51 protein-coding genes, 2 pseudogenes and 2 other annotated features (2 of these 55 cut by a window edge) are annotated in these 57,671 nt (G+C 35.6%); of the genes and pseudogenes, 45 read left to right on the forward strand and 8 right to left on the reverse strand.

Features of this window, described 5'->3' with window-relative positions; all coding sequences use genetic code 11:
• The 11 genes from BR50_RS10950 to lepA all read left to right on the forward strand — a co-directional run.
• Positions 1 to 1,123: the 3' portion of a LysM peptidoglycan-binding domain-containing protein gene (locus BR50_RS10950; protein WP_170206181.1), read on the forward strand. It extends 239 nt beyond the left edge of the window; the window shows 1,123 of its 1,362 coding nt (coding positions 240–1,362); the start codon falls outside the window, past its left edge; its stop codon occupies positions 1,121 to 1,123.
• A gap of 132 nt (positions 1,124 to 1,255) precedes the next feature.
• Positions 1,256 to 1,810, forward strand: a complete 555-nt coding sequence (locus tag BR50_RS10955; protein ID WP_034548610.1) for a DUF421 domain-containing protein — start codon at positions 1,256 to 1,258, stop codon at positions 1,808 to 1,810.
• 413 nt (positions 1,811 to 2,223) lie between these two features.
• Positions 2,224 to 3,141 carry a tRNA pseudouridine(55) synthase TruB gene (gene truB, locus BR50_RS10960; protein WP_034548611.1) on the forward strand — a complete coding sequence of 306 codons (918 nt, stop codon included), beginning with the start codon at positions 2,224 to 2,226 and terminating at the stop codon, positions 3,139 to 3,141.
• Positions 3,142 to 3,156: 15 nt separating this feature from the next.
• Positions 3,157 to 4,119 (forward strand): riboflavin biosynthesis protein RibF, encoded by a 963-nt coding sequence (ribF, locus tag BR50_RS10965; RefSeq protein ID WP_034548612.1) that lies wholly within the window; start codon positions 3,157 to 3,159, stop codon positions 4,117 to 4,119.
• Between the two features lie 276 nt (positions 4,120 to 4,395).
• Entirely contained in the window at positions 4,396 to 5,610 is a 1,215-nt protein-coding gene (locus BR50_RS10970; RefSeq protein ID WP_034548614.1) for an argininosuccinate synthase, read from the forward strand.
• Positions 5,611 to 5,635: 25 nt separating this feature from the next.
• The gene (argH, locus tag BR50_RS10975; RefSeq protein ID WP_034548615.1) at positions 5,636 to 7,015 is read left to right on the forward strand and encodes an argininosuccinate lyase; all 1,380 of its coding nucleotides are present in this window, start codon (positions 5,636 to 5,638) and stop codon (positions 7,013 to 7,015) included.
• Positions 7,016 to 7,302: 287 nt separating this feature from the next.
• Positions 7,303 to 8,340 (forward strand): heat-inducible transcriptional repressor HrcA, encoded by a 1,038-nt coding sequence (gene hrcA, locus BR50_RS10980; protein ID WP_034548616.1) that lies wholly within the window; start codon positions 7,303 to 7,305, stop codon positions 8,338 to 8,340.
• A gap of 18 nt (positions 8,341 to 8,358) precedes the next feature.
• On the forward strand, positions 8,359 to 8,922 hold the full coding sequence (grpE, locus tag BR50_RS10985; protein WP_034548617.1) for a nucleotide exchange factor GrpE: 564 nt from the start codon (positions 8,359 to 8,361) through the stop codon (positions 8,920 to 8,922).
• A 48-nt stretch (positions 8,923 to 8,970) separates the two neighbouring features.
• Positions 8,971 to 10,815: a molecular chaperone DnaK gene (dnaK, locus tag BR50_RS10990; RefSeq protein ID WP_034548619.1), complete on the forward strand. Its 1,845-nt coding sequence runs from the start codon at positions 8,971 to 8,973 to the stop codon at positions 10,813 to 10,815.
• 132 nt (positions 10,816 to 10,947) lie between these two features.
• Positions 10,948 to 12,096: a molecular chaperone DnaJ gene (dnaJ, locus tag BR50_RS10995; RefSeq protein WP_143298357.1), complete on the forward strand. Its 1,149-nt coding sequence runs from the start codon at positions 10,948 to 10,950 to the stop codon at positions 12,094 to 12,096.
• Positions 12,097 to 12,276: 180 nt separating this feature from the next.
• The gene (gene lepA, locus BR50_RS11000) at positions 12,277 to 14,100 is read left to right on the forward strand and encodes a translation elongation factor 4 (protein ID WP_034548622.1); all 1,824 of its coding nucleotides are present in this window, start codon (positions 12,277 to 12,279) and stop codon (positions 14,098 to 14,100) included.
• A gap of 116 nt (positions 14,101 to 14,216) precedes the next feature.
• Here the strand turns inward: lepA and BR50_RS11005 are convergent.
• Positions 14,217 to 14,408, reverse strand: a pseudogene (locus tag BR50_RS11005) (tyrosine-type recombinase/integrase); the annotation flags it as partial.
• Position 14,409: 1 nt separating this feature from the next.
• Here BR50_RS11005 and BR50_RS13015 point away from each other — a divergent pair.
• Positions 14,410 to 15,111 (forward strand): annotated as a pseudogene (locus BR50_RS13015) (IS3 family transposase); the annotation flags it as partial.
• A gap of 78 nt (positions 15,112 to 15,189) precedes the next feature.
• Here BR50_RS13015 and BR50_RS11015 read toward each other — a convergent pair.
• The gene (locus BR50_RS11015) at positions 15,190 to 15,567 is read right to left on the reverse strand and encodes a hypothetical protein (RefSeq protein ID WP_034548625.1); all 378 of its coding nucleotides are present in this window, start codon (positions 15,565 to 15,567) and stop codon (positions 15,190 to 15,192) included.
• Positions 15,568 to 15,876: 309 nt separating this feature from the next.
• On the opposite strand from BR50_RS11015, the gene BR50_RS11020 reads away from it, so the two are divergent.
• The gene (locus BR50_RS11020) at positions 15,877 to 17,850 is read left to right on the forward strand and encodes an ABC transporter ATP-binding protein/permease (protein WP_034548627.1); all 1,974 of its coding nucleotides are present in this window, start codon (positions 15,877 to 15,879) and stop codon (positions 17,848 to 17,850) included.
• A gap of 465 nt (positions 17,851 to 18,315) precedes the next feature.
• Positions 18,316 to 18,459, forward strand: a complete 144-nt coding sequence (locus BR50_RS12870) for a hypothetical protein (RefSeq protein ID WP_034548628.1) — start codon at positions 18,316 to 18,318, stop codon at positions 18,457 to 18,459.
• A 97-nt stretch (positions 18,460 to 18,556) separates the two neighbouring features.
• Here BR50_RS12870 and BR50_RS11030 read toward each other — a convergent pair whose 3' ends face one another.
• From BR50_RS11030 to BR50_RS11040, 3 genes are read right to left on the reverse strand one after another with little or no spacing between them, the layout of a single operon-like run.
• On the reverse strand, positions 18,557 to 18,868 hold the full coding sequence (locus BR50_RS11030) for a single stranded DNA-binding domain-containing protein (protein WP_034548630.1): 312 nt from the start codon (positions 18,866 to 18,868) through the stop codon (positions 18,557 to 18,559).
• Between the two features lie 20 nt (positions 18,869 to 18,888).
• Entirely contained in the window at positions 18,889 to 19,260 is a 372-nt protein-coding gene (locus BR50_RS11035) for a hypothetical protein (RefSeq protein ID WP_034548631.1), read from the reverse strand.
• Positions 19,257 to 20,555: a Y-family DNA polymerase gene (locus tag BR50_RS11040; protein ID WP_034548633.1), complete on the reverse strand. Its 1,299-nt coding sequence runs from the start codon at positions 20,553 to 20,555 to the stop codon at positions 19,257 to 19,259. The genes BR50_RS11035 and BR50_RS11040 overlap by 4 nt, the downstream gene beginning before the upstream one ends.
• Positions 20,556 to 21,116: 561 nt before the next feature.
• Between BR50_RS11040 and BR50_RS11045 the strand changes: the two genes are divergently transcribed.
• From BR50_RS11045 to BR50_RS11065, 5 genes are all read left to right on the forward strand, one after another.
• Positions 21,117 to 21,854, forward strand: coding sequence for an SDR family oxidoreductase (locus tag BR50_RS11045; RefSeq protein WP_034548634.1), 738 nt, complete (start codon positions 21,117 to 21,119; stop codon positions 21,852 to 21,854).
• Positions 21,855 to 21,943: 89 nt separating this feature from the next.
• The gene (locus BR50_RS11050) at positions 21,944 to 22,795 is read left to right on the forward strand and encodes an aldo/keto reductase (RefSeq protein WP_034548635.1); all 852 of its coding nucleotides are present in this window, start codon (positions 21,944 to 21,946) and stop codon (positions 22,793 to 22,795) included.
• Positions 22,796 to 22,957: 162 nt separating this feature from the next.
• Complete coding sequence (locus tag BR50_RS11055) at positions 22,958 to 23,407, forward strand: MarR family winged helix-turn-helix transcriptional regulator (protein WP_245792783.1); 450 nt, start codon at positions 22,958 to 22,960, stop codon at positions 23,405 to 23,407.
• Positions 23,408 to 23,425: 18 nt separating this feature from the next.
• Positions 23,426 to 25,162 carry an ABC transporter ATP-binding protein gene (locus BR50_RS11060; protein ID WP_034548637.1) on the forward strand — a complete coding sequence of 579 codons (1,737 nt, stop codon included), beginning with the start codon at positions 23,426 to 23,428 and terminating at the stop codon, positions 25,160 to 25,162.
• Positions 25,152 to 27,038 (forward strand): ABC transporter ATP-binding protein, encoded by a 1,887-nt coding sequence (locus tag BR50_RS11065; protein WP_034548638.1) that lies wholly within the window; start codon positions 25,152 to 25,154, stop codon positions 27,036 to 27,038. Before BR50_RS11060 ends, BR50_RS11065 begins: the two co-directional genes overlap by 11 nt.
• A gap of 273 nt (positions 27,039 to 27,311) precedes the next feature.
• On the opposite strand, the gene BR50_RS11070 is transcribed toward BR50_RS11065, so the two are convergent.
• Positions 27,312 to 28,385: a type I restriction endonuclease gene (locus tag BR50_RS11070; RefSeq protein WP_342741933.1), complete on the reverse strand. Its 1,074-nt coding sequence runs from the start codon at positions 28,383 to 28,385 to the stop codon at positions 27,312 to 27,314.
• A 253-nt stretch (positions 28,386 to 28,638) separates the two neighbouring features.
• Here BR50_RS11070 and BR50_RS11075 point away from each other — a divergent pair, with 253 nt between their 5' ends.
• The 7 genes from BR50_RS11075 (at position 28,639) to dtd (ending at position 36,571) form a co-directional block, all read left to right on the forward strand.
• Positions 28,639 to 29,955 carry an IS1380 family transposase gene (locus BR50_RS11075; RefSeq protein WP_034548639.1) on the forward strand — a complete coding sequence of 439 codons (1,317 nt, stop codon included), beginning with the start codon at positions 28,639 to 28,641 and terminating at the stop codon, positions 29,953 to 29,955.
• Positions 29,956 to 30,439: 484 nt separating this feature from the next.
• Positions 30,440 to 30,937, forward strand: a complete 498-nt coding sequence (locus tag BR50_RS11080) for a DUF3013 family protein (RefSeq protein ID WP_245792785.1) — start codon at positions 30,440 to 30,442, stop codon at positions 30,935 to 30,937.
• Positions 30,938 to 30,983: 46 nt separating this feature from the next.
• Entirely contained in the window at positions 30,984 to 31,937 is a 954-nt protein-coding gene (prmA, locus tag BR50_RS11085; protein WP_034548640.1) for a 50S ribosomal protein L11 methyltransferase, read from the forward strand.
• A complete protein-coding gene (locus BR50_RS11090; RefSeq protein WP_034548642.1) occupies positions 31,938 to 32,699 on the forward strand; it encodes a 16S rRNA (uracil(1498)-N(3))-methyltransferase in 762 nt (253 codons plus the stop codon).
• Between the two features lie 79 nt (positions 32,700 to 32,778).
• Positions 32,779 to 33,429 carry a deoxyribose-phosphate aldolase gene (deoC, locus tag BR50_RS11095; RefSeq protein WP_034548644.1) on the forward strand — a complete coding sequence of 217 codons (651 nt, stop codon included), beginning with the start codon at positions 32,779 to 32,781 and terminating at the stop codon, positions 33,427 to 33,429.
• Positions 33,430 to 33,721: 292 nt separating this feature from the next.
• Positions 33,722 to 35,932, forward strand: a complete 2,211-nt coding sequence (locus tag BR50_RS11100; RefSeq protein WP_034548645.1) for a RelA/SpoT family protein — start codon at positions 33,722 to 33,724, stop codon at positions 35,930 to 35,932.
• 192 nt (positions 35,933 to 36,124) lie between these two features.
• Positions 36,125 to 36,571, forward strand: a complete 447-nt coding sequence (gene dtd / locus BR50_RS11105) for a D-aminoacyl-tRNA deacylase (protein WP_034548646.1) — start codon at positions 36,125 to 36,127, stop codon at positions 36,569 to 36,571.
• A 66-nt stretch (positions 36,572 to 36,637) separates the two neighbouring features.
• Here dtd and BR50_RS11110 read toward each other — a convergent pair whose 3' ends face one another.
• Positions 36,638 to 37,942: an N-acetylmuramoyl-L-alanine amidase family protein gene (locus tag BR50_RS11110; RefSeq protein ID WP_245792787.1), complete on the reverse strand. Its 1,305-nt coding sequence runs from the start codon at positions 37,940 to 37,942 to the stop codon at positions 36,638 to 36,640.
• A gap of 217 nt (positions 37,943 to 38,159) precedes the next feature.
• Positions 38,160 to 38,369, forward strand: a binding site (T-box leader).
• A 71-nt stretch (positions 38,370 to 38,440) separates the two neighbouring features.
• Between BR50_RS11110 and hisS the strand changes: the two genes are divergently transcribed.
• The 7 genes from hisS to BR50_RS11145 all read left to right on the forward strand — a co-directional run bounded on the left by hisS (position 38,441) and on the right by BR50_RS11145 (position 46,221).
• The gene (gene hisS, locus BR50_RS11115; RefSeq protein WP_034548648.1) at positions 38,441 to 39,766 is read left to right on the forward strand and encodes a histidine--tRNA ligase; all 1,326 of its coding nucleotides are present in this window, start codon (positions 38,441 to 38,443) and stop codon (positions 39,764 to 39,766) included.
• A 31-nt stretch (positions 39,767 to 39,797) separates the two neighbouring features.
• Positions 39,798 to 41,567: an aspartate--tRNA ligase gene (gene aspS / locus BR50_RS11120; protein ID WP_034548650.1), complete on the forward strand. Its 1,770-nt coding sequence runs from the start codon at positions 39,798 to 39,800 to the stop codon at positions 41,565 to 41,567.
• Positions 41,568 to 41,815: 248 nt separating this feature from the next.
• Positions 41,816 to 42,853 carry a signal peptide peptidase SppA gene (gene sppA, locus BR50_RS11125; RefSeq protein ID WP_034548651.1) on the forward strand — a complete coding sequence of 346 codons (1,038 nt, stop codon included), beginning with the start codon at positions 41,816 to 41,818 and terminating at the stop codon, positions 42,851 to 42,853.
• A 1-nt stretch (position 42,854) separates the two neighbouring features.
• Positions 42,855 to 43,640 carry an RDD family protein gene (locus BR50_RS11130; protein ID WP_034548653.1) on the forward strand — a complete coding sequence of 262 codons (786 nt, stop codon included), beginning with the start codon at positions 42,855 to 42,857 and terminating at the stop codon, positions 43,638 to 43,640.
• 89 nt (positions 43,641 to 43,729) lie between these two features.
• Positions 43,730 to 44,632, forward strand: a complete 903-nt coding sequence (locus BR50_RS11135; RefSeq protein ID WP_034548654.1) for a deoxyribonuclease IV — start codon at positions 43,730 to 43,732, stop codon at positions 44,630 to 44,632.
• Positions 44,633 to 44,766: 134 nt separating this feature from the next.
• The gene (locus tag BR50_RS11140; RefSeq protein WP_178377448.1) at positions 44,767 to 45,354 is read left to right on the forward strand and encodes a LemA family protein; all 588 of its coding nucleotides are present in this window, start codon (positions 44,767 to 44,769) and stop codon (positions 45,352 to 45,354) included.
• 36 nt (positions 45,355 to 45,390) lie between these two features.
• Entirely contained in the window at positions 45,391 to 46,221 is an 831-nt protein-coding gene (locus BR50_RS11145; protein WP_034548655.1) for a TPM domain-containing protein, read from the forward strand.
• Positions 46,222 to 46,343: 122 nt separating this feature from the next.
• Here the strand turns inward: BR50_RS11145 and BR50_RS11150 are convergent, their stop codons facing one another.
• Positions 46,344 to 47,177 (reverse strand): pyruvate, water dikinase regulatory protein, encoded by an 834-nt coding sequence (locus BR50_RS11150; RefSeq protein WP_034548656.1) that lies wholly within the window; start codon positions 47,175 to 47,177, stop codon positions 46,344 to 46,346.
• A gap of 161 nt (positions 47,178 to 47,338) precedes the next feature.
• On the opposite strand from BR50_RS11150, the gene BR50_RS11155 reads away from it, so the two are divergent.
• The 12 genes from BR50_RS11155 to glyS form a co-directional block, all read left to right on the forward strand.
• Positions 47,339 to 47,761, forward strand: a complete 423-nt coding sequence (locus BR50_RS11155) for a Fur family transcriptional regulator (protein WP_281247050.1) — start codon at positions 47,339 to 47,341, stop codon at positions 47,759 to 47,761.
• A 175-nt stretch (positions 47,762 to 47,936) separates the two neighbouring features.
• Positions 47,937 to 48,110, forward strand: a complete 174-nt coding sequence (gene rpsU, locus BR50_RS11160; RefSeq protein WP_013710786.1) for a 30S ribosomal protein S21 — start codon at positions 47,937 to 47,939, stop codon at positions 48,108 to 48,110.
• Between the two features lie 33 nt (positions 48,111 to 48,143).
• Positions 48,144 to 48,590, forward strand: a complete 447-nt coding sequence (locus BR50_RS11165; protein WP_034548660.1) for a GatB/YqeY domain-containing protein — start codon at positions 48,144 to 48,146, stop codon at positions 48,588 to 48,590.
• Between the two features lie 173 nt (positions 48,591 to 48,763).
• Positions 48,764 to 49,789, forward strand: coding sequence for a PhoH family protein (locus tag BR50_RS11170; RefSeq protein ID WP_051905793.1), 1,026 nt, complete (start codon positions 48,764 to 48,766; stop codon positions 49,787 to 49,789).
• 4 nt (positions 49,790 to 49,793) lie between these two features.
• Positions 49,794 to 52,016 (forward strand): HD family phosphohydrolase, encoded by a 2,223-nt coding sequence (locus BR50_RS11175; protein ID WP_034548661.1) that lies wholly within the window; start codon positions 49,794 to 49,796, stop codon positions 52,014 to 52,016.
• A 23-nt stretch (positions 52,017 to 52,039) separates the two neighbouring features.
• Positions 52,040 to 52,516: an rRNA maturation RNase YbeY gene (ybeY, locus tag BR50_RS11180; protein ID WP_034548663.1), complete on the forward strand. Its 477-nt coding sequence runs from the start codon at positions 52,040 to 52,042 to the stop codon at positions 52,514 to 52,516.
• Positions 52,500 to 52,895 (forward strand): diacylglycerol kinase family protein, encoded by a 396-nt coding sequence (locus BR50_RS11185; protein ID WP_034548664.1) that lies wholly within the window; start codon positions 52,500 to 52,502, stop codon positions 52,893 to 52,895. Before ybeY ends, BR50_RS11185 begins: the two co-directional genes overlap by 17 nt.
• Positions 52,896 to 52,910: 15 nt before the next feature.
• Positions 52,911 to 53,321, forward strand: a complete 411-nt coding sequence (locus tag BR50_RS11190) for a cytidine deaminase (protein ID WP_034548665.1) — start codon at positions 52,911 to 52,913, stop codon at positions 53,319 to 53,321.
• Positions 53,321 to 54,229, forward strand: coding sequence for a GTPase Era (gene era, locus BR50_RS11195; RefSeq protein WP_034548666.1), 909 nt, complete (start codon positions 53,321 to 53,323; stop codon positions 54,227 to 54,229). Before BR50_RS11190 ends, era begins: the two co-directional genes overlap by 1 nt.
• A gap of 83 nt (positions 54,230 to 54,312) precedes the next feature.
• Positions 54,313 to 55,128: a DNA repair protein RecO gene (gene recO, locus BR50_RS11200; RefSeq protein WP_034548667.1), complete on the forward strand. Its 816-nt coding sequence runs from the start codon at positions 54,313 to 54,315 to the stop codon at positions 55,126 to 55,128.
• 39 nt (positions 55,129 to 55,167) lie between these two features.
• Positions 55,168 to 55,345: a binding site (T-box leader), on the forward strand.
• An 80-nt stretch (positions 55,346 to 55,425) separates the two neighbouring features.
• Positions 55,426 to 56,337 (forward strand): glycine--tRNA ligase subunit alpha, encoded by a 912-nt coding sequence (glyQ, locus tag BR50_RS11205; protein WP_034548669.1) that lies wholly within the window; start codon positions 55,426 to 55,428, stop codon positions 56,335 to 56,337.
• Position 56,338: 1 nt separating this feature from the next.
• Positions 56,339 to 57,671, forward strand: partial view of a glycine--tRNA ligase subunit beta gene (gene glyS / locus BR50_RS11210; RefSeq protein ID WP_034548670.1) — the 5' portion only. The gene runs 752 nt beyond the window's last position; 1,333 of the gene's 2,085 nt are visible here — the first part of the coding sequence; it begins with the start codon at positions 56,339 to 56,341; its stop codon lies off the right edge, out of view.

The raw sequence follows: 57,671 nt of genomic DNA on the forward strand, positions 1-57,671 counted from the left end.
AGAAAATCATCCGCAATTGATCAAAAATATTGCTGACCAAGGGCATCAATTTGGCAATCACTCATACTCTCATCCTGACTTTACTAAAATAAGTGCAGCTCAGATCAAAACGGAATTAGATAAAGGGGAAGCTGTTATTAAAAATATTAGTGGAAAGACTACTAAACCCTATTTTCGTGCACCTTTTGGCTCAATGAATGCCGCTTCATTGTTAGCGGTTGGTAATTTGGGCTATACAAAAACGATTGGCTGGACGATTGATACAGTCGATTGGAAAGGGGTCTCTTCTAGTGAGATCACGAATAAAGTTGTAAATAATGCAACTCCAGGAATGATTGTTTTGATGCATACAGGAGAAGGTGCTACAGGTACCCCAGGAGCACTCCAAAATATGATCAACCAATTGAAGGCTAAAGGATACACCTTTGTTACGATCAGCCAAATGCTGTCTACTGGCACGCAAACAGCTACTAGTGGCCAACACATTGTCAAATCAGGTGAGACTTTAACTAAGATCGCCAGTCTTTATGGAGTGACTGTTCAACAATTGGCAACAGCTAATAAGTTAACCAATATAAACGTGATTCGTGTCGGCCAAATTCTTATCATTCCGACTACTAACTATACCGTTAAAGCAGGTGATACCTTAACCAAAATTGCTAATGCATATAATGTAACCGTTCAACAGTTAGTGGCTGCCAATAACTTGACCAATCCTAATATACTGAAAATAGGCCAAACGATAAAAATTCCTGCTAAAACTGGTACGATTGTTCCACAACCGGTACCAACGACAATCAATTACACCGTTAAGGCTGGAGATACTCTTTACAGCATTGCTAAAAGATATGGCGTGACTGTTCAATCGATCGTCACAGCAAACAAATTAGCCAGTGCGAATGTAATAATGGTCGGTCAAATCCTGAAAATCCCTGCTAGTACCGGTACGATCGTTCCAAAACCGGTACCAACAACAGTCAATTATACCGTTAAGGCTGGAGATACTCTTTACAGCATTGCTAAAAGATACGGCGTGACTGTTCAATCGATCGTCACTATAAATAAATTGGCTAGTGCGAATGTAATAAAGATTGGTCAAGTCTTAAAAATACCCACAGTCTAATACTGCTAGGCAATAGAATATGCTAAGGCCAAAGTGTACAACTGATTTTTGCTTGTATGCTTTGGCCTTAATTTGAATTTCTTTACTCTTTGCTTTTTTTCTTTACACTAAGTGTGTAAAGGAGGTTTTTAAATGTCGGATTTTTTGATAAACATACAAACAGAAATGGGAACGCCAAATCTTTTATTTGATAGTTGGACGCCTGTCATTAGAATCTTTTTTTCAACAATTATAACCTTTATATTGTTACTGGCTAGCTTAAGAATTTTTGGAAATAGAAGTGTTTCAAATATGAGTATACAGGATGTTATCACTTCATTTACGATAGGGTCAACAGTATCATCTACTATGATCTTAAAAGATGTTACTATAATAAATGGGTTTTTAGCAATCACATTACTTTTGTCCATGCAATTCCTTGTTTCAAAAATCATCAGCAAATGGTCCTATTTTTCAAAATTTATTAATCCAGCTCCAAAAGTTTTATTTTTAAAGGGTGCTTTCTTAGAAAATACAATGAAAAAAAGTCGCGTAACTAAAGAAGATATTTATTCTGCTATTCGAATCCAAGCTAGATGTTCTTCAGATAAGGTTTTTGCAGTTGTGTTAGAATCTAATGGAAATCTTTCAGTAGTGACTGAAGTCAGTCCAGACTATGAAGAAGAAATTTTAAAATATCTAGACTAAAGAGACTGGGACATAGTTCTTGGTCTCTGATTTTGTATTCTTGACCTTTTCTACGTATCCAATCATTGTAAAGGAGCTTTCGTTTAAGTTTATTGATTCAATAGATGACAAATAAAAATCTTTTTGACTAATAAAGTAGAATTAATGTTTAAATGAGCATTGAAACAAATTTCCATTTAACTAATAAACTGATTTTATTGATTAAACGAGTATAAAACAAGTTTCCATTTGACTAATCATACAGACTTATCCATTAAACAAGTATAAAATGATGTTTTATTTAGTAAAGGTTGATTTCAATTCTCTCACTAAAACAGATAATTGAACTAATACACGGTTAATAAATGGATGACGTCATTTTGGTAATTATGGTATACTTGAAGAGTTGAAAAAAGGAAGGTTGGGATCAAGCAATGGAAGGTATTCTCCCTTTATGGAAAGAACGCGGCATGACTAGTCATGATTGTGTATTTAAACTTAGAAAAATTTTAAAAACAAAAAAAATTGGACATACAGGTACGTTGGATCCAGATGTCGACGGCGTATTGCCTATTTGTGTTGGAAAAGCTACAAAAGTTGTCGAGTACATGATGGAAACAGGTAAAGGCTACATAGGAGAAATTACACTTGGTTATTCGACAACAACAGAAGACCGCAGCGGTGAAATTGTTGAGCAAGTCGAAGTAGAAGAAGTACCGACGCTTGAAGCGATTGATGCTGCCATGAAAAACATGGAAGGAAAAATCACTCAAATACCGCCAATGTATTCAGCAGTAAAAGTGAATGGGAAAAAATTATATGAGTATGCTAGAGCTGGTGAAACCGTTGAACGACCAGAAAGAGTTGCGGAGATAAAACAATTCAAACGGACTTCAGACGTGGTCGTAGATAAAGAAAGAGGGACGGTCTCTTGGAAGTTTGAGGTGGCGTGCGGAAAAGGGACTTACGTTCGTACGTTGGCTGTAGACTTAGGTAGACAACTTGGATACCCAGCGCACATGTCTGATTTAACGCGTGTGCTTAGTGGTACGTTTAAAGCTAGCGATTGTTTAACGTTAGCCCAAGTTGCTGAAAAAATGGAACAAGAAGAAATTGACGAAGTTTTATTTCCTCTAGAATTTGGTCTAAAAGACTTAGCTTCATTCGATATTGATGAAACCTTATGGGATAAAGTGAAAAATGGAGCTGTGTTGCCAATCGATACTATTCCAGCTGATTTGTCGATGCCAGTTGTTTTCATTTATTTGCAAAAAGCGGTTAGTATTTATGTTGTCCATCCACAAAAAAAAGATTATTTGAAACCAATCAAAGTATTAAGGAATAATTTGTAGAGGAGTTTTTACACTGTGGAAATCATTAAACTGCATCATCCGTATCTAGCAGATGAAATCCCTGAAGACAAAGTAGTGTTAGCTTTAGGTTTTTTTGATGGCGTACATAGAGGCCATCAAGAAGTGATTTTTAGGGCAAAAAGTCTTGCTGATAAAAACAATTTAAAATTAGCAGTCATGACATTCAATCAACATCCCTCAATTGTTTTTAAAAAATTAAATTCGGATCAGCATAAATATCTTTCAACTGTATCTCGCAAAGAGGAATTGATGGAGAAAATTGGCGTTGATTATCTTTATGAAGTCGACTTTACATCTGCGTTCGCTAGTTTAACACCACAAGATTTTGTGGATCAATACATTGTTGGATTACATGCACAAACAGTCGTAGCAGGTTTTGACTATTCATTTGGCAAAAAGGAAGTTGCTTCAATGGTACATTTGCCAATGTATGCTAATAATCGTTTTGAGATAGTTGTAGTGGAAAAACAAACATTGAGAGAAGAAAAAATTAGTTCTACACGGATTCGTTCAGCTTTAGAAGTTGGAGATATGCCTGTTGCTAATAATCTCTTAGGTTATATCTACGCTACTCCTGGAAGAGTCATACATGGAGACGCCAGGGGAAGGCTGTTAGGATTCCCAACAGCGAACATCGAAGTTGAGAACCTTGTTAAGCTGCCTCGTAAGGGTGTATATGTTGTTGAAATAGTAGTGGGTGGAAGAACGTATAAAGGAATGGCTTCAATTGGACACAATGTAACGTTTGAAGCGAACCGTCCATTAACGGTCGAAGTTTACATTCTTGATTTTAGTGCTGACATCTATGGTGAAGAAGTAAAGGTATTATGGCATGATTATTTACGAGATGAAAAAAAGTTTGATTCGATTGACGCTTTAATTGCGCAACTTAAACAAGACGAATTGGATACGGCACAATTTTTTGAACAGACTAATAAATCAAACCAGAATAAGTAATGGAGCATATCCGAAAGTAATTGAACAGAGTAAACAAGAGACAATTGTTTCTTGTTTTTTTTTGCATAAAATGATAAAACAATAAGGGCTCTTGCTAAGAGAGTCCTTCTGATTTATACAATATTTATGAATAAAGTAGCTTAATATACAATAAAATTTCAAATAAAAGCTATAAAATACATAATAAAGCATAAAAAAACAATTTAAGCTTGTTTTAATCTTTTTGCCATGTTAGGATACGTTCATGCAATAAAATTAATTGGATGAGGTGTTTTTATGAATAAAGGAAAAGTTGTTTTAGCTTACTCAGGTGGATTGGATACTTCAGTATCAATTAAATGGTTAATAGATGAAGGGTATGAGGTCATCGCTTGTTGTTTGGATGTAGGAGAAGGAAAAAACCTGGATTTTATTAAAGAAAAGGCGATACAAATCGGTGCTTCTGCTTCATATACGATTGACGCTAAAGTAGAATTTGCTAATGACTTTGCATTGATCGCGTTACAAGCGCACACATATTATGAAGGTAAGTATCCGCTAATATCAGCGTTATCTCGTCCTTTAATTGCTAAAAAATTGGTTGAAGTAGCTATAAAAGAAAAAGCGGTAGCAGTAGCACATGGGTGTACCGGAAAAGGAAATGATCAAGTTCGTTTTGAAGTTGCCATTCATTCTTTAGCTCCAGATTTAAAAGTAATCGCACCGGTTCGTGATTGGACATGGTCAAGGGAAGAAGAGATCAACTATGCTATTGAACACTCTATTCCGGTTCCAATTGATTTAGACAATCCTTTCTCTATTGATCAAAATCTTTGGGGAAGAAGCAATGAATGTGGCGTCTTAGAAAATCCTTGGATCGCACCACCAGAAGTAGCCTATGAGTTAACAGCGAGTTTAGAAAATACTCCTGATAGCCCAGAAATGATTGAAATTGAATTCTTAGCGGGAGTTCCAGTAGCTCTTGATGGTTCAAAATACGAGTTGTCTGATTTGATCCAACAGTTGAACAGCATTGCTGGAAAACATGGGATTGGACGGATCGATCATATTGAAAATAGATTGATTGGTATCAAATCTCGTGAAATCTATGAAGCTCCTGGGGCAGTGACACTTATGACCGCTCATAAAGAATTGGAAGATCTTACATTCGTTAAAGATACTGCACACTTTAAACCAATAATTGAACAGAAAATAACAGAAATGATCTATAACGGATTATGGTACAATCCATTGACTGAAAGCTTGATTGCTTTTTTGAAATCAACTCAAAAGTATGTAAATGGAACGGTAAGAGTGAAATTATTTAAAGGCCACGCAATCGTGGAAGGCAGAAAGTCTCCAAACTCACTTTATGATGAAGATTTAGCAACTTATACTTCTGCAGATACATTTAATCAAGAAGCCTCTGTTGGATTTATTAAGTTATGGGGTCTGCCTACAAAAGTTCATGCAGAAGTTAATAAACCAAAAGTTACTATCAAGAATAAGTAATCTTAAACAAGGATAGGATGACAACATGAAAAAATTATGGGGCGGTCGTTTTGAAGGAGAAAGTCAAAAATGGATCGATGAATTTGGTGCTTCGATCGAAGTAGACCAAGTTTTAGCGGAAGAAGATATTATAGGAAGTTTGGCACATGTTAAAATGTTAGCTAAGACGTCTATTATTCTTCAAGAAGAAGCAGATGAGATCATCAGAGGATTAGAAATTCTTTTAGTAAAAGCCCAAAAGAAAGAATTGGTATTCTCTATTGCTAATGAAGACATTCATTTAAATATCGAAACGCTTCTTCATAAAGAGATTGGGCTAGTCGCAGGGAAACTACACACTGCAAGAAGCCGAAATGATCAAGTAGCCACCGATATGCATCTTTATTTAAAACGTCAAGTTGGTGAAATTTCTGGATCGCTTATGGACCTAGAAAAAGTTATTCTGCTAAAAGCGGAAAAACATGTTGAAACCATTATTCCTGGATATACGCATTTACAACATGCGCAGCCTATCTCTTTTGCTCACCATTTGTTGGCGTATTACAATATGTTTAAACGTGATTTAGAAAGATACCAAGATAGTTTGAAACGCATCGATTGTTCCCCTTTAGGAGCAGCAGCTTTGGCAGGAACGACATTTCCAATCGATCGTTTGGATACCGCAGAACAATTAGGCTTTAGTTCCGTTTATTCAAATAGTATGGATGCCGTTAGTGATCGTGATTTCATCTTAGAATTTTTGTCGAATAGCAGCATACTGATGGTGCATCTTTCACGTTTTTGCGAAGAAATAATTCTTTGGACAAGTCATGAATATCAGTTCGTTAGTTTAACGGATGCCTTTTCAACAGGTAGTTCGATCATGCCGCAAAAGAAAAATCCGGATATGGCAGAATTGATTCGTGGTAAAACAGGCAGAGTGTACGGCAATTTATTTTCACTGTTGACGGTAATGAAAAGTTTGCCACTAGCTTATAACAAGGATCTGCAAGAAGACAAAGAAGGTATGTTCGACACAGTAAAAACTGTCAAAGATTGTTTGAACGTATTTGCTGGTATGTTGGATGATATGATCGTGCACGAAGAAAAAATGAGTGAAGCAACAACTAAAGATTTTTCCAATGCGACAGAGTTAGCTGATTATCTTGCTTCCAGAGGTATTCCGTTTAGAGAAGCACATGAAATAGTTGGAAAACTTGTTTTAAAGTGCTTGAAAAACGGCAATTATTTACAAGATATTTCATTAGCAGATTTTCAAGAAGCAGCTCCTATCATTCAAGAAGATGTGTATTCTTTGTTAGAATCTCGTGTGGCTGTTGAACGCAGAAATTCTTTAGGCGGTACTGGTTTTGTCCAAATAAGAACTGAACTAGAAAAAGCAAAAAAAGAATGCCAGTTAAATTAGGACTGGTCAACAAATGGTGTTGCTATGAACAACAAAGCTACGAATATTAGAAATTTCAGACCTAAAATCAATGAGAAGAAAAAGTATTAAAAATGAATTATTTCATTTTTAATACTTTTTTTCTAGGCTGAAAATGGATAAATCAAGCGGAAAATCAATGTTTTTAATAAACGTCAAAATTAGTCAAAAAATAAGCAAAAATTATTGACAGGAACAATTATATTTGGTAAATTAATAAATGTATTAGCACTCAATAGTTTCAAGTGCTAAAAAAGAGGTGATGCAACATGTTAACTGAAAGACAGATTTTAATCTTAAAATCTATCATTCGCTTATACACTTCACACGAGACACCCATAGGATCTAAAACCTTGATGAATGAAGCTGAGATCAATTTTAGTTCAGCGACCATTCGTAATGAAATGGGACGTCTTGAAGAATTAGGCTTCATTGAAAAAACACATTCCTCATCAGGTCGTGTTCCGTCATTAAAAGGCTATCGTTTTTATGTGGACTATCTGGTACATCCAGTGAAAATCCAGAAAAAAGATCTTGCAGTCATAAAGAATGCTTTAGGAAATCAATTTAGACAGTTGGATGAAATTGTTTTCCAATCTGCTGAATTGCTTTCTCAATTGACCAGTTATACGGCAATAACATTAGGTCCTGAAATCAAAGAGAGTATTTTAACCGGTTTTCGTTTGGTACCATTGAATGATTATCAAGTCATGGCTATTCTGGTTACAGATAAAGGCCATGTTGAAAACCAAGTTGTTACTATCCCGAGATCGATGGACGTTAATGAGCTGGAAAAAATTGTTCGTATTTTTAATGAACAATTAGTTGGTCTTCCGTTAATGGAAGTATTTAAAAGACTCAAGACTGAAATTCCTTTATTGCTAAATAAGTACGTTAAGACAAATGAAGGAATCTTAGATATCTTTGAAAATGTCTTTTTGAAGGCTGGACAAGATAGGATGCACGTAGGTGGAAGAATGAATATATTAGATTTTTCGAATGAATTAAATGTCGAAAAATTCAAGTCTATTTATTCGTTAATGGATGGTACTCATGACTTATCTTCTCTAGTGATCCCAAGTACTACTGGAATCACCGTGAAAATTGGTACGGAGTTAAACAATGAGCTTTTCAATGAGTTCAGTTTAATTACGGCAAGCTATGACATTGAAGGATACAGTTCAGGCGTTATTGCATTGTTAGGCCCAACGAATATGCCGTATTCCAAAATGATTGGCTTGGTGGATGTATTTCGAAATGAGCTTTCAAAAAAAATAATCGACTACTATCATTCTGTAGAAGATTAATTAAAAGGAGCTGTTGATGTGTCTAGAAATAAAGACAAGAAGCAAGAACAAGAAGTAGTAGAAGAAACAACAACAGAATCAGTAGAAGAAACGGTAATTAAACCAGAAGAAACAACTGATTCTGTAGAAGTTGATGAACTTGCTGAAGCAAAAGCTGCTTTAGAAGAAATGGAAAATAAATATTTGCGTGTCCAAGCTGAAATGGCAAATATCCAAAAACGCAATGCAAAAGAACGTGAAGATGCTGCTAAATTCCGTGCTCAATCTTTAGCACTCGAATTGCTTCCAGTCGGTGATAACTTAGAACGAGCTCTAGCTATTGAAGTAACAGATGAGCAAGGCAAAAGTTTGAAAAAAGGAATCGAGATGGTGAAGGAAACGTTCGCTGCAGCATTAAAAAACGAAGGAATCGAAGTTATCGATCCTTTAAATGAACCATTTGATCCAAACTTCCATCAGGCTGTTCAAACGGTTCCTGTTGAAGAAGGTCAAAAAAGTGAAATAGTTGTACAAGTTTTACAAAAAGGGTATGATTTAAAAGGACGAGTCTTACGTCCAGCAATGGTCATCGTTGCTCAATAAAGCTTAAATAAATAATAAAAAAATAATAAATAAATGAGGGATTTTATAATGGGAAAAATGATAGGTATTGACTTAGGAACAACAAATTCAGCAGTTGCAGTATTAGAAGGCGGAAAAGCAAAAATTATTCCGAATCCAGAAGGTAACCGTACGACTCCATCAGTAGTAGCTTTTAAAAACGGAGAAATGCAAGTAGGAGAAGTTGCAAAACGTCAAGCTGTAACAAACCCAAATACAATCAGTTCAATTAAACGTCATATTGGCGAAGCTGGTTTCTCAGTTGAAGTCGAAGGCAAAAAATATACTCCACAAGAAATTTCTGCAACGATTTTACAATACTTGAAAGGTTATGCTGAAAGCTATTTAGGAGAAACAGTTGATAAAGCTGTTATTACTGTTCCTGCTTACTTTAATGATGCACAACGTCAAGCAACTAAAGATGCTGGTAAAATTGCAGGCCTTGAAGTTGAACGTATCGTAAATGAACCAACTGCTGCAGCATTAGCATATGGTTTAGATCAAACACATAAAGAAGAAAAAATTCTAGTATTTGACTTAGGCGGAGGTACTTTTGACGTTTCTGTTCTTGAATTAGGAGATGGCGTTTTTGATGTATTGTCTACTGCTGGTGATAACAAATTAGGTGGAGATGATTTTGATAACAAAATCATGAACTATTTAGTAGCTGAATTCAAAAAAGAAAATGGTGTCGACTTATCTAAAGATAAAATGGCCGTTCAACGTTTGAAAGATGCTTCTGAAAAAGCTAAAAAAGATTTATCAGGCGTAACTTCAACACAAATCAGCCTACCATTTATCACTGCTGGTGAAGCTGGACCGTTACACTTGGAAATCAACTTAACTCGTGCTAAATTTGATGAATTAACTTATGATTTGGTAGAACGTACTAAAGGACCTGTTCGTCAAGCTCTTAAAGATGCTGGTTTAGCTACATCTGAAATTGATGAAGTTATCTTAGTAGGTGGATCAACACGTATTCCATCTGTTGTAGATGCTGTACGTAAAGAAGCAGGAAAAGAACCAAACAAATCAGTTAACCCTGATGAAGTAGTAGCTATGGGTGCTGCGATCCAAGGTGGAGTTATTACTGGTGATGTTAAAGATATCGTCTTGTTAGATGTTACTCCATTATCATTAGGTATCGAAACAATGGGCGGGGTGTTTACAAAACTGATCGAACGTAACACAACGATCCCAACAAGCAAATCACAAGTATTCTCAACTGCTGCTGATAACCAACCGGCTGTTGATGTACACGTAATGCAAGGTGAACGTCCAATGGCAGCTGACAATAAAACATTAGGTCGCTTCCAATTGACTGACCTTCCTGCTGCACCTCGTGGAATTCCACAAATCGAAGTAACATTTGATATTGATAAAAACGGAATTGTTAACGTTAGTGCTAAAGACTTAGGAACTCAAAAAGAACAAACAATCACGATCAAATCATCTTCAGGTTTGACTGATGAAGAAATCGAACGTATGGTTAAAGATGCAGAATCAAATGCTGAAGCAGATAAAGTCCGTAAAGAAGAAGTAGAATTACGTAATGAAGTTGATCAATTATTATTCCAAGTTGATAAAACAATCACTGAACTTGAGGGTAAAGTTGATGAAGCTGAAGTTAAAAAAGCTGAAGAAGCTCGTGATGAATTAAAAGCAGCCGTTGAAGCAAATGATATCGAAGAAATGAAAACTAAACGCGATGCTTTAAATGAAATCGTGCAAGCTCTAACAGTTAAATTATATGAACAAGCTGCTCAAGCTCAAGCAGAGGCAAATCCAGAAGATGCACAAGAACAAGGATCACAAGGTGGATCTGAGGATGTCGTTGATGCTGATTTTGAAGAGGTAGATGACGAAAATAAATAATCTTTATAATTAGAGGATGAAAGGGAAAAGCCAAGGCAAATTGCTTTTGGCTTTTTCTTCTAGATATGCTATGCTCATTAAGGCGAATTTGAGGATACATTAAAAAATTTTTATTCGTAACGATGGAGGGAAATCATGGCTAAAAGAGATTTATACGAAGTATTAGGAGTATCAAAAGGTGCTTCTGATGAAGAAATAAAAAAAGCATACAGAAAACTATCAAAAAAGTTCCATCCGGATATCAATAAAGAAGCTGGTGCTGAAGACAAGTTTAAAGAAGTTGCAGAAGCGTATGAGGTTTTAAGTAGTGCTGATAAACGTGCAGCTTATGATCAATATGGTCATGCAAGTACGGATCCAAACTTTGGAGCAGGTGGCGGCGGTTACGGCGGCGGCGGCTTTGGTGGCGGCGGCTTTGAAGATATTTTTGAATCATTTTTTGGTGGCGGCGGTCGTTCACAAAATCCAAATGCTCCTCGTCAAGGGGAAGATTTACAGTACTCAGTGAATCTTGAATTCGAAGAAGCTATTTTTGGAAAAGAAACCACAATCAGCTACAACCGTGAAGAAGAATGTAAAACATGCCACGGTGATGGAGCTAAACCAGGTACTCACCCTGTGACCTGTTCTAAATGTCATGGTACAGGTTCATTGAACGTTGAGAGAAACACACCACTTGGCCGCGTAATGACACGACAAACATGTGATGTTTGTCATGGTACTGGTCAAGAAATTAAAGAACCTTGTCCAACTTGTTATGGTTCTGGCCATACTAAAGACAAACATACGGTTAAAGTAACGGTTCCTGCAGGTGTTGAAGATGGCAATCAAATGCGCTTAAACGGACAAGGGGAAGCTGGTAAAAATGGTGGACCTTACGGAGATTTATATGTTGTTTTCCGTGTCAAAGCCAGCAACCAGTTTGAACGAAATGGATCAGAGATTTATTATGAATTGCCAATTAATTTTGTCCAAGCTTCTTTAGGGGATGAAGTTGAAGTTCCGACCGTTCATGGTAAAGTGAAGCTAAAAATACCTGCTGGAACACAAACAGGAACGAATTTCCGTTTGAGAGGCAAAGGAGCACCAAAATTACGTGGCACAGGTACTGGAGACCAACATGTGAAGATTAAATTGATCACTCCGAAGAATTTATCTAAAGAACAAATGGAATTGTTGAGACAATTTGCTAAAGCTAGCGGCATGGAAGTTGAAGAACAAGATGGTTCTATTTTTGATAAAGTAAAAGATGCTTTTAAAGCAGATAAGAAAAAGAAATGAACTGATTTCTTTAAATAAGCGTGTACGTTATTTAAAGTACAAAGAAAGCCTGAGCACTAGCTTAGGCTTTCTTTCGTCTTAAGAGCTGGTTCCCTCTAAGTTTATTGTAATTCAGGGGTTTCACTGGTATAATTTACAATGACACTTTTCGGAATAAATAAAGAAGGTAGGCACGACTAGATGAATAAACAGGAATTAATTGAAAGACAAAAACGTATTCGAAACTTCTCCATTATTGCTCATATTGACCATGGGAAATCAACCTTAGCCGATCGTATCCTGCAAATGACGAATACCGTTGCTGATCGCGACATGCAAGCACAATTATTGGATTCGATGGATCTTGAACGTGAACGAGGCATTACGATCAAATTAAATGCAATTGAATTGAACTATACAGCAAAAGATGGCGAAACGTATACATTACATTTAATCGACACACCAGGACACGTCGATTTTACGTATGAAGTTTCAAGAAGTTTAGCAGCCTGTGAAGGAGCGATTCTGGTTGTTGATGCAGCACAAGGCATTGAAGCCCAAACACTGGCAAACGTTTACCTAGCGCTAGATAATGATCTTGAAATCATACCCGTTATTAATAAAATCGATTTACCAGCGGCAGATCCAGAACGTGTCCGCACGGAGATAGAAGATGTTATTGGGATCGATGCTAGTGAAGCCGTTTTTGCAAGTGCTAAAGCTGGTATCGGTATCGAGGAAATCTTAGAACAAATCGTCGAAAAAATTCCTGCTCCAATAGGCGATACAGATAGTCCTTTAAGAGCGTTGATATTTGATTCAGTTTACGATGCTTATCGTGGAGTGGTCTTGAATGTTCGTGTTATGGAAGGGATGATCAAACCTGGAGATACTATGAAGTTGATGAGTAACGGAAAAACATTTGAAGTTTCCGAAGTAGGGGTCTTTTCACCTAAAGCAATCAAACGCGAATTTTTAATGGTTGGAGATGTTGGATATGTTACTGCAAATATCAAAACAGTCCAAGATACTCGAGTTGGGGATACGATTACTTTAGCGGATAACCCTGCTACAGAATCACTAAAAGGGTACCGTAAAATGACGCCAATGGTTTATTGTGGGATGTATCCAATCGATTCTTCTCGTTATGGCGATTTAAGAGACGCGTTAGATAAATTACAATTAAACGATGCAGCATTACAATTTGAAGCTGAAACCTCTCAAGCGCTTGGATTTGGGTACCGTTGTGGATTCTTAGGTCTATTACACATGGACGTTATCCAAGAACGCCTTGAACGTGAATTCAATTTAGAATTGATCACAACGGCTCCATCTGTTATCTATCACGCAAACTTAACGGATGGCACACAAAAGATCGTAGCTAACCCAGCTGAAATGCCTGAACCAGGTGTGATCGAATCAATTGAAGAACCTTACGTAAAAGCAACGATCATGGTTCCAAATGACTATGTCGGAGCTGTAATGGAAATCTCACAACGCAAACGTGGCGACTTCTTAACGATGGCGTATCTTGATGATAACCGGGTAAACGTTGTTTATGAGATCCCATTATCAGAAATCGTATATGATTTCTTTGATAAATTAAAATCAAGCACTAAAGGATATGCTTCCTTAGACTACGAAATGATAGGCTACAAGCAGAGTAATTTGTCTAAAATGGATATTTTATTGAACGGCGAAAAAGTCGATGCTTTAGGCTTTATCGTGCATAAAGACTTTGCTTTCCATCGTGGAAAAGCGATCGTTGATCAATTGAAAACGATTATTCCAAGACACCAGTTTGAAATTCCTGTTCAAGCAGCAATCGGACAAAAAATTGTGGCTCGTTCAAACATCAAAGCCTTACGTAAAGACGTTACAGCGAAACTTTATGGTGGTGACGTAACCCGTCGTCAAAAACTATTGAAAAAACAAAAAGCTGGTAAAAAACGGATGAAACAAGTCGGATCGGTAGAAGTCCCTCAAGAAGCGTTCATGTCCGTTCTTAAGATGGATGACGAGTAAAACGTTGATATAAGAACATTTCACTTGAATGTACACAACTGAAAAAAAGATTTTGCCAACATTGACTTGAGTTTTAAGTCGAATGTTGGCAATTTTTTGTTTTATACGTAGGCAAACTATAAATCTCTATTTAAATAGTTTTCAAATATAATAACTGTTTCTTTTTTTGTTTTCTCAGTTACGTGAGCATATATATCTATTGTAGTTGAAATACGAGAGTGACCAAGTCTTTCTTGAACATCTTTCATTTTTGCTCCGTTCTCTAACAACATAGTAGCGTGAGTGTGTCGAAACGAATGAAATGAAAATCATTTTCGCCGTCGCAAGAAGGGCGCGCGTCAAATCAAAATGACGCTAGAAAATCAGTTCAAAATTACCTATAACTTAAAACGAATTCGTCGTATTATGAAAAAGTTTGGCATCATTTGTCCAATTCGAAAAGCAAATCCTTACCGAAAAATGGCTAAAGCAACAAAAGAACATCGCACCTTACCGAACCGATTGAATCGTGACTTTAAACAAGGTGTCGCCGGAAAAGTATTATTAACAGACATTACCTATTTAAGTTACGGAAAAGGAAAACGAGCCTACTTGTCAACCATAAAAGATGCCGAAACCAATGAGATTTTAGCCTATGAGACCTCCGATAAAATCACACTAGGGGTTGCACTAACGACCTTAAAGAAGTTGAAAAAGAGTGGAGTAAAACTAACGGATGATGCATTTATTCACTCAGATCAAGGGGTTCACTATACCAGCCCTCAATTTCAAAAGATGGTCAAGCAAATGGGGTTAGGATAATCCATGTCACGCCGGGGAAACTGTTGGGATAATGCCACACAAGAATCATTTTTTGGGCATTTTAAAGATAAAACAGATTTCAAATCATGTGGAACGTTAGAAGATGTAAAACGAGAAATAAAGAGCTATATGACCTATTACAATCATTATCGTGGTCAATGGAATTTAAAAAAGATGACGCCTGTACGATACAGACGCCATCTTCTTTAAGTAGCTTAGAGCTTTTTTTAAACGTCCTTTACAAAGGGTATACTTTAAATTGAGGTAGGGTTGTTTTTTTTGGTATAATTAGTTTATAAAAGTTAGTTTAGCATTGTTAACAAGCACTACTAAAAAATCATAATAGTATTTTACCATATCTTGAGTATTATAGAACTGACCTTCCTTGTCTTTGACCGAGACTTTTGGGAGGTTTTTTAATTCTAAAAATGTTTTAATTTTTATTTCTTTTGGCAAATCAACATAATATTTTTCTTTTCCCCCATCGGGCATAAGTATTTCCCAGCCTGAACCACCTAAGTTATCTCCTATAAAAAAACCAACAGCATTTTGTGGAGGATTCTGCATCAATGGTTGTAAATCATCCGTATTAAGATGCTCAATATGCATACCATTAGTTGTTTCTAAAACTCCTTCTTTTAATATTTCGGACCTGGATGTAATCAAAGTGGAGAAAAATCCCCTTTAAAACCTGCAAAAAACCAAAAAGATACTACTACAATAACCACTAATTAGGCTATCTTTATCAAATTAAGTTAGTAATTTTAAGGTCTTTCGTTAGGTTGGTGTTGTCTGTGACCTTAAAACCTTTTTAAAACTTATTAAAAATAGTTTAAATTACTGCAATCTTAACTTACATCTCAACCCTTATTTTGTAAGCACTAGCAGTTATTGACAAAACTTCTTATACGTACTACTATTATTAGTATTATATAAGTTAAACGAACAGTAATTTTAGGAGGATTTACCGAATATATGCCAATTATGCAGTTAAAGGAAGTAAATAAGTATTATAAATCAACAAATGGAAACAAATTTCATGCTTTAAAACAGATTAATGTGAGTTTTGAAAAGGGTGAGTTAGTTTCTATTATTGGGGAAAGTGGTTCTGGTAAGTCTACCTTGATGAATGTTTTAGGTGGGTTGGACTCAAATTTTGAGGGTAACGTTTTATACAATGGTAAGAATATCGGAAACTATTCTGAAAAAGAACTGGTTCGTTATCATAAAAGCAATGTAGGTTTCGTTTTTCAAAGTTTTAATCTAATTGCACACCTTTCTATTTTAGATAATGTAACTTTAGCTATGACATTATCTAATGTTTCTAAAGCTGAAAAAGAAAAAAGAGCTAAGGAAATTTTAAGCCTTGTAGGTTTAGAAGACCATTTGACTAAAAAACCAGATGCTATTTCTGGGGGTCAAAAACAACGTGTAGCAATTGCTCGTGCGTTAGTCAACGACCCAGATATTATTATTGCAGATGAACCAACTGGAGCTTTAGACTCTGAAACAACCGACCAAGTGTTAGACTTGATAAAAGAAATTGCTGAAAATGGAAAATTAGTTATTATGGTTACCCATTCTGATAAAGTAGCAGAACGTTCAAGTCGAGTTGTTAAAATTGATGATGGTTTAATTGTTTCGGATACTTTAGGCATAACCTTAAATTCTTCAAAAGACAACGACTTTAAAGAAGATGCCACGATTAAAGCTAAATATACCAAAAAGAATCTTAGTCTTTTAGGTTCAATGAAACTTGCAGTTAAAAATATGCAAGCTAAATGGTCGAGAAACGTTCTTATCGCTTTAGGTAGTTCAATAGGTATTATGAGTGTCATTTTAATGTTAGGTTTAGGGAATGGTGTCAATACATATATTGAAAACACTATGAATAGCCAAGTTAATCCTTTAGTTGTAGAAGTAAATATGCCTACTAAAGTTCCTGACCCAAATGATACAAATCCTTTAGCAAGCATAATGGAAGTAACGCCTTTTACAGAAGAGGATATTGCTAAACTTGAGGGTATTGAAAATGTAACCTTAGTTGAAGAAGGATTTTCAGGGTTCTCATTAGGTTCCAACAAAGTAACCTTAAATGACATAACTGCTACCTTTATGAACTTAAATACGTTATCCGCAGCTATTACAGAATCTGATATTCTTTCGGGTAAAATGCCTTCTGAAAATGAATTATTAGTCACTCAGGCTATGGCAACAACTTTAGCAAATGGGGAAGATGAAAATTCTGTTATTGGAAAAGAGATTACATTAGATGCTGTGGCAAATAAAACAGCAGTTTCCGCAACACAAAAAATTAGTGGTATTTTTGCTGCAGACTCATTATCTACAAGTTCTGTATACATGAATTATACAACTTTAGGGTCATTGGTGGTATCTAAAGAGGATATTGAATTAGAACCTAATGTTATGCATTTAACAGCAAATGATAAAGATAACCGTGAAGGAATTTCAGATAAAATTTCAGAATTAGGCTATCAAGGTTCAGCTATTGAAAGCATTACTAAAATATTTACACAAATGTCAGATATTTTCACCTATGTATTAGCAGGTGTAGCAGGTATTTCATTAGTTGTTTCTGCTATCATGATTTTAACTGTTTTATACATTTCAGTTGTTGAACGTACAAAAGAGATTGGTGTCATGAAAGCTATTGGAGCACGTAACAAAGATATTAAACGTATTTTTACAGCAGAAGCATTCTTAATTGGACTATTTAGTGCTACTTTTGGAGTGGTTATTGCATCAATTTTAGAATATTTTGCAAACAACTTAACTTTTAAATACTTTGACGTAAATATGATTGATATTACACCAACATTTATACTTTCAGGTATGCTTATCAGCATTTTAATCAGTATGCTTGCAGGAGTTTTACCTGCTTCTAAAGCAGCTAAATTAGACCCTGTTGAAGCTTTAAAACGAGATTAATATAAAGTATAGGGAGTCTATCTTAAATGGTAGAGTTCTTTTTTTAGTTGGTAAGAGTCTTAATGACTTTAAAATTTAGCGTTTAAAACAACTTTATTCAAAATAAAAAAGACTCCTTAATTGGTAGGTATTTTTTATTTGTTATTCTCTGTTGATCTAACTTGACGTTATAAATGAAGGAATAAGAAAGGTAAACAAATCATTTTTTTTGTTTGTTACTTCAAGGTTTATCATGTATAATCTATTCGAGAATGTAAAATCAACTATTGTGAATGTAAACTGAGAATAAATAAATATAAGAACAGACTTAGGATGAAATATATCGTAGTTCTGGGAGTTGATAAGTGATTCTCCAAAGAACACTAGTCGGCATAGAAAAAAAGATGTTTTTATCAATGTAGCAATTATTTACAACCTCTCAACGCACTTAGAGTGTGTATTAATAATGACAAGGTGGTGTGAAAAGTGAACTCAAAAGAAAAGATGTTAGAGTTAATTAAAAAGAAACAAGCAGGTGGCGGAAGATCTAACCAAACCAGTGCACCAAAAAATGACTTTAAAAATATGCGAAAAGGTCCAAAGATTTTTAATAAGCAAACTGGTTTATAATTAAAAATACACACCCAAATAGATAGCACCCTTAAAAGGTTAGAGTAAAATCTAACCTTTTAGGGGTGCTTTTTAGTGCGTAATATTAAGATAAGCATTAAAATAATACTTTCTTATGAGGCATTCGGTGACCTTTGTAATCAAATACCTGGCCAAAATAATTTGGAGGGTTTAATACGTTAAACTTTTGTACGACTAATTGATTGCGCTCATTAATGACTGATTTAATCGTAATTTCTGAACCTATTTGTACCTCATAAACAAAGCCAAAAGCTTTTTTACCAGCAATCAAACAATTAAATTTACGGCCATCTGATAGTAGAGTGAATCTGCATAAGGGTGTGCCGTTTTTTGTGTTGAGCACTTTGACATCTGATTCAACTTTTCCTGTAATCACAACAGCGTTCATAATTTTTCCTCCATTCATGATCAATTATAATCAGTAAGATGAGTCCATTTTTTTAGACTTATGAATTGAACGTTGCGAATTTCATCAAAATCAACTTTGGTATCATTTATATAGATACCCAATTCATCTCCACCAGCAACAAGACCGACGATATCATCTTTATAACAGCCATTTTGATCGACTGCTTCAATTTGGACAGCAACGGATCTGTTCTTTAAGATCGCTTCATTTACTACTAAAGCGATCTCTTGTGGATTCAATTGTTGTTTTTGTGGATTGCTTTTCTGTCTCTCATCTGTTAACTTTTCTTGTGCAGCTGTATGCTCTGATAAATAAAATCCTGCCCATTTCTTAATGCCACGATCGTGGTATTCTTCATTTAAATAGTTCATTTTATACCCTCCATTCCGCCAGCATGACCACCGACAAGCGAGCTACGGTCGATAGCTGTTGCGCCATCCATAAGACTACTAGCATGTACTAGTGACTGAAAACCATATTTATCTCTTATTTTATCCACTAGCGAATCTAATTTTTCGTTTGTAATTTGTTCAATAGGATTTTCAAATAAATCCAATTGGATATCGCTTGTATAGGTTAATTTTGAATAAGTTATCCCTATGCGCCGAACGGCTTTATCATCTTCGTAATATTTATTGAATATCTCAAAGCAGTAGCCAACTAACTTTTTTGTATTAGAAGTGACTGGTATCTTTAGTTGCCGAGAAAAACCAGATTGCTCCTCGTACTTAGAGTAACTTATAGCAAGACTGATAGATCCCGTCTGACAATGGTGCTTTCTAATTCGCGTAGCAACTTGTTCAGCCATTTCACGAATAACAATTTTGATTTCTTGTCTTTTGAAGTAATCTTTTTTTAAGATTTGGGAATTCCCGTAACTTTTTTCTAAAGGCCGATACGAATCTCTAATATCGCTGCGATCGATACCCCAAGCGTTAGCATAAAGTTGTTCACCAATAAGACCCAAAGAATCTCTCAATTGATAGAAGTTTGCATGAGCTAAATCATAGACTGTCTTAATTCCTAAGCTATTTAATCTTCGCTCGGTTCGACTGCCAATACCCCACATGTCCGTCAGATTTTCGATTTTCCAAACCGTCTTTGGAACGTCTTCATACCGCCATTCGGCTATAAAATCTGAATTATGTTTGGCTTCATTGTCTAGAGCAAGTTTAGCCATTAGCATATTATCGCCAATACCAATCGTTACGTATAAACCAGTCTTCTTAAAAATATGGTATTGGATCATTCTGGCCATATCATAAGCATTTTTTCTTTTAAATAGTTTTAAGCTTCCTCTGACAGATACAAATGATTCATCGATACTGTAAATATGTAGATCCTCATCGGAAACGTACTTACGAAAAATATCGTTTATTTCAGTGTTTTTCTCAATATAAAAGCCCATTCTAGGGGGTACGATAATCAAATCAGGATGAGGAGGGATCTCCCACTTTCGAGAAACGTTACTGATACCTAGTATTTTCTTAGCCATAGGTGAAGCAGCCAAAACGATGCCCCCGGAATTTTCTGCATTACTCATGACAACAAGTAAAGCTTTAAGTGGATGCAAACCACGTTCAACACATTCAACAGAAGCGTAAAATGATTTAACATCGACACAAAAAATATCATTACTTTTTTCTTCAGAATAATTGAACGACATCATAACCCCTCCTTTCTATTCTATTATACGAACGCATGTTCGTTTTGTAAAGCGAACACTCTCAAAAAAATATATTTATAGAAGTGAAGGGTTAAAGAAATTAGATTTGGCGAAAAGTTTTTTAACGTAAGTCGTTTTTTCCAGAGATCTCCATAAAAGAGAGTTGTTTTTTTATTTGACTTGAAGTTAACTCTAAAGTGTAGCTTAATGACACAAGAACTGAGTGAAAAAAATGCATGGATTAGTCTGAGTATTTTCTGATTCATTTTTATTGACTTAGAGTGTACTTTAAGTTGTATGCTGTAATTAGCATCTAACTAGAGGAGGAGGCTGGGGGAATTAGTAAACGAAAATCATGAAGAGATATTTCCAGGACATGAATCGGTATTAAATAAAATGATTCAGAATTATATAGAAATATTTGATAATTTTACTTTTGATGAAGTTTTGGCCTTTACTAGTCTAGATGTGAATTAACTAACGGTAGATAGCATTAAAGAGCTTATCAGTCGGCGTTGTATGGAGAAAAACAGGTAATTATTTATGAGAGAAGGAAAATAGATGTCAAAAGTTATTGTTATTACAGGAGCATCAAGTGGTATTGGAAAAGAAACTGCATTGATTATGGCAAAAGATGGTGCAAAATTAGTTTTAGGTGCTCGTCGTGAGAACTTATTACAAGAATTAGTTAAAGAAGTAGAGGCATTAGGCGGCGAAGCTGTTTACGCAGTCACAGATGTTACAAAAGCTGACCAAGTAGAAGCTTTGGCAAAATTAGCAGTAGATAAATTCAGCCGAATCGATGTTTGGTTAAATAATGCAGGTATCATGCCCCAATCATTGCTGAAACAAAAGAAAATTGAAGACTGGGATGCTATGATCGATATCAATATCAAAGGGACTTTATATGGTATTGGGGCAGCCCTTCCGTATATGGAAGAGCAAAAAGCTGGTCAGTTCATCAATATCTCTTCAGTTGCAGGACATACGGCTCGTACAGGTAGTGCGGTTTATTCTGCAACTAAATGGGCTGTTCGTGCTATCAGTGAATCTTTACGAGAAGAAGTTGCGCAAGATGGATCAAATATCCGTGTAACAGTCATCTCACCAGGTGCGATCAATACAGAATTATTAAGTTCAGTTACAGATAAAGAATTCCAAAGTAATTTTGAAGACTTTTATAAAGCCTATGGAATCTCTGCTGATCGGGTAGCTTTAACGATCAAACAAGCGATTGATTTACCCGAAGATGCTACTTGGAATGAAGTTATTATTCGTCCAACGAAGCAAGCGATGTAATAATATAAAAGCTTTTAGAGTTTTTGCATCTTTGATAGGTTCTTTTTATTCAATTAATCAATTAACGAAATTTATAGGAGGCACTAAATATGGAAACTGTTACTTTAGCTAATGGCATAAAAATGCCAATTTTAGGTTATGGAGTATACCAAATAAATGATTTAGAAGAATGCGAACGTGTTGTAAGTGAGGCCATTGAGGTAGGGTATCGCTCTATAGATACTGCGCAAGGTTACGGAAATGAGTCAGCTGTTGGGAATGCCATTAAAAAAAGTGGGATTCCAAGAGAAGAATTCTTCATTACTACAAAAGTATGGATTTCAAATGCTGGCTATGAAAAGGCTAAAGCTTCTATCGATGAATCAATGCGGTTATTACAAACAGACTATTTAGACCTCGTTTTGATCCACCAACCGTTCAATGATTATTACGGTACTTACCGTGCATTAGAAGAATATTATAAAGCTGGGAAAATAAAAGCTATCGGGGTAAGTAATTTTTATCCAGATCGATTTATTGATATTGCTGAGTTCAGTGAAATCCAACCAATGGTAAACCAAGTAGAAACACATGTGTTTAACCAACAAGTAGAAGCTCAAAAAATTATGGAAGAATACAACACTCAAATTGAATCTTGGGGGCCATTTGCTGAAGGCAGAAATGATTTTTTTAACAATAAAACGTTGCAAGAAATTGGCAATAAACATGGTAAATCTGTAGCTCAAGTAGCTTTACGTTACTTGATTCAACGTGGTGTCGTCGTTATTCCTAAAACAGTCACAAAAGAACGCATGATCCAAAATTTTGATGTTTTTGATTTTTCTTTAACGGATGAAGAGATGGATACGGTGCTAGAATTGAATCAAAAAGAAAGTTTGTTTTTCTCTCATTCTGATCCTAAAACGGTCAAATTTTTAACCGGTTTAGGCAAAAATAAATAATGTGGGAGTTTTATCCCAGCCTCAATAAAAAGAAAAATTAAATCGTTACCATAAAATTACTTTGAAAGAATAAGTAGATTTCACTATCTATTTATTCTTTTTTTTGCTAGTATAGTTACCTATAGTAATTATACTAGGTAACTTAATTCAAAGGAGGAAAGAATGATGGATAGTCAACTATCTGAAGAATATATTGATGCCTGTTTGAGCGCAAAACAAACGTTACGTTTTTTACCTGAACCGCCTCCTGAGATACAAAAGAGACACATTTATATCATTAAAACTTTGTATAATTTGTCAAAGGAGTTAACAGAAGTGCGTGTAAGTGACATTGCTGGGAAGATTGGCGTAACACTGCCGAGCATTACAAAAAACATAACCTTATTGGAAAATTTAGGTTACATCAAAAAAGAATCAAATACAGAAGATAAGCGAGTAGTAAACATTCAGTTAACCGAGAAAGGGTTATCTCTGCATCAAAAAATCGTGTATGATTTTCATCATAAAAATAGTCGAATTTTAAAAGATATTCCGGAAGAAGATATTCGTTTGACGATAAAAACGATTTACCGGATATATGCTTTAATGGAGCAGGCGCATTCGCTTGATTAAAAGGAGAGAAGTTTAATAATGTATAAAACGTTAATAAAGTCATTACGACAATACAAGAAACCTTCATATTTAACGATGCTATTCATGGCATTGGAAGTTGCGGTTGAGATTTTTATACCCTTTCTCATGGCTAAAATTATTGATAATGGATTAATAGCAGGAGATCTCAGTTATGTTTTGAAAATAGGGTCACTAATGTTTGTATTGGCTTGTTTTTCTATGCTGTTTGGAGTACTGGGCGGAAAGTTTTCTGCGGATGCTGCAGTAGGATTATCAACGAATCTTCGCCAAGATATCTACAAGAATATTCAGACATTTGCCTTTGATAATATTGACAAATATTCCTCATCAAGTCTGATCACGAGGCTCACAACTGATATTACAAATATTCAAATGGCTTTTCAAATGGTGTTGAAAACCATTATTCGAGCACCTTTTATGATCGCATTTGCATTTGCGATGGCAGCCTATACAAATTTAAAATTATCTTTGACCATTTTAGTCATTGTTCCTATTGTGGGTTTTATTTTAATCGGTCTTATCTATCTTGTGCATCCTTACTTTATAGCCGTTTTCAAAAAATATGACCGATTAAATCAGACCGTACAAGAAGATATTAACGGCGTACGCGTTGTAAAATCATTTGTTCGTGAAGAGAAAGAAATCGAAAAATTTAAAGTGGCTTCTTCAGATATTAAAAATCTATTTACAAAAGCCGAAAAAATCACTGCCCTAAATGCTCCAATTATGCAGATCGCCATTTATTCTAGTTTGCTTCTTGTTTACTGGTTTGGGGCAAAATATGTTGTTGGTGGAACAATGAGTACGGGTGAATTGACGAGTTTTATTACGTACATTATGCAGATTTTAACCAGTATTATGATGATCTCTATGATCTTTATTATGGTCGTTATCTCTGAAGCTTCAGTAGGACGAGTCGCTGAAGTTTTGCAAGAAAAAGCAACGTTGACAAATCCTAAGAATCCAATTACGACAATTGAAAATGGCGAAATTGAGTTTAGAAATGTTCAATTTAAATACAATGAATTATCCGAAGAGGCCGATTTGAGTCAGATCGATCTCACAATCAAATCTGGTGAAACGATTGGGATCATCGGTGGAACGGGTAGTGGTAAAACTTCACTGATCCAACTGATTCCTAGGTTATACGATACGACTGAAGGAGAAGTATACGTTTCAGGACATAATGTGAAAGAGTACGATTTAGTGGCCCTGCGTGATCAAATTGCAATGGTGCTGCAAAAAAATACGTTATTCTCTGGAACGATCAATACCAACTTAAGATGGGGAAATAAAGCAGCTACGGAGGAAGAAATTCAACGGGTTGCTAAGTTGGCCCAAGCAGATGATTTTGTCCAGTCCTTTCCGGATAAATATGAAACGGTGCTAGATCAAGGTGGTTCAAATGTATCTGGCGGTCAAAAACAGCGTTTGACGATTGCACGGGCCTTATTGAAACAGCCTAAAATTTTAATTCTAGATGATTCTACAAGTGCAGTGGACACGAAAACAGATGCGTATATTCGAAAAGCATTTATAGAAGAAATTCCGAATACAACAAAAATCATTGTGTCGCAACGCATTTCCTCTATTCAAGATTCTGACCGTATCATCGTATTAGATGAAGGGAAAATCAATGGAATTGGGACACATGAAGAATTGCTGGAAAACAATATAATCTATAAAGAAGTATATGATTCTCAAGTAAAGGGAGGGACGATAGTTGAAAAATAAACCAATCACGAGACCAACTGTTAGTCCATTAAAAATATTTAAAAGAATTCTTTCTTATGCGACTAAGCAATATAAATTACGGATCATCGTTGTAACTGTCAGTATCATTATTAGTGCAGCAACTAATGCGATTGGGATCAGCTTTACTAAAACGTTGATAGATAAATATATCACTCCTCTCCTTACTCAAGAATCACCTGATTTTTCGGGTTTAGCACGTGTTATTGGGTTAATGGCGTTGTTATATTTGACTGGTGCTTTTTTCACTTATATTTTTAATCGAACAATGGTTACTGTATCGCAAGGAATCTTGAAAGATATCCGAGATGAAATGTTTACGCATATGGAGTCTTTACCTATCCGTTATTTTGATAGCAATGCAACGGGCGATATTATGAGTCATTACACGAATGATACGGACACGTTAAGACAGATGATCAGCCAATCGATTCCACAAATTTTTTCGGCGTTGGTTATGATTTTATCGATCATTATTGCGATGTTCATTATTAATATACCAATGACTTTAGTTGTTTTATTTATGATAGGGATAATGGTTACGGTCATTCGTACGATTGGCAGTAAAAGTGGCCGTTACTTCTCAATCCAACAAGCGGCATTGGGCACGTTGAATGGTTATGTAGAAGAGATGATCGAAGGCCAAAAAGTTGTGAAAGTATTTAATCATGAAGAAGAAGCAGTCGCTGATTTTAATGAATTAAATGAAGTGTTAAGAGAAAATGCTACAAAAGCAAATACCTATGCAAATATTTTAATGCCGATCATGGGAAATATAGGGAACTTTATGTACTTATTGACGGCTGTCATAGGATCTGTTCTTTCAATTACAGGGCTCACAGTTTTAACAGTAGGGAGTATCGCATCTTTTGTTCAATTCACCAAAAGCATCACCATGCCTGTATCACAAATTTCGCAACAGTTTAATGCGATCATTTTGTCATTAGCGGGTGCAGAACGTATTTTCAACTTATTGGATGAAAAACCTGAAGAAGATAGTGGAACGATCGAATTAGTAAATATCACTAAGCAAGTTGACGGAAAAATTGAAGAATCTGCTCAACGCACAGGTCAATGGGCTTGGAAACAAACTAAGGCTACTAATGAAGTTGTATACACGGAATTAACTGGGGATGTACGTTTTAAAGATGTGACATTTGGTTATAACGCCAATAAAACGATTCTCCATCACATTGATCTATTTGCAAAACCAGGCCAAAAAATTGCGTTTGTCGGAGCAACTGGAGCTGGGAAAACAACTATTACTAACTTGATAAATCGCTTCTATGATATCCAAAAAGGAACGATCACTTACGACGGCATCGATGTCAAAAACATCAAGAAAGATGCTTTAAGAAAATCCTTAGGTATCGTACTACAAGACACGCATTTATTCTCAGGAACGATCAAAGACAATATTCGTTACGGACGTTTAGATGCTACAGATGATGAAGTTGAAGCAGCGGCAAAACTAGTCAATGCCGACTTTTTCATTAGACAATTGCCACACGGTTATGAGACAGAGTTAACAGGAGATGGTGGTTCGCTCTCACAAGGTCAAAGACAATTATTGGCAATTGCCAGAGCAGCTGTAGCGAATCCTCCAGTACTGATTCTTGACGAAGCGACGTCTAGTATTGATACGCGTACGGAGACGGTTGTACAGAGCGGAATGGACGCATTGATGAAAGGCAGAACGGTATTTGTGATTGCCCACCGCCTTTCAACTGTCCGTAATTCAGACGCGATCATGGTGATGGACCAAGGACGCATCATTGAACGAGGAAATCATGAAGAGTTGATTTCGCAAAAAGGAGAATATTACCAGCTGTATACTGGTGCTTTTGAAATGAACTAAACAGTGCCTTTTTCGGTCAAATTATATTTAAACGCATAAAAAGCTTTATTGAAGACGATAATTATCTTCAATAAAGCTTTTTTAAATTGTTATGGAGCGTTATTAGTCAAATGAAACTCCAGTTCACATCTCATTTGATCAATATGGGATAGTTTACTTCATAATAAGGTGATTTGTAGTTAGAATACAAAATAAAGTACTAGTAAATACTCTTTGAGTGCATGTTTCTTTGTGAATAAGAAACAGTTCATCTAATAAAAAGAGGTAGTTCTTTTATAGGAATCGTTTACTGATTTCTATTATCCGGTCTTTATATTTTAAAATATCAATTTCATTATCCAATACAATTTTTTCAGAAGAATCATCATTAAACTGTATTAACTTGCGATTAGTATTAAAGTTTAATCGGACAATCCATTTTCTTATACTATTATCTAGTAAAACATTAAAATAAGATTTATTATCACGATAGAAAATTCTTTCAGGATCTACAGTTTCAAAAAGGATAGCTTTTACTATTCCAAATCCTTGTATTTCTTCTTCTGTTGTTTCAATATCAGTATCAACCAACTCTAATGTTTCTTCTTTTTCTGGAATAGTATCAATAATAGTAGTTTCAATATGAGTTTCACTAGTAGTTTTTAAGGCATCGTTAATTTTAGAACTAACTTTTTCGGAAACGAATTGTTTTAATCCAGTTTGTACAATAGGAGTGAATTTATCTATTGTATTTCTAGTTGCTTTACCTTCATAAATCTTTCCAATAAAAAATTTAACGAAATCTTCACTGACTGTTTCGTATTCAGTCTCGAAATATTCTTTGAAGAGATTTAAGTATTTTAAATCTGAAGCAGTTGTAAAAATGCTTTCCAGATTAAAGCCGTCCTTTTTGAATTTGATAAGTTCAGAGAGAGAACTATCTTTGATTTTTTCTAAGTTAAAGGTAAAGAAGGGTTTCTGATCCATTTTATTTGGTTCATCCAAATCAGTAAAAAATTGATAAATAATCCCATTAGTTAGGATAGCGAACCGTGCACTGCTAGTATGAAAATAACGGAATAGTTGAGAACCATGAGTTGTCAATTTGTCATTGACTGATTTAGCCTCAATTAAAATAATCGGTTTATCATTAGACATAATAGCATAATCAATTTTTTCACCTTTTTTTATTCCAATATCAGCTATGTATTCAGGAACAAATTCTGAAGGATTAAAAACATCATAACCTAACATTTGAAAGAATGGCATAATTAATGAAGTTTTTGTTGATTCTTCTGTTAATAACTTTTCTTTTACTAGCTTAGACCGTTCGGCTAACATCATTACTTCTTGTTTGAATTTTTCCAAATTGACGCCCCCATATATGTATTTAACCCATTAATAATAAATAACATACTTTATTATTAATTAGTATACCATTAAAGATTCTTAACTACATGCATTTATCCTGAATAATTCATACTTTTTTTGAAATGCTCTGGAAAAACTGTTCTAGCGCTAGTTTAAGCTGGATTTCTCAACACCTTTTGGGTGTGCAAAAAAAACCCCAATCTGTTATGGTTAAATCACCTAAACGTAACCAAAGAAAGGGGTTCTCTCTATGGCAATTTTACATGAAAATCGGTTACTTTTCAATTCAAACATTTCGGTATCACATTCTGGTGGTAATTTATCCTCAGATTCCGGGTTAATATTAGTTAAGGAGTTTATGCACACCATTAATTTTTCTAATATTTTAAAACAAAACCTCATCATTAATGATAATCGACTTTATCATAAACATACTAATCAGGCGATAATTGAACAAATTATTTTTCAATTGATTGGTGGCTATCAAACAGATTCTTCGGCTGACATTTTATCAAAAGATCCCATTTTCCAGAGCCTATTAGCTAAAGAACAACTTGCTTCACAACCGTCTATTTCTCGCTTTTGGGATCGGTTAAATCAAGAAAATATTTTCCAATTGCAAGAAGTCAATCAAATCCTGCTTGATAAAGTACGGACTGCACGTAATACAACTGAGATGATTTTTGATTTAGACTCAACTCATTCGGATACCTTCGGGAATCAAGAAAATTCGAATTATAACGCTCATTACCAAACGAATGGCTATCATCCGCTAGTTGCCTTTGAAGGCTTGACCGGTGATTTATTGAAAGCAGAACTTCGTTCTGGTAACGTGTACACATCCAATGGTGTGGCAGATTTTGTCCAACCACTTTTTGACCATTATCAAGAAACCGTACCTGTAAGTTCTATTCTAGTGCGTGCCGATAGTGGTTTTGCAACTCCTGAATTATATGAGCTATGTGAAGAACGTCGAAATTTTTATGTTATTCGATTGAAATCGAATCGCAAATTAGGCAAAATCGCTGAGCAATTTATCTCTATAGATGATCAACACGATTGGGATAGAAAAGAAGTTCACTACGCTTCTGTACTCTATCAAGCGAAGAACTGGTCACATTCACGAAGAGTTTGTATTAAATCTACGCGTGAAGCAACAGAATTGATTGCTCGACATGAATTTATCGTAACTAATTTATCAGAAGATATTTCTGCAGAAGCGGTCTTTCAAACTTATTCTAAAAGAGGAACCATGGAAAATTATATTAAAGAGGCCAAAAATGGGTTTTATTTCGATAAAACCGACAGCCCTCGTTTCTTAGAAAATCATGCACGCATGATGGTGAGCGTACTAGCTTATAACATGGTCAATTTTATGCGTACTCTTTGTTTTACGAAAGAAACCAAAGGTTTTCAAGTATCAACCATTCGCTTGTTCTTATTTAAAGTGGCAGGTAAGCTTGTTCATTCGGGAAGGAAAACCTCTTTGAAACTCAGTTCCTCCCACGTTTATCAGAAACTCTTTCGTAAAATCTTGTGGAATATCCAGCATTTTAAATGGGAGTAGCACTCATACTCAATACAATAGTTAAAAAAAATGGCTCATTCCAAGGGGTCAGTATGCCCAAAAATCTTAATTGCCTGACAAAAAAATGAGTGCTTTGTAAATTTGAAGTAAAATCAGTAAACCAAACAAGCTACTGTCCTGAATGAAGTGAAAAACACACTAATTTTTATTTTTTGAAAAAAGTATGAATCATTCAGGTTTATAGAAGTAATTATTTTTTGAAATAAACAGTTTTTTTACAATATCGTCTATTCATTACACCAGATTAGTTTCCCAAATATCTTTGGTTGGAATGAGATTCTTTTTATCTAATCGTTATTTTATTGTATACTAGTAAATGTAGGAATTTATACTAAATATGTACTAGATGGTAAAGAGGAATAGATGGATGCTGTGCTTTGGTATTCTGCAGCAAATGAAATCCAAACATAGCAACAACAAAAATTTTGGTTGCAGTAAACCAGTCAACTAATGGAGGCGAACAATGATGGCACAAGAAACCGTATTAGATTATTTAGGAGAAGCATTGGAAGAAAGTGATTTTGAATTTGATTGGAAATTAGAATGGAATAAAAAACAGCACGCAATCGAAGTTTATTTTTCGATTTTTGCTGAAAAACAAGAAGAAAATATTGTGATCGAAGACATAGAAGGAACTACAGCTCAAGGCAACATTATCCAATTTGAGGATGCTATCTGCCTTTTTGATCCTAAAAAATCAAAGATTCAAACAGATAACTACTTAAAAGCCTTTCCAGTTGATTTTAAAATGGGCATTGAAAAAGGATATATTGATGCGATTCTAAAGACACTTCGTATAGTTGTTACAGAAGGACAATCCGATTTACTAGATTTTGCTACCGACCCAACAATCGAAGAATTTGAGTTAAACTGGAATGATACTAATTTTGACGGAACAATCAAAACATTAAAAAATATCAATCGTTACGATGAAGAGAAACTCCCTTATCCAAAATATTAAACTAATCAAAACTAAATAAATGATTAAATGGAGGTAAAATAATAAGATGAAGTGGATTGAATTACAAATACAAACCTCAAATGAAGCTGTTGAAGCTGTTTCAAATATTCTTATTGAGTCAGGTTCCCAAGGGGTAGCTATTGAGGATAGACAAGATTTCTTGAATAACCCTGATGATGGCTTTGGTGAGATATGGGCGTTAGATGAAGCAGACTTTTCTAAAGAAGGTGTGATCATAAAAGCCTATTTTCCAGATACGCTATTTTTACCTGAATTGGTCCCAAACATCAAACTTAGAATCGAAGAACTCAAGACATTTGGCTTAAATATTGCGCCAAATAATATAAAAGTAGACGAGGTTGCAGAAGAAAATTGGGCTACGGCTTGGAAAAAATATTACCATCCTTTGCAAGTAACTCGATTTTTAACAGTCGTTCCAAGTTGGGAAGAGTATGACCTAAAACATTCAGATGAGCGAGTGATCCGGTTAGATCCGGGTTTAGCATTTGGTACAGGTACTCATCCAACAACCATACTTTCCTTACAAGCTCTTGAAACATACATTCGTGGAGATGAAACGATTTTAGATGTAGGGACAGGTTCAGGTGTATTAAGTATCGCCAGTAAAGCTCTAGGTGCCAAACATGTTCATGCCTATGATTTAGACGATGTGGCTGTAAAAGCAGCTGTTGAAAATATTGAGTTGAATGAGTATGCTAAAGATATTATTGTAAAAGCCAATGATTTGTTGAAAGGCGTAACGATCGAAGCTGATATCGTTGTAGCAAATATTCTAGCAGAAATCATTATTCCGCTTATACCAGAAGCTTTTGATGTACTCAAACCAGGCGGTCTATTTTTAACTTCAGGGATCATTGAGGATAAAAAAGAGTTGATCCTCTCTGAGCAAAGAAAACAAGGCTTTACAATCGTACAAGTGCAGCAAATGAAAGACTGGTGCAGTATCGTCGCTCAAAAACCTTTAGCGGAGGATGAGTAAATGCAACGCTATTTTTTAAATGAAGATTTAAAGGATTATCAAAATCAAACTATTTCGATTAGCGGAGATAGTTTTCATCACATGATAAAAGTAATGCGTATGAAAGTTGATCATCGTGTATACCTTGTAACCAAAGATCAGCAAGCTTTTATTGCTAAAATCAATGCAATTGAAGAAAATAAAGTTCTTTTAAACTGGGTCGAAGATGATCTTAGACAACAAGAATTGCCGATCGATGTGACGATTGCTAGCGGCCTTCCTAAAGGAGACAAGTTAGATCTGATCGTCCAAAAGGGAACAGAATTAGGCGCAAGTGCGTTCATTCCTTTTGCGGGGTCTTTTTCGATCACAAAATGGGATACCAAAAAAGCAGCTAAAAAAATCGAACGATTACAAAAGATTGCACAGGAAGCAGCTGAACAATCGCACCGTACAAAAATTCCAACACTTCAGCCACTTGCTTCGGTGAAGCAGCTGATTGAGATGAAAGAACAATTTGATGTCTGTTTAGTAGCATATGAAGAAAGTGCTAAAGCAGGAGAAGATCAAAATTTTGTTAAAGGATTAAAAATGCTGCCTGCTGGCGGAAAGTTACTCATTGTTTTTGGTCCGGAAGGCGGGTTATCTAAAGATGAAGTAGGCGCATTCATTCAGAATGGCTTTTTGCCTTGTGCACTGGGTCCAAGAATTTTAAGAACCGAAACTGCTCCATTGTATGCACTGGCAGCGGCTTCGTATCATTTTGAATTGATGCATAAATGAGAAATTTCTTTTTTGTCCAAAACGGAGAAATTAGGTATAATGAAAATGCTATCATCAATATAAGAAAGAGGGATATAATATGACAGTAGAATTAAACAAAACAATTGATCACACATTATTAAAACCAGAAGCAACGGAGGCACAAATCAAAATGCTTTGTGAAGAAGCAGCAGAATATGACTTTATGTCTGTATGTATCAACCCAACTTGGGTAAAAAAAGCTGCAGAACTACTTAGTGGTACAGACGTAAAAGTATGTACGGTCATTGGTTTTCCTTTAGGAGCTAATACATCTGAAGTAAAAGCCTTTGAAGCAGAAAATGCGATTCAAAATGGGGCAACTGAAGTGGATATGGTCATCAATATTGGCGCTCTTAAAGGCGGGAATGACGCTTTAGTCCAAAGTGACATCGAAAGTGTAGTAAATGTTTCAAAAGGAAGAGCGTTGTCAAAAGTTATTATCGAAACAGCCTTATTAACAAATGAAGAAAAGATACGTGCATGCGAACTGGCTAAAAAAGCAGGAGCTGATTTTGTGAAAACATCTACCGGTTTTTCAACAGGCGGAGCAACACTTGAAGACATTAAATTGATGCGTGCTACTGTAGGACCTGATATGGGTGTTAAAGCAAGTGGTGGCGTTCGTACAACGGAAGATGCTAAACAATTTATTGAAGCAGGCGCTACTCGTTTAGGTTCTTCAAACGGATTAGCAATCGTAAAAGGTTAAACGAATTTTAATCAGAATAACAAATAACTCACTAAATAAGTTGGAAAGAATACGAGTCTGATTGTGACTTGTATTCTTTTTTTTATAGAATCTTTTACAAAAGTAAAAAATAAAGCCTGTTTTGTTTGATTTTTTTGTTTATATTGAAATTGATCCTTAATATTAGTATAATGTAGTGTGAAGCAATATTTAAAGCACCCATTTGGAGTGCTTATTTTGTATTAATCGATTTGAAATGAAATAAAATAAAATATAAAATTTAATTAGTGATAAATGAAAAGAAGGTGACAATATGCCCAAAAATAAAGATTACACTGCACAAGAAGTAATTGCCTTAACCGTTACTTACATGAATAGCAGTCATGTGGCTTTTGTCAAAAAGGCTTGTGATTTTGCCACAAATGCTCATAGAGATCAGTTTAGAAAATCAGGAGAGCCTTATATCATCCATCCGATACAAGTTGCCGGTATCTTAGCTGAATTAAAGATGGATCCTGTTACAGTAGCGACCGGATTTCTTCATGATGTTGTAGAGGATACTGAATATACCTTTGAAGATATTTCAAGAGAATTTTCTCCCGAAGTTGCGATACTTGTAGATGGTGTTACTAAATTAGGAAAAATTAAATATAAATCACATGAAGAGCAGCAAGCAGAAAATCATCGTAAAATGTTGTTGGCAATGGCAAAAGATTTAAGAGTGATCATGGTTAAATTGGCTGATCGCTTGCATAATCTTCGTACACTGAAATTTCATAGACCCGAAAAACAAAGACAAATTGCAAATGAAACACTTGAAGTGTATGCTCCGCTTGCTCACCGTTTAGGGATCAATTTAATTAAATGGGAATTAGAAGATACTTCATTACGCTATTTAAATCCGCAACAATACTACCGAATTGTCCATTTAATGAACTCTAAAAGAGAAGAGAGAGAAGCTTATATCTCCGATTCTATTTCAAAGATTCAAGAATCAGTTGAAGAATTAAATATAACTGCAGATATCACCGGTAGACCAAAGCATATTTATTCCATCTATCGTAAAATGCGTGATCATAAAAAACAATTTGATCAAATTTATGATTTATTAGCGATTCGTGTCATCGTTGATTCAATTAAGGATTGCTACGCTGTATTAGGAGCTATCCATACCCGTTGGAAACCAATGCCAGGCAGATTCAAAGATTACATTGCCATGCCAAAATCGAATATGTACCAATCGATCCATACCACTGTTATCGGACAGTATGGTAAACCTATAGAAGTCCAAATCCGGACAAAGGAAATGCACGCAGTAGCTGAATATGGAGTTGCAGCTCACTGGGCATACAAAGAAGGCATCACTAAAAAAATTGAAGATGATTCAGATGACAATAAATTAGCATGGTTTAGGGATATCATCGAATTACAAGATGACTCAAAAGATGCTAGCGACTTTATGGCGAGTGTTAAACAAGATATTTTCAAAGATAAAGTTTACGTTTTTACACCAAAAGGAGACGTCAGTGAATTGCCTTCAGGAGCTGGTCCGTTAGACTTTGCGTTTAATATCCATACTGAAATAGGGAATAAGACGATTGGTGCTAAGATAAATGGTAAAATCGTGCCCTTAAATTATAAGTTGAAAACAGGAGATATCATTGAAATATTAACATCTCCAAATTCATACGGCCCTAGCCGTGATTGGATCAACTTAGTATCAACTAGCAAAGCCAAAAATAAAATCAAACGTTTCTTTAAGCTGCAAGATCGAGAAGTGAATATCATAAAGGGTCGAGATATGCTTGAAAAGCAGTTGAACGACATGCAATTTCAACCCAAAAATTTCTTGACGAAAAGCAACATCAAGATGCTCCTAGAACGCTTTAATTTCACTTCAGAGGATGATTTATATGCTGCAATCGGTTTTGGTGAATTAACAGCTCTTGTAATAGCTAATCGTTTAACAGAAAAAGAACGTAAAGATCGAGAAAACGAAAAAAAAGTCCAAGAAGTTACGTCAATTGAATCGAAAACTAAAAAAGAGCCTGAGAAAATCAAAGTGAAACACGAAGGTGGCATTGTCATTCAAGGAATCGATAATTTGCTCATTCGTATTAGCCGCTGCTGTAATCCTGTACCAGGTGATGAAATTGTTGGATATATCACAAAAGGCAGAGGCGTTTCGATTCATCGTAAAAATTGCCCTAATGTTCTTGCAGCAAAAGATGCAGAAAATCGATTAATTGAAGTCGAATGGGAAGAAGCTACTTCTAAAAGTCAAGATTACAATGCTGAGTTACAAATCATTGGCTATAATCGCTCGGGCTTGTTGAATGAAGTCTTACAAGTTGTAAATAGTATGACAAAAAATTTAAATAACGTAAATGGAAAAGTAGATAAAGATAAGATGGCTACTATTACATTAACAGTGGGCATTCAAAATATCGCTCAACTGGATAAAATCGTTGAAAAAATTAAATCTATTCCTGATGTTTATAATGTGAGAAGAATGTCTTCTTGATCCTTAGCGATTAAAAGAAAACAGAAAATGGTCTGTCCTTTAGGGCAAATTTCTGTTTTCTTTTTTTTGAAATTACAAATGTTCAAAGAATCTCTGGCAAACCCAGAAGAGGTTTTATTCTGTTGCATTAATTGATCAATTAATGCCAGAAATTACAAGTTCTTTTTAGAAAATATAAGGTGGTTTTGGAAAATGAAGATTGTTATCCAGAGAACAAAAGAAGCAAGTGTCAGTATCGAAGGAACAATCATGGGAGAAATAACACATGGATTGGTATTGTTAGTGGGGATAGAAGAAGAGGATCAGCAAGAAGATATTGATTATCTGGTACGTAAAATCAGCAACATGCGTATTTTTGAAGATTCTCAAGGGAAAATGAATTTAAGTATAGAAGATGTCGGTGGAGAAATTCTTTCTATTTCTCAATTCACACTATATGCTGACACAAAAAAAGGAAATCGTCCAAGTTTTACCAAGGCCGCAAAACCAGAAACGGCTATTCCAATCTACGATGCATTCAATGCTCAATTAAAAGCAACGGGCCTAACTGTTCAAACGGGGATCTTTGGTGCAGATATGCAAGTATCACTTTTAAATGATGGTCCGGTTACCATTATTATTGACAGCAAACAGCATTGAAAAATTGCCTAAAAAAAGAGGACCGACAATAGGAAGTATGACTCCTATTGCCGGTCCTTTTTTTAATTATGGGATAAAGTACTGGTTTAATGATTGATAAATGATTTCAGCCACTGATGTTTGGTAATCTGACGAATTGACTGTCAGTTGATCCACATCATTATTTAAATAGCCTAACTCAATCAAAATCGCGGGCTGAGTATTTTCTCTTGTGACATAAAAATCGCCAAAACGAAAGTCATTATTAGGCAATATACCATTCTGTTGGAAATTTGCACTAATAGTTTCAGCTAAAGGAATATCTTTATCGTGGTAATAATACGTGGTAGTTCCACTGACTTCGTTAGCTATTTCAGTTGAATCATAGTGTAAACTGATAAATACGTCTGCATTAGATTGATTACTGATAACCGTTCGTTCGTCTAAACTAAGAAATTCATCATCAGAACGAGTTAAGATAACATTTGCCCCAGCATCACGTAATCGGTTGGCAACAAGTTTAGCCGTACTCAAAGTTACTTCTTTTTCGTGAAAGGTATTTGCTAAAGCGCCAGGGTCATTTCCACCATGGCCAGCGTCGATCACGATAGTAGCTTCTGCTAGCGAAGTCACACTAGCTGTGGGAGCTGGCGTTTGGTCAGCTGATAAGTCTACTACCCAATTGGCTACATAGCCTGTTTGGCCATCTGTTAATTCTACTTGATACCAATCACCATCAGTAGAAAGGTAATTAAAACTCTCCCCTTTTCCAGCAGTTTCGACAACTGAACCTTCAATTGAAGGACCATTTCGGATGTTTGTACCAGAACTACGAGTCGTGACTGTTTGAATAGTTGCTGAATCTTCTTCTGCAACTGCAACAGTCGTTGTTTCAGTTACTGCTTCGGAAATTTCAATTAAATCTGAACTTATCCAAGCAACTTGTCCATAATATTGAACTTGAGTCCAGCCTTCTTGTTGAAATAATACTGTTAATTCCGTCCCGTTTGTTACTTTGCCAAGAATATCAGCGTTAATATTGCTTTCACTGCGAATGTTTACCTCTTCACCAGTGACGACTCCAATTTTATTGGTTGCAGCACTTACTTCAGTATTCTCAATTAGCCAACTGGCTATCCAACCAATCTGGTCATTACTTAAACGCACTTTGTACCATTCATTTTCTTCTGATAACATGGTAACTTTTTCTCCACCGGTAACTTGAGTCATAATGTCATAAGACAGACCAGGACCTGTTCGAACGTTGACCACACTTGCATCGACTTTGATCGATCCTTGATTAGCAAGAACAACAGTGGCAAAAACAGTTAATCCGATAAATAAGGTAATGATCAACAATGAAACAATTTTCTTTGGCTTATTTAATGTCAATTTGTTTTCCACTGATAAATTCACTACTTTCTGAATTGCGAAAACGCAATCAACGTTAGATTATATGTATTCTCTAATTATAGCAATGTTACGCTTTAATATGCAATTAAATCTTAATATTCCTTTAATTTTTTTATTTAGTAGAAGAACAGATATTTTTTAATTTTTCTAGTCTTGACATTATTTAGCCTTTCTTGTAGTGTTATATTATTATATAAATTACCCAATGAAAGAAAAAGTAAGTCGTTCTAACGTGTGGATAGAGAGAATTTCCTTAGGCTGAAAGAAATTCCCGTAGAGTAAACTGAAAGACATTCTGGAGGGTTAGCAGTAAAAGCTGCTACGTTACGAGCGTTAATCGTTGAGGAAAGCTTAGCTTTCAAATAAAGGTGGTACCACGTATAGTGAAAAGTCATTCGTCCTTATTCTATTCAGAATAAGGACTTTTTTTGTGTTTTTTTATAAATTATAATTATAGAAAATAAGGAGTGTTGAGGTATGGCAATTCAAAAACCAAAAGGAACAGCTGATGTGTTACCAGAAGAAGCAAGAAAATGGCAACATGTTGAAGAAATTTTAAATATGGTATTAGCGGACTATCAATTTGGGGAAATAAGGACCCCTATTTTTGAAAGCTATGATTTATTTTCTCGTGGAGTGGGAGAAACCAGCGATATCGTTTCAAAAGAGATGTATGATTTTTATGACAAAGGAAATCGGCATATGTCGCTTCGTCCAGAGGGAACAGCCCCTGTTGTGCGTGCATTTGTTGAAAATAAATTATTCGGTCCAGAACATAATAAACCGTATAAAGTCTATTACAAAGGTCCGATGTTCCGTTATGAACGCCCTCAAGGTGGTAGAATGAGACAATTCCATCAATTAGGTGTTGAAGTTTTTGGCAGCACGAACCCAGCAACCGATGTAGAATCAATGGCTTTAGCGATGGCGTTATTTGAAGAGCTTGGATTGAAAAAATTGACATTAGTGATCAATTCATTAGGCGATGCTGAAAGTCGTTTAGCCTATAGAGAAGCTCTTATTGCTTATCTAGAACCTCATTTTGAAGAATTAAGCTCAGATTCGCAAACACGTCTGCATAAGAATCCACTACGTGTTCTAGATAGTAAAGATAAAAAAGATAAAGAAATCGTGGAAAATGCTCCATCTATTTTAGATTATTTAAGTAATGATTCAAAAGAGCATTTTGAGACAGTTAAAGAAATGTTAACGGCCTTGGATATTCCTTTTGTGATAGACAGCAATATGGTCAGAGGATTAGATTATTATACACATACGATTTTTGAAGTCATGAGTGATGCTCCTGGTTTTGGAGCAATTACAACTATTTGTGCTGGTGGACGCTATGATGGATTGGTAGAAGAAATTGGTGGACCAGCTACGCCTGGTTTTGGTTTCGCATTAGGATTAGAGCGCTTGATGATGACGTTAGAAGCAGAAGAAATTGATATACCAGATACGCATGAAGTTGATGTTTATGTTATTGGGTTAGGGGAATCAACAAATCTTGAAGCTCTTAAAATTGTTCAAGCGATTCGTGGAGCAGGCTTGTCTGCAGAGCGTGATTACATGAACCGTAAAATAAAAGGACAATTTAAAACGGCTTCAAAATTAAAGGCTAAAGTGGTCATTACTTTAGGTGATGTAGAACTAGAAAAACAAGTGGCGAATTTTAAAGTTATGAAGACGGGAAAAGAATCAAGCGTTTCGTTAGCAGAAATCTATAAAGATTTCGAAAAATTATTTAATTTAAAAATAGCAGACATGACAGCTTTCAATGACTTTTTCAATAAAGAAGATTAAATCGAATAATTAGTGATAGGAGCTGGAGTAAATGGGAAAAAGAACAGAATATTGTGGGAAAATATCTCGCGATTTATTAGGGCAAGAAATAGTATTAAAAGGATGGGTGCAAAAAAGAAGAGACTTAGGGGATTTGATTTTTATTGATCTACGTGATCGCGAAGGGGTCGTTCAAATCGTTTTCAATCCAACTTTCTCGAAAGAGGCATTAGCGATTGCTGAAGGTATCCGTAGTGAGTTTGTTCTTGAAATCAAAGGGAGAGTCGTTGAACGGAAGGAAGCTGTTGTAAATAAGAATATTGCAACGGGGGAGCTTGAAATAGAAGCCTATGACGTTACCGTTCTAAACACGTCAAAAACACCACCTTTTTATATCGAAGATGGTGTAGCAGTATCAGATGACAAAAGAATGCAATACCGTTATTTGGATCTAAGACGTCCAGAAATGACTCAAAACATGATTTTACGTCATCAAATGACAAAATCTATCCGCCATTATTTAGATGACCAAAATTTTATTGACACTGAAACACCTTATTTAACAAAATCAACTCCAGAAGGGGCAAGAGATTATCTTGTACCCTCACGTGTTCACCCAGGTCATTTTTATGCGCTGCCTCAATCGCCACAATTATTCAAACAACTTTTGATGGGTGCTGGATTTGATCGTTATTATCAAATCGTTCGTTGCTTTAGAGATGAAGATTTACGTGGGGATCGTCAACCAGAGTTTACTCAAATCGATATTGAAACCAGCTTTTTAGAACCTGAAGAAATTCAAGCATTTACTGAAGAGTTGTTAGCTAAAGTATTAAAAGATACAAAAGGCGTTGAATTGACGCTACCATTCCAACAAATGGGTTATGATGAAGCCATCAGTCGTTACGGCAGTGACAAACCGGATGTCCGTTTTGGATTAGAACTAGTAGATGTCAGTGAGCTTGTTAAGGAATCAAGTTTTAAAGTCTTTAGCGGAGCAATTGAAAATGGCGGAGCAGTAAAAGCTATTAATGCTAAAGGATCTGCGAGCAACTATTCTCGGAAAGATATTGATGCATTAGGCGAATTTGTTTCTGTTTATGGTGCAAAAGGTCTTGCTTGGTTAAAAGTTGAAGAAGATGGACTAAAAGGACCTATTGCTAAATTCTTTAAAGAAGATGCAGAAGCCTTGATTGAAAAAATGGAAGCAGAAGCTGGCGATTTATTACTGTTTGTTGCTGATAAAAAATCTGTTGTTCACGATTCATTGGGAGCTTTGCGTTCGAAGTTAGGAAAAGAATTAGGATTGATCGATGAGTCAAGATATGCCTTCCTTTGGATCGTTGATTGGCCATTATTAGAGTATGATGATGCAGCAGAGCGTTATACAGCTGCACATCATCCGTTTACTATGCCAAAAGAATCTGATATTGGATTGTTAGAAACCGATCCAGGAAAAGTTTATGCTCAAGCTTACGATATCATCTTAAATGGATACGAATTAGGTGGAGGATCGATCAGGATCCATAAACGTGATCTACAAGAAAAAATGTTTAAAGCTCTAGGCTTCTCAAAAGAAGAAGCTGAAGAACAATTTGGTTTCTTGTTAGATGCGTTAGAGTATGGTTTCCCGCCACATGGTGGAATTGCATTAGGACTTGATCGTTTTGCTATGCTGCTTGCAGGTAAGGAAAATATTCGCGAAGTTATTGCATTCCCTAAAAATGGGAAAGCTACTGATCCGTTAACAGAAGCACCTAGTCTGGTCAGTGAAGCTCAACTAAGTGAATTATCGATCCACACAACAAAAATTGAAGATTAGTCTGTTTAAAAAAATTATTCTTAAACAGCAAAAAACGCAAGCAAACTAGATTTGTTTGCGTTTTTTTGCTATACCTGATGGCGAGTGTAGGTGGAACATCTAATCCGGTCTATTTTTGAAAAAAATTATTTTTATAGCAGCGATGTTTTAAAATAACAAACGAATAGAAATCAATAAAAATATAACTTGTTATTCATATTCAATTTTGTCAAAATAGAATAAGGAAACGAATTCAGGGAGGTTTATACATGAATGCAAAAAGATGGTCTGCAATAGGGATCGCGCTAGGTATTTTTATTTTTTCACTGTTTTTCAGTAATTATTTCTCTTACATGGTACAAAAGCAAGAAACGACGGAAACGGTAAGCGATAGTTTTTTAAGTCTATTGGGCACGAATACAGTAGAAGAAAGTTTATTAAAAGCTGGGAACAGCTCAAAACGAATCGTTGTTTTGTCTGTAGACGGAACCATTCTAGCTGGCCAATCAGCCAGTCTGACAGGAGATTCTGGGTACGATCATGATGGTTTTTTGCAACAATTAGAACAAGTTTTAATAGACGATACGATCAAAGGAATTATTTTATCCGTTAATTCTCCAGGTGGCGGAACGTATGAAAGTGCTCAAATCAAAGACAAACTGGTCGCCATTCAGCAAACAACAGATATACCGATCTATGTTTCCATGGGCAGCATGGCTGCCAGCGGAGGTTATTATATTTCAGCTTCAGCAGAAAAAATATTCGCTTCGGAAGAAACATTGACAGGCTCGATCGGAGTAATTATGTCCGGAACTAATTTCACCGAGTTATTTGAAAAAATCGGTGTGGATGATACGACCATTAAAAGTGGTAAATTTAAAGATATCGGCTCTGCAACTCGGATGATGACTGAAGAAGATGCAGCAATTTTACAAACTATAGTGGATACTTCATATGATCGATTTGTAGAAATCATTGTTGAAGGACGTGGAATGGAAAAAGATGCGGTCAAAAATCTAGCTGACGGACGCATTTATGACGGAGTACAGGCTCTTGAAAATGGCTTAGTCGATGAGATCGGTTACCAAGAAGATGCACTTGAAGCTATCCAAAAAGATTATGACTTGAAAGATGCAGAGATTTTTAGTTACCAAAATCCTTCTTTATCTTTTGCATCTTTATTTAATGCAAAAGTAAGCAACCTTTTTCAAACAAGTGAAACAACGGAGTCAGAAATAAGTAAATTAATGTCTGCAATCGGAACGGCAGATTCGCCAAAGATGATGTACTATTACGGAGGCAAATAAAATGACCACAACTCCTAGAATTAATGAACAAGAAAATGTAGAAGAAACGGTGCATGCAAAAAAAGGCGATACAAAAGAACTGGATTTAAGCGAATTAAAAAAAGAATTAGCCATTGAGGAAGCAGAAATTGAAAGAGTAAAACGTTTCAAAAAACAAGAAGAAAAAAATGAAACTAACCAATCTGATAATGCAGCTGTTAAAACCTCCTTGGAGGAGACAAAACCGCAAGAGAAACAAACGACTAGTCCACAAGAACTGAGAGATGCTCGAAGAAAGTATTGGCAAGAAAAACAAAAAGAAGAAGAACGTCATCGGAAACCATTCCACAACTTTCCATCTTTTTTTTATGCTGGCTTTTGGTTGAGATTGTTTGCTCTTTTGATCGATCTGCTCGTTATCTGGAGTATCAATCGATTAATCGTTCAATCGCTATTTTTAGTGCTGCGCTATCCTCTTAGTGAGGAATCGTTTTCGGCTTTTTCATTAAGTAAATTAGCGGTGTATCTCCTTTATTTTATTGTATCGACAAAATGGACAAACGGACAAACAATAGGAAAAATCATTTTTGGAATCCGAGTAGTCAGTTTTAAAGAAGAAAAATTAAGCTGGGGGACGGTACTTATCCGTGAATGCTTTGGCCGCTATATTTTAAAAATATTCCCCTTTATTTACTTGATGGTATTATTCACTCGTGAGAAGCAACACCTAGCTGATTTTTTCGGTGAAACAGCTGTTGTCTCAGAAAATTTAGTCCGGGCAAGCGAGCTTTCGCTAAAAGAGGAATAGAAAATAAACGAGTCTGTGATCCTGGTTGTTCTTTTGAATCAATTAGATTAGAATGAAAGAAAATACAATTAACGTTAGGAGAAAAAAAGATGGTTTTATTGGGTTCACACGTTTCAATGGGTGGGAAAAAAATGTTGCTTGGTTCAGCAGAAGAAGCTGCAAGCTACAAGGCTGAAACGTTTATGATTTATACTGGTGCTCCTCAAAATACAAGACGTAAATTAGTTGAAGATATGAATATTCCTCAAGGTACAGCATTCATGTTGGAAAATAATTTATCAAATATGGTTGTGCATGCTCCTTATATCATCAATTTAGGCAATACGGTCAAACCCGAAAATTTTGCTTTTGCAATTGAATTTTTAAGAGCTGAAATTCTAAGAGCTGAAGCACTGGGGGCAAGACAAATCACGATGCATCCTGGGGCGCATGTCGGTGCTGGACCAGAAGCTGGTATCGCTCAAATTGTAAAAGGGCTAAATGAAGTGTTGCATAAAGATCAATTAGCACATATTGCCCTAGAAACGATGGCGGGTAAGGGAACTGAAATAGGACGTAATTTTGAAGAAATCGCTAAAATCATTGAGGGTGTAACTTTAAATGATAAATTATCTGTAACGATGGATACTTGTCATTTAAACGATGCTGGATATAATGTAAAGGAAGATTTTGACGGTATTCTAAATGAGTTTGATAAAATTATAGGATTAGATCGGCTTAAAGTCATCCATGTGAACGATTCAAAAAATCCTCAAGGCAGTCATAAAGACCGTCATGCGAATATTGGTTTTGGAACGATCGGGTTTGATGCTCTAAATAAAGTAGTTCACCATCCTCAATTAACAGAATTACCTAAGATATTAGAAACGCCGTACGTAGGCGAAGAAAAGAAAGACAAAAAAGCACCTTATGGCTATGAAATCAAGATGTTAAAAGAACAAACCTTTAATCCAAATCTACTCGAAGATATCTTAAATCAAGTAGGTTACTAATCAAAAAATACTTCTTTAGGAGAAAAAGAAAAGCTTTTTCTTTTTCTCCTTTTACTCTTCTTTATCATTTCCTATCAAGTGGGTTTTATGTCATAATTATAGTATCAGAATAAACTAAGAAAGAAGGATAAAATATGAAAAATATGAAAAGCGGTACAAAAATACTAATAGGAATTATCGTAGCTGTAGTAATTATTGCGATCCCGTTGATTAGTTCATATAATAAATTGATCCAAGAAGAAAGTAACGTGAATCTTGCTTGGTCACAAGTTCAATCGCAATTGCAACGTAGGAATGATCTGATCCCGAACTTAGTCAATTCAGTTCAAGGAGCAATGGATCAAGAACAAGAAGTGTTTACTGCGATTGCAGATGCGCGGGCTGCACTCAGCGGGGCAGGTTCGATGGAAGAAGAAGTAGAAGCTAATAATGAAATGAACTCGGCCTTATCTCGTTTGTTAGTAGTTGTTGAAAATTACCCAGAATTAAAATCTAACGAGAACGTGACTGGATTGATGGATGAATTAGCCGGCACAGAGAACCGTATCGCAGTTGAGAGACAACGGTACAATGAGACCGTACAAGGTTACAACAACCGTGTGAAACGTTTCCCAGGTTCTATCATTGCCGGGATGACCGGATTTTCAGAAAAACCTTACTTTGAAGCAGTTGAAGGTGCTGAAATAGCTCCTGAAGTAGATTTTAATAACAATGAGGAATAGTAGCTATTTACGTCCAATGCATAAGGAGGAAAAGCGTTGAAAAAAGTAAATCGATTTTCAGTTTTAAGTTTCTTAACTATTTCCTTTGGTTTATTGCTTTTGAGTTTTTCTCCCCTAGCTGTTGAGGCAGCAGTAACTTATCCAGAAGCTTCTAATGAGTTTTATGTTTACGATGAAGCAAATTTGCTTTCTGATGAGACAGAAAAATTTATAATTGATGTCAATAAGCATTATGAAGATACCAAAGAGCAACCACAAATAGTTGTGGCCACTGTAGATAGCTTACAAGGCATTACTATTGAAGAGTACACTGTAGAGCTGTTTGAAAAATGGAAAATTGGAAGTGCTGATTTGGATAATGGAGTCTTGATTCTTTTATCTGCTGAAGAGCGTGAAATTCGTTTTGAGATTGGCTATGGACTAGAAGGAGCTTTGACGGATAGCGGAACTGGAGCTATATTAGACCGAAATCTAGATGCATTATCAAATGATGATTACGATACGGCGTTGAAAAGTATCTTCACTGAAACAGCCGTAAAAGTTAATGAAGAGTATCAGTACGATAATGATACGATTTTTTCAGGTTACGACGTAGATCCTGCTGATTATGAAGATGATGGAGGGTTTCCAGCTATCCTAATCGTGGTTTTAGTCTTTTTTATTGCTAGCAGCTTCTTTGGAGGCGGCGGATCTGGTGGTGGAAGAGGAAGACGAAGCAGCATATGGCCTTTCTTACTTGGTATGTCTGGTGGAAGTCGTTACCGCGGAGGCGGTGGTGGCGGTTTTGGCGGCGGTGGCTTCGGAGGCGGAGGCGGCTTTGGCGGAGGCGGCGGATCTGGTGGCGGCGGATCAAGTCGCGGATTCTAAAGGACCGAGTTCTTAGAAACACTAGAATAAGTAGATAAATAAAATTAAAAAGAGATTAAGTCAAAGAAAAAGTCTTTGATTTAATCTCTTTGTTTTGAATGATTTAGTTTAGTCTATAAAAATTATTGTTGTTCATACTGTTTGTGTTCTATTTGTAAGGTATTGACAATGATTGCAGCTGTCTCTTCAATAGATTTATTTGAAACATTGATCACTAAGCAATTTAATTTATCATATAATTTTTTTGCATAAGCTAATTCTCTGTCAATGCGGTCCAACTTAGAATATTCAGTATCAGGATTCATTCCATAGGTCAACATTCGTTCTCGACGAATAGAGTTTAGTGCTTTTCTATCGCTTGTTAAGCCCACTATTTTTTTAGAATCTACTTGAAAGATTTGTTCAGGAATATGTGCTTCTGGTACAAGAGGCAAATTGGCCACCTTGTAATTTTGATTAGCTAGAAACATACTTAATGGCGTTTTTGATGTCCGAGAAATACCGAGCAATACGATATCTGCTTCTAAGAAACCTTTTGGATCACGACCATCATCAAATTTCACTGCAAATTCAATCGCTTTTATGCGATTGAAATAAGTTTCATCCAAAAGATGTAATGCTCCAGGTTTTTGTATAGGAGCTAGTTCAGAACGTTTTTCTAGTTCACTGATTATTGGAGATAATGGGTCAAAACAAACCAACCCATGTTCTTTACAAAATAGATGAGCGGTCTTATTTAGTTCCTCATTCACTAGTGTATGAAGAACGATAGCATCATCAGATACTGCTTTTTCTAGGATAGATATGAGCGTATCTGTACCGCGAATAAATGGGTAAGCTGAAACTTTGATATCTGCATCCGGAAATTGGGTCATAGCAGCTTGTCCAAGTTGACTAGCTGTCCCACCTACGGAATCAGAGATAACGTAAAAATTAATAGTTGATTGTGAAGACATATTTTTCCTCCTTTTTGAATCTGCTTACTTCATTAATAGTATACAGGAACCATGAACCAAACAACAATAAATCACTTAAAAAAGGTGAGATCAAGAACTTGATTAAGCTATAGCAGATGCGTTATACTAAGTGATGGTAATTGGATCATGTAAAGGAGGCGATCATCTACATGACAACAGTTGAACAAGCGATTGAAACATTGAAAGAACATGGCTATAAATACACAGATAAACGTGAAAATATGTTATCCGTATTTATTACTGAAAATCGATATTTAACAGCTAAAGAGGTACAATTACATTTAAAAGAAAAATATCCTTCTATTAGCTATGATACGATTTATCGAAATATCTACACTTTTGTAAAATTAAACGTTCTTGAAGAAACAGAATTGAACGGAGAAAAAATGTTTCGGTTTAGATGTAAACATGCCGGACATCATCATCATTTTATTTGTACAAGCTGTGGGAAAACGAAAAAAATTGAAATGTGTCCAATGAATTTTTTTAACGATCAACTAATAGGGTGTACAATTGAGTCACATCGGTTTGAAATTTTTGGAAAATGTGAAAATTGTTCTTAAATAAGTAAAAAAAGAGCAATAAACTGCTAATTTTTATTGAAATATGGAAAAGTTGTGTTGACGTGAAAAAATACATTCTATATAATAAGGAAGGACTGTGTTTATGAATTCATTAATTTATTAGTGTATTCTAAATAACGGTTACTTTTTCAAGCACGGAGGGAGGGAATCTAATATGTCAAAAACAGTTCTTAAGAAAAATGAATCTCTTGATGATGCTCTTCGTCGCTTTAAACGTTCCGTTTCAAAAACAGGTACTTTACAAGAAGCTCGTAAACGCGAATTCTATGAAAAACCAAGTGTGAAACGTAAGAAAAAATCTGAAGCTGCTAGAAAACGTAAATTCTAGTAAAAAGCTTTTAGAATTGAGGGTGGGAAAGTCTTGTCACTTTTAGAAACCATTAATGACGACATTAAAACTGCGATGAAAGCCAGAGATAAAGAATCTTTAGCTGTCATGCGCATGTTAAAAGCTGCATTGCAAAATGATCAAATCAGCAAAGGTAATGAATTAAGTGAGGATGAAGAGTTAACAGTTCTTTCTCGCGAAATGAAACAACGACGTGAATCTCTTGAAGAGTTTAAAGATGCTGGTCGAGAAGACTTAGTTGAACAAACAGAAGCAGCTATTCATATCGTTGGAAACTATTTACCTCAACAACTTTCTGAAAACGAGCTTAAAGTGATCATTCAAGAAGCTATTACTAAGGTAGATGCTAAATCTATGAAAGATTTTGGAAATGTTATGGGAGTTGTTATGCCTTTAACAAAAGGTAAAGCGAACGGTAACGAAGTCAATCGATTAGTAAAAGAACTTTTGAATGCATAAAGGATAAGCAATTGTCTTTTGAAAAAGGTAAAGTTAAGGAATCTCTTAACTTTACCTTTTTTTGTTGCTTCGTTTTTAAGTACTGGTCTTCTATCTAAGAAGGAAAGCTTCATTTTAAACGAAAAATGTGCTATTCTTTAAACTATAGAAAGAAAAAGGAGCGTGTTGTTTGTTTGACTAACTTAGTGAACGAAACCCGTTTAGTAAATTTGAAAAACGAAAATGCTACAGCTATTCTATTTGGTGCTCAAGATAAACATTTAGCGTTATTAGAAGACTCAATGGAAGTTGTCATTAACAGCCGTGGAAGCCATATAGAAATTGTTGGCACAAAAGAGAACACAGCAAAAGTTGAACAAATCCTTGAGCAACTAGAAGAATTAATAAAGCGCTCAATTCTTATAGGACCATCCGATGTTGTTACCGCCATCAAAATGGCAAAAAATAATACATTGCATTTTTTTATTGGTATGTATGAAGAAGAAATTGGTAAAGACCATAGCGGCAAACCGATAAGAGCAAAAACGTTTGGTCAGCGTCAATATATCCAATCGATCAAAGAGAACGATATTACTTTTGGAATAGGTCCTGCTGGAACAGGAAAGACTTACTTGGCGGTAGTGATGGCTGTCGCTGCTATGAAAAAAGGTGAAGTAAAAAGAATTATCCTTACTCGTCCTGCAGTAGAAGCAGGTGAACATCTCGGATTTTTACCTGGAGATCTGAAGGAGAAAGTAGATCCTTACTTACGTCCAATTTATGATGCATTGTATGCTGTCTATGGTTTAGAACACACAACTCGTCTAATGGACAGAAATGTGATTGAAATCGCTCCTTTAGCCTATATGAGAGGGCGTACATTAGAGGATGCCTTTGTTATTCTTGATGAAGCACAAAATACAACAAAAGCTCAAATGAAGATGTTTCTTACACGACTTGGTTTTGGTTCAAAGATGATCGTAAATGGGGATATTACTCAAATTGATTTGCCTAGAGGAGCAATGAGCGGACTCGTTCATGCTGAAAAAGTTTTAAACCAAGTCAAAGGAATCAATTTTGTCCAATTTGACTCGAATGATGTTGTACGTCATCCAGTAGTAGCGCATATTATCAATGCTTATAGCGAAGAAAAAACATCAAACGAAATAAAAGAAGACGACATTAAAAAATCGAGTATAGAAAAAAAGACTAGGAAGTGAATGAATGCGAAGAAATTTAATACGCCTTCAGAAAAAAATGGGAAAATTATATATTCCTTCTATTCTCTTGCTTACATCTATCATTTTATTTTTAATCATGTATAGTGCTGTTAAACCAAAGGCTTTAGATATTGAACTATTTCAAGTAGCAGAAGAAACGATACGTGCAAATGCAACCGTTGAAGACAAAGAAAAAACAAAAGATAACAAAGAAACAGTTGCTGCAACCGTTTCTCCTGTTTACACGTATAACGCTGATCTAAAAGACATTCAAATATCAAAAATAGAAATTTTATTTGTTACTGTAGATGAAGTTATTCAAGAAGCAAATGAACGATATGAAGCAGATTTAAAAGAAGCTAGAAAAAAAGCTTCAGAAGATAATGCTTCGATATCTTCTCGACAATCGTCAGAAGTAGATAAATTAACGGATGATGAACTATTAAAATTGTTCAAAGAAAAGTTGAATAATCTAGATGATTCTACAAAAGTCTTTATTGAGATGTTCCCTGATTGGGCTATCTTGGATCTATTAGCAGCAGATGCAACCAGTTTAACTAGTATGGAAAAATCAATCATAGCAGTGGTTTCTGAATTTATGTCGCAGCCTATAAAAAGTGAAGAGATAAAAGATGTCAAACTGAAAGCAAATAATAATTTGGACTATTCTGATTTAGACTCAAGTATGCAGCGCGTGGCAGGTTTGATTGTTGAAAATGCAATCGTTGAAAATAATATCTACAACGCAATTGCTACTGAACAAAAAAAAGAAGAAGAAATGGCGAACGTTCAACCATCATTGATTTTACAGGGACAAGTAATTATTCAAGAAGGGCATGTAGTTGATAGTAATAATATGCATCAACTTAAATTGTTGGGTTTGTTAGACAATAATTCTTCTAAACAAGCTATGTATGGCTTGATTGTTTTAATTTTTACTCAAGCTCTTTTATTGTTTTACTTAGGGAAATCTAGAAAAGAAGATAGAATAGAGCATGGACGCCAAATAACCTTTTACTCAATTATTATGGTAGTCTCAATATTATTGATGAAAGGTTTGCAATTGATTCAAAATGCAGATGTAGAATACATAGGTTTTTTATATCCTGCTGCATTAATATCTACCTTGTTGACAGCATTTGGTGCAAGACGTTTTGGGATATTAGCTAACGGATTTACGGCTGCATTTTCTATCTTTATTTTTAGCCCTGATTCAGGAACAAGTTTTAGCATTGTATTAGTTCTGTTTTATCTTTTAAGCGGTATGATGGGTACAATGATCACGCGTACCAAAATCACAAATCAGTTTTGGTCAAGCTTTATTTGGGTAACGGTCTTTAATGCTTTGTTTATCAGTTCATTTATTTTATACTTAAACATACAGCTGTGGTCTCAGCAAGTCTTTTTAATGGTTATATACGCTTTATCCAGCGGCATCATTTCCTATTTTATGGCTATACTGCTATCACCATATATTGAAGTGCTTTTCAATGAAAATGCTGTTTTAACGTTAACTGAATTATCCAATCCCAATAATCCTTTATTAAAAGAACTGCTGACAAAGGCCCCAGGTACCTATCATCATAGTTTGATGGTGGCAAACTTAAGTGCAAATGCAGTTGGAGCAATTGGTGGAGATTCATTATATGCTCGAGTAGCTTGTTATTATCATGATGTTGGTAAATTACGTCATTCATTCTTTTTCATAGAAAATTTACCTCCTGGAATGGAAAATCCACATAACCTGCTGACTCCTTTTGAAAGTAAAGAAATTATTTTTGGTCATGTTTCTGAAGGTGTAAAAATGCTAGAAAAAGCTAAGCTGCCTCAATCGATCATTGATATTTGTGCTCAGCATCATGGAACGACGCTTATGAAATATTTTTATGTCGTAGCTAAAGAAAAAGACGATACTGTACTTGAGGATGATTTTAGATATCCAGGTCCAAAACCACAAACAAAAGAAGCAGCAGTTATCAATATCGCAGACAGTGCTGAAGCAGCTGTAAGGGCAATGTCTCATCCTACTAGAGAGACCATTGAAAATTTTGTTCATAATTTAATTAATGGAAGAATTACGGATGGTCAGTTTGATGAGTGTTCCATCTCATTACAAGAATTGAAATTAGTTGAAAAGTCCATTTGTGAAGGATTAAATGGTACATTCCATTCCAGGATCGAATATCCGACTTTAAAGAAGAATAATCAACTGGGCATAAAAGAGTAAAAAAAGGAGTGGGGATAGTACTTATGGAATTAGATTTATATGATGAAACAAACCAAATCACAACTGAACAGAAAGAATTGGTGAATTCTCTATTGGAGTTTGCTGGGAAGCATTTAGAGTTGCCGGATGATACAGAAATGTCAGTAACTTTTGTTGATGATGATGCTATTCAAAAAATTAATAAGACTTATCGTGGAAAAGACCAGTCTACAGATGTTATTAGTTTTGCAATTGAAGATGAAGTAGAAGATGAATTAACGATCAACTTTGATAACCTAGAAGAACCTATGCCAAGGAATATTGGCGACATTATCATTTCAGTTGATAAAACCGCGAGCCAAGCCAATGAATATGGACATTCTTTTGACCGAGAATTAGGATTTCTTGCCTTACATGGTTTCTTACATCTAAATGGATATGATCATATGGATCCTGAAGATGAAAAAGAAATGTTTGGGTTGCAGAAAGAGATATTAGAAGCCTATGGACTTAAAAGATAAAGGGGAAGTTGGAAAGAATTCTGCGTTTTTAGACTCGTTTAAATATGCATTTAAAGGAATTTTAACGGCATTTCAAGAAGAAAGGAATATGCGTTCACATATTTTGATTGGTTCGGTCGTTTTGATATTGTGTGTATTCCTAAATTTAGCCATTAATGAATGGTTATGGGTCATTTTCAGTATCTTTTTGGTCATTATAATGGAAGTTTGGAATACTGTGATTGAAAATGTAGTCGACTTAGCTACTGGAGGTCAATGCCATCCTTTGGCAAAAAAAGCAAAAGATATGGCAGCGGCTGCTGTTTTAGTTACAGCAGGATTTGCCATTATTGTAGCAGCACTTATTATTTTACCTAAATTATGGCAAATACTATATTAAAGGAGATCAACATTTATGCATACTACAGATCAAAAAATTGAAGAACTAATCAATAAAGCAACAGATATGTTAGAAAAGGCTTATGTTCCTTATTCTCATTTTCCAGTTGGAGCTGCTCTTTTAACGAAAGAAGGGGAAATTTTTTCAGGCTGCAATATTGAGAATGCCTCTTTTGGTCTAACCAATTGTGCAGAACGCACCGCAATTTTCAAAGCTATTTCTGAAGGAAAAACAAAGTTTGATTACTTGGTAGTAACAGGCGATACAGACGGACCAATTTCACCTTGTGGTGCATGTAGACAAGTAATGGCAGAATTTTGTGAACCAGATATGCCTGTTTTATTAACAAACAATAAAGGAAATAAACAAATAACGACGGTTGGCGAATTGCTGCCCGGAGCTTTTAAATCGGAGGATATGGTTTAATGAAAAATAATAATGAGCACAAATCAGGTTTTGTTTCTATCGTAGGACGTCCAAATGTCGGGAAATCAACGTTGTTGAATAAAATCGTTGGGCAAAAAATAGCAATCATGAGTGACAAAGCACAAACAACAAGAAATAAAATTCAGGGTATTTATACTACTCCAGAATCACAAATTGTATTCATCGATACTCCTGGTATCCACAAACCTAAACATCGCTTAGGAGATTTCATGGTCAGTTCAGCGTTTAGCGCGTTTAGAGAAGTAGATGTTATTTTATTCATGGTAAACGTTGCTGAAAAACGTGGACCTGGTGATAATTTTATTATGGAAAGATTGAAAACAGCTAAAAGTCCAGTGTTTTTAGTGCTTAATAAAATTGATAAAATTCATCCTGATCAACTATTGCCGATCATTGAGGATTATCGTTCCTTAGTAGACTTTGCGCAAGTTATTCCGATCTCAGCTTCAGACGGAAATAACGTAGATACATTATTGGCTGAATTGCAAAACTATCTTCCAGAGGGACCTCAATTTTATCCAGATGACCAAGTAACGGATCATCCTGAATACTTTATCGTTTCTGAATTGATTCGCGAAAAAGTTCTTGAATTAACGAGAGAAGAAGTGCCTCATTCGGTCGCTGTAGTAGTGGAAAGTATGCAACGAAATGAATTGGGTAAAGTTCAAGTGCACGCAGCAATCATTGTTGAACGGTCAAGTCAAAAGGGTATTATAATCGGTAAAGGCGGAAAAATGCTGAAAGATATCGGCATCCGAGCTAGAAGAGATATCGAAGTGTTATTGGGAGACAAAATTTATCTTGATCTATGGGTAAAAGTTCAAAAAGATTGGCGTGACCGTCAATCAAGTCTGCAAGACTATGGTTACCGTAAAGATGATTACTAAAAAGTACTGACCAAATAAAAAAACAAACCATATAATTATGGTTTGTTTTTTTAATCGAAGATCATATCGTAGGGGGTTTCTAAATGGCTCAAATAGAAGAAGTAGAAGGCATTGTGTTATCTGTACGAAATCATCGTGAAAATGATCAATTGGTCAAATTATTTACAAATCGATTTGGGAAAAAAATGTTTTTTGTCAAAGGAACGCGAAAGCAAAAAAATAAACTTAGAACAGCTGTATTGCCCTTTACGAAGGCAACATATATAGCTGATATGCGAGACACTGGACTGTGTTTTATAAGAGATGCAAAAGAAGTTGAACAGTATAAAAGTATGCAAACGGATATCTTTTTAAATGCCTATGCGACGTATATTTTAAATTTAGCAGATGCAGCTTTAGAGGATGGCGTTGTAGATGGAACGTTGTTTCATAAAATAGACCAGTGCTTAACCGAAATTGATGAAGGAACGGATCCAGAAATAGTAGTCAATATATTTGAGATCCAAATTCTTCCATATTTTGGTGTTTCGCCTGAATTAAGAGGTTGCCGTGTATGTGGGAATACTGAAGGGCCGTTTGATTATTCTGGCAGCTATGGAGGATTACTGTGCCAAGAGCATTGGCATCTGGATCGCTACCGTTACCATTCCAGTCAAAAGGCAATTCATTTTGTGCGGTTATTTTCAGCTATTTCTTTAGATCGTCTAGGCTCTATTACTGTTAAAGAAGAAACAAAACGGGAGATCAGGACGTTGATCGATCTTATCTATGATGAATCAGTCGGAATCAAGTTGAAAAGTAAAAAATTTATTGATCAGATGTATACGTGGGGCAATCTCTTGATCGATAAGAGAGTCCCGCCTAAAGAAACACCAGATGAGAATGAAATTAATGATTGACAAAAGTTCTTGTAACAAGCTATGATAGAAACAATTGAATAACCAGCGATGAAAGAAAAAAGTAAAAATTTTATTTCTATACGAGCGAATTTGGGATAGTGTAAGCCAAATATAGACAAAGTTTTGAAAGGCCTTCTGGAGCTGTTCGATAAAAGAGATGCTAGTTTTTAATAAACTAGAATTAGGGTGGAACCGCGATTGTATTATCGTCCCTATGCTGATAATTGTCAGCATAGGGACTTTTTTTGTGTTATTTTTTAGTTGACCGTATAATTTGAAAAAAAGGAGAATGTCATAATGAAAGAAAATAGTTTAACATTTCAAGAAATCATTTTAACGTTACAAAAATATTGGTCAGATCAAGGCTGCTTGCTGCTCCAAGCTTACGATACAGAAAAAGGGGCAGGAACGATGAGTCCCTATACATTCTTACGTGCGATTGGACCTGAACCCTGGAATGCGGCATATGTAGAGCCTTCAAGACGTCCAGCAGATGGCCGTTATGGTGAAAATCCAAACCGCTTGTTTCAACATCATCAATTTCAAGTAGTCATGAAACCTTCACCTGATGATATCCAAGAACTTTATTTAGAAAGTCTTCGCTTATTAGGGATCGATCCATTAGAACATGATATTCGTTTTGTTGAAGACAACTGGGAAAATCCATCAATGGGTTGTGCTGGTCTAGGTTGGGAAGTTTGGTTAGATGGGATGGAAATCACTCAATTTACCTACTTCCAACAAGTTGGAGGATTAGAATGTAATCCTGTAACAAGCGAACTTACTTACGGACTAGAACGTTTAGCTTCATACATTCAAGATGTAGATAGTGTTTATGACATTGAGTGGACGAAAGGCGTAAAATACGGTGAAATATTTATTCAACCTGAATATGAGCATTCAAAATACGCTTTTGAAAACAGCAATCAAGAATTGCTTTTGATGTTATTCAATGAATATGAAAAGGAAGCTTTAGCTCAAATTAAAGCAGGGTTAGTTCATCCAGCCTACGATTATGTTTTAAAGTGCAGCCACACGTTCAATTTATTAGATGCAAGAGGAGCAGTATCCGTCACAGAACGCGCTGGGTACTTAGCTCGCATTCGAAATATGGCACGTTCGATCGCAAAAGCTTTTGTAACCGAACGTGAGAAATTAGGTTTCCCTCTGCTTCAAAACCAATCTGTCGAAACTAAGGAGGCAAACTAAGATGACTAAAAATCTTTTATTAGAAATCGGTTTAGAAGAAATTCCAGCTCATATCGTTACCCCAAGTAGTGAACAATTAGTACAAAAAATAGCAGCCTTTTTAAAAGAAAATCGGTTGGATCATGGAGCAGTGATCCCCTTCTCGACTCCACGAAGACTAGCTGTTATTGTCAAAGATATCGTAGAAAAACAAGAAGATATCCAAGAATCTGTAAAAGGTCCTGCTCGAAAAATAGCTCAAGATGCTGAAGGCAATTGGAGTAAAGCTGCTATCGGGTTTGCTCGAGGACAAGGAGCAGCTACCGATGATATCTATTTCAAATCGATCAAAGATATCGAGTACGTTTACGTTGATAAATTTATCTCAGGAAAAACAGTCAATGAGATTTTAGTTGGTTTAGATAAAGTGATCACATCACTGACATTCCCAGTAAGCATGCATTGGGCAAACCATTCATTTAAATATATCCGTCCGTTCCATTGGCTGACAGCTATGTTAGATGAAGAGGTGATCCCCTTTGAACTGCTAGATATCCAAACAGCGAATACTTCACGCGGCCACCGTTTTTTAGGGCATGATGTAACATTTGCTGATGCTTTGGACTACGAAAAAACGTTGGAGAGTGTTTTTGTTATCGCGGATAGTGCCAAACGTAAACAAATGATCGTTACCCAAATTGAGGAGCTGACAAAGGCAAATCAATGGTCTGTTTCATTGGATGAAGAATTACTAGAAGAAGTCAACAACTTGATTGAATACCCAACTGCTTTTTATGGTTCATTTGATAAAAAATACTTAGATCTGCCAGAAGAGGTATTGATCACGTCGATGAAAGACCATCAGCGCTATTTTGGCGTGAGAGACAATAAAGGCACTATTCTACCTTACTTTATCTCCGTTCGTAATGGAAATGCCGAACACATTGATACAGTTGCTAAAGGAAATGAGAAAGTATTGACTGCCCGTTTAGATGACGGCCGCTTTTTCTATGAAGAAGATCAAAAATTAACCATAGCTGCTTGTGTCGAACGCTTAAAACTAGTGACGTTCCATGAAAAAATCGGGTCCATTTATGAAAAAATGAACCGGGTACAAGCAATTGCCCAACTAATTGGGAAACAGGTCGGTTTGACTGCTACTGAATTAAAGGATCTAAATCGTGCATCTGAAATTTATAAATTTGATTTGGTGACCAACATGGTCGGAGAATTTCCTGAATTACAAGGGGTCATGGGTGAAAAATACGCTTTAGCGCAAGGTGAGAATCCAGTTGTAGCTGCAGCTATTAGAGAACATTACATGCCGATTTCAAGTGAAGGAGAACTTCCACAAT

Origin of the sequence: Carnobacterium alterfunditum DSM 5972 (assembly GCF_000744115.1) — a bacterium.
GTDB lineage: Bacteria > Bacillota > Bacilli > Lactobacillales > Carnobacteriaceae > Carnobacterium_B > Carnobacterium_B alterfunditum.

Excerpts from the sequence above, each read along its gene's own strand:
- BR50_RS10955 (WP_034548610.1), top strand. The coding sequence starts at position 1,256 with ATGTCGGATTTTTTGATAAACATACAAACAGAAATGGGAACGCCAAAT.
- truB (WP_034548611.1), top strand. The coding sequence starts at position 2,224 with ATGGAAGGTATTCTCCCTTTATGGAAAGAACGCGGCATGACTAGTCAT.
- BR50_RS10970 (WP_034548614.1), top strand. The coding sequence starts at position 4,396 with ATGAATAAAGGAAAAGTTGTTTTAGCTTACTCAGGTGGATTGGATACT.
- argH (WP_034548615.1), top strand. The coding sequence starts at position 5,636 with ATGAAAAAATTATGGGGCGGTCGTTTTGAAGGAGAAAGTCAAAAATGG.
- hrcA (WP_034548616.1), top strand. The coding sequence starts at position 7,303 with ATGTTAACTGAAAGACAGATTTTAATCTTAAAATCTATCATTCGCTTA.
- dnaK (WP_034548619.1), top strand. The coding sequence starts at position 8,971 with ATGGGAAAAATGATAGGTATTGACTTAGGAACAACAAATTCAGCAGTT.
- lepA (WP_034548622.1), top strand. The coding sequence starts at position 12,277 with ATGAATAAACAGGAATTAATTGAAAGACAAAAACGTATTCGAAACTTC.
- BR50_RS11020 (WP_034548627.1), top strand. The coding sequence starts at position 15,877 with ATGCCAATTATGCAGTTAAAGGAAGTAAATAAGTATTATAAATCAACA.
- BR50_RS11030 (WP_034548630.1), bottom strand. The coding sequence starts at position 18,868 with ATGAACGCTGTTGTGATTACAGGAAAAGTTGAATCAGATGTCAAAGTG.
- BR50_RS11035 (WP_034548631.1), bottom strand. The coding sequence starts at position 19,260 with ATGAACTATTTAAATGAAGAATACCACGATCGTGGCATTAAGAAATGG.
- BR50_RS11040 (WP_034548633.1), bottom strand. The coding sequence starts at position 20,555 with ATGTCGTTCAATTATTCTGAAGAAAAAAGTAATGATATTTTTTGTGTC.
- BR50_RS11045 (WP_034548634.1), top strand. The coding sequence starts at position 21,117 with ATGTCAAAAGTTATTGTTATTACAGGAGCATCAAGTGGTATTGGAAAA.
- BR50_RS11050 (WP_034548635.1), top strand. The coding sequence starts at position 21,944 with ATGGAAACTGTTACTTTAGCTAATGGCATAAAAATGCCAATTTTAGGT.
- BR50_RS11055 (WP_245792783.1), top strand. The coding sequence starts at position 22,958 with ATGATGGATAGTCAACTATCTGAAGAATATATTGATGCCTGTTTGAGC.
- BR50_RS11060 (WP_034548637.1), top strand. The coding sequence starts at position 23,426 with ATGTATAAAACGTTAATAAAGTCATTACGACAATACAAGAAACCTTCA.
- BR50_RS11075 (WP_034548639.1), top strand. The coding sequence starts at position 28,639 with ATGGCAATTTTACATGAAAATCGGTTACTTTTCAATTCAAACATTTCG.
- BR50_RS11080 (WP_245792785.1), top strand. The coding sequence starts at position 30,440 with ATGATGGCACAAGAAACCGTATTAGATTATTTAGGAGAAGCATTGGAA.
- prmA (WP_034548640.1), top strand. The coding sequence starts at position 30,984 with ATGAAGTGGATTGAATTACAAATACAAACCTCAAATGAAGCTGTTGAA.
- BR50_RS11090 (WP_034548642.1), top strand. The coding sequence starts at position 31,938 with ATGCAACGCTATTTTTTAAATGAAGATTTAAAGGATTATCAAAATCAA.
- deoC (WP_034548644.1), top strand. The coding sequence starts at position 32,779 with ATGACAGTAGAATTAAACAAAACAATTGATCACACATTATTAAAACCA.
- BR50_RS11100 (WP_034548645.1), top strand. The coding sequence starts at position 33,722 with ATGCCCAAAAATAAAGATTACACTGCACAAGAAGTAATTGCCTTAACC.
- dtd (WP_034548646.1), top strand. The coding sequence starts at position 36,125 with ATGAAGATTGTTATCCAGAGAACAAAAGAAGCAAGTGTCAGTATCGAA.
- hisS (WP_034548648.1), top strand. The coding sequence starts at position 38,441 with ATGGCAATTCAAAAACCAAAAGGAACAGCTGATGTGTTACCAGAAGAA.
- aspS (WP_034548650.1), top strand. The coding sequence starts at position 39,798 with ATGGGAAAAAGAACAGAATATTGTGGGAAAATATCTCGCGATTTATTA.
- sppA (WP_034548651.1), top strand. The coding sequence starts at position 41,816 with ATGAATGCAAAAAGATGGTCTGCAATAGGGATCGCGCTAGGTATTTTT.
- BR50_RS11130 (WP_034548653.1), top strand. The coding sequence starts at position 42,855 with ATGACCACAACTCCTAGAATTAATGAACAAGAAAATGTAGAAGAAACG.
- BR50_RS11135 (WP_034548654.1), top strand. The coding sequence starts at position 43,730 with ATGGTTTTATTGGGTTCACACGTTTCAATGGGTGGGAAAAAAATGTTG.
- BR50_RS11140 (WP_178377448.1), top strand. The coding sequence starts at position 44,767 with ATGAAAAATATGAAAAGCGGTACAAAAATACTAATAGGAATTATCGTA.
- BR50_RS11150 (WP_034548656.1), bottom strand. The coding sequence starts at position 47,177 with ATGTCTTCACAATCAACTATTAATTTTTACGTTATCTCTGATTCCGTA.
- rpsU (WP_013710786.1), top strand. The coding sequence starts at position 47,937 with ATGTCAAAAACAGTTCTTAAGAAAAATGAATCTCTTGATGATGCTCTT.
- BR50_RS11175 (WP_034548661.1), top strand. The coding sequence starts at position 49,794 with ATGCGAAGAAATTTAATACGCCTTCAGAAAAAAATGGGAAAATTATAT.
- ybeY (WP_034548663.1), top strand. The coding sequence starts at position 52,040 with ATGGAATTAGATTTATATGATGAAACAAACCAAATCACAACTGAACAG.
- BR50_RS11185 (WP_034548664.1), top strand. The coding sequence starts at position 52,500 with ATGGACTTAAAAGATAAAGGGGAAGTTGGAAAGAATTCTGCGTTTTTA.
- BR50_RS11190 (WP_034548665.1), top strand. The coding sequence starts at position 52,911 with ATGCATACTACAGATCAAAAAATTGAAGAACTAATCAATAAAGCAACA.
- era (WP_034548666.1), top strand. The coding sequence starts at position 53,321 with ATGAAAAATAATAATGAGCACAAATCAGGTTTTGTTTCTATCGTAGGA.
- recO (WP_034548667.1), top strand. The coding sequence starts at position 54,313 with ATGGCTCAAATAGAAGAAGTAGAAGGCATTGTGTTATCTGTACGAAAT.
- glyQ (WP_034548669.1), top strand. The coding sequence starts at position 55,426 with ATGAAAGAAAATAGTTTAACATTTCAAGAAATCATTTTAACGTTACAA.